This is a genomic window from Pseudazoarcus sp. NS36, assembly GCF_059703705.1.
Genome location: NZ_BAAKJA010000009.1, coordinates 52873 through 107585, shown reverse-complemented (window position 1 = coordinate 107585; position 54713 = coordinate 52873). Strand labels below are relative to the sequence as shown.

The 54713-nt window shown below is 65.5% G+C and carries 55 protein-coding genes, 1 tRNA gene and 1 pseudogene (2 of these 57 only partly in view); 19 read left to right on the top strand and 38 right to left on the bottom strand.

Translation table 11 applies throughout. From position 1 onward, the window contains the following. The 8 genes from AC6H0R_RS14470 to AC6H0R_RS14435 form a co-directional block, all read right to left on the bottom strand. Positions 1-43, bottom strand: the beginning of a protein-coding gene (locus AC6H0R_RS14470; RefSeq protein WP_497582072.1) for an OsmC family protein. It extends 512 nt beyond the left edge of the window; only the first 43 of its 555 coding nucleotides appear in the window; the start codon lies at positions 41-43; the stop codon falls past the left edge of the window. Positions 44-220: 177 nt separating this feature from the next. Continuing rightward, entirely contained in the window at positions 221-1828 is a 1608-nt protein-coding gene (locus AC6H0R_RS14465) for a sigma-54-dependent Fis family transcriptional regulator (RefSeq protein WP_497582071.1), read from the bottom strand. Positions 1829-1887: 59 nt separating this feature from the next. Continuing rightward, positions 1888-3081: an ABC transporter substrate-binding protein gene (locus AC6H0R_RS14460; RefSeq protein WP_497582070.1), complete on the bottom strand. Its 1194-nt coding sequence runs from the start codon at positions 3079-3081 to the stop codon at positions 1888-1890. Further along, positions 3078-4022 carry a branched-chain amino acid ABC transporter permease gene (locus tag AC6H0R_RS14455; protein WP_497582069.1) on the bottom strand — a complete coding sequence of 315 codons (945 nt, stop codon included), beginning with the start codon at positions 4020-4022 and terminating at the stop codon, positions 3078-3080. The genes AC6H0R_RS14460 and AC6H0R_RS14455 overlap by 4 nt, the downstream gene beginning before the upstream one ends. Beyond that, complete coding sequence (locus AC6H0R_RS14450; RefSeq protein ID WP_497582068.1) at positions 4022-4897, bottom strand: branched-chain amino acid ABC transporter permease; 876 nt, start codon at positions 4895-4897, stop codon at positions 4022-4024. Before AC6H0R_RS14450 ends, AC6H0R_RS14455 begins: the two co-directional genes overlap by 1 nt. 2 nt (positions 4898-4899) lie before the next feature. Then, complete coding sequence (locus AC6H0R_RS14445) at positions 4900-5619, bottom strand: ABC transporter ATP-binding protein (protein ID WP_497582067.1); 720 nt, start codon at positions 5617-5619, stop codon at positions 4900-4902. A 670-nt stretch (positions 5620-6289) separates the two neighbouring features. After that, positions 6290-7063: an ABC transporter ATP-binding protein gene (locus tag AC6H0R_RS14440; RefSeq protein WP_497582066.1), complete on the bottom strand. Its 774-nt coding sequence runs from the start codon at positions 7061-7063 to the stop codon at positions 6290-6292. 45 nt (positions 7064-7108) lie between these two features. Beyond that, positions 7109-8401: an MFS transporter gene (locus AC6H0R_RS14435; protein WP_497582065.1), complete on the bottom strand. Its 1293-nt coding sequence runs from the start codon at positions 8399-8401 to the stop codon at positions 7109-7111. A 160-nt stretch (positions 8402-8561) separates the two neighbouring features. On the opposite strand from AC6H0R_RS14435, the pseudogene AC6H0R_RS14430 reads away from it, so the two are divergent. After that, positions 8562-8978: pseudogene (locus tag AC6H0R_RS14430) on the top strand (PACE efflux transporter); the annotation flags it as partial. Positions 8979-8981: 3 nt separating this feature from the next. Continuing rightward, complete coding sequence (gene murB / locus AC6H0R_RS14425; RefSeq protein WP_497582093.1) at positions 8982-10058, top strand: UDP-N-acetylmuramate dehydrogenase; 1077 nt, start codon at positions 8982-8984, stop codon at positions 10056-10058. Here murB and AC6H0R_RS14420 read toward each other — a convergent pair. Together AC6H0R_RS14420 and AC6H0R_RS14415 are read right to left on the bottom strand one after the other, a co-directional pair. Beyond that, on the bottom strand, positions 10030-10656 hold the full coding sequence (locus tag AC6H0R_RS14420) for an N-acetylmuramoyl-L-alanine amidase (protein WP_497582064.1): 627 nt from the start codon (positions 10654-10656) through the stop codon (positions 10030-10032). The genes murB and AC6H0R_RS14420 overlap by 29 nt on opposite strands. 70 nt (positions 10657-10726) lie before the next feature. Beyond that, complete coding sequence (locus tag AC6H0R_RS14415) at positions 10727-10915, bottom strand: hypothetical protein (protein ID WP_497582063.1); 189 nt, start codon at positions 10913-10915, stop codon at positions 10727-10729. Between the two features lie 134 nt (positions 10916-11049). Here AC6H0R_RS14415 and AC6H0R_RS14410 point away from each other — a divergent pair, with 134 nt between their 5' ends. Next, positions 11050-11820, top strand: coding sequence for an EAL domain-containing protein (locus tag AC6H0R_RS14410; RefSeq protein ID WP_497582062.1), 771 nt, complete (start codon positions 11050-11052; stop codon positions 11818-11820). Positions 11821-11824: 4 nt separating this feature from the next. On the opposite strand, the gene AC6H0R_RS14405 is transcribed toward AC6H0R_RS14410, so the two are convergent. Next, positions 11825-12244, bottom strand: a complete 420-nt coding sequence (locus AC6H0R_RS14405; protein ID WP_497582061.1) for a VOC family protein — start codon at positions 12242-12244, stop codon at positions 11825-11827. Between the two features lie 86 nt (positions 12245-12330). Here AC6H0R_RS14405 and AC6H0R_RS14400 point away from each other — a divergent pair, with 86 nt between their 5' ends. Further along, entirely contained in the window at positions 12331-12636 is a 306-nt protein-coding gene (locus tag AC6H0R_RS14400; protein ID WP_497582060.1) for a putative quinol monooxygenase, read from the top strand. A 3-nt stretch (positions 12637-12639) separates the two neighbouring features. On the opposite strand, the gene AC6H0R_RS14395 is transcribed toward AC6H0R_RS14400, so the two are convergent. Continuing rightward, entirely contained in the window at positions 12640-12972 is a 333-nt protein-coding gene (locus AC6H0R_RS14395; protein ID WP_497582059.1) for a DUF1840 domain-containing protein, read from the bottom strand. 5 nt (positions 12973-12977) lie between these two features. After that, the gene (locus tag AC6H0R_RS14390) at positions 12978-13529 is read right to left on the bottom strand and encodes a hypoxanthine-guanine phosphoribosyltransferase (RefSeq protein WP_497582058.1); all 552 of its coding nucleotides are present in this window, start codon (positions 13527-13529) and stop codon (positions 12978-12980) included. A 368-nt stretch (positions 13530-13897) separates the two neighbouring features. Here AC6H0R_RS14390 and AC6H0R_RS14385 point away from each other — a divergent pair, with 368 nt between their 5' ends. Then, on the top strand, positions 13898-14968 hold the full coding sequence (locus tag AC6H0R_RS14385) for a hypothetical protein (protein ID WP_497582057.1): 1071 nt from the start codon (positions 13898-13900) through the stop codon (positions 14966-14968). A 64-nt stretch (positions 14969-15032) separates the two neighbouring features. Here AC6H0R_RS14385 and AC6H0R_RS14380 read toward each other — a convergent pair whose 3' ends face one another. Continuing rightward, positions 15033-15815 carry an exodeoxyribonuclease III gene (locus tag AC6H0R_RS14380; protein ID WP_497582056.1) on the bottom strand — a complete coding sequence of 261 codons (783 nt, stop codon included), beginning with the start codon at positions 15813-15815 and terminating at the stop codon, positions 15033-15035. A gap of 30 nt (positions 15816-15845) precedes the next feature. Here AC6H0R_RS14380 and pyrE point away from each other — a divergent pair, with 30 nt between their 5' ends. After that, entirely contained in the window at positions 15846-16493 is a 648-nt protein-coding gene (gene pyrE, locus AC6H0R_RS14375; protein ID WP_497582055.1) for an orotate phosphoribosyltransferase, read from the top strand. A 1-nt stretch (position 16494) separates the two neighbouring features. Further along, complete coding sequence (locus AC6H0R_RS14370) at positions 16495-17100, top strand: hypothetical protein (protein WP_497582054.1); 606 nt, start codon at positions 16495-16497, stop codon at positions 17098-17100. A 7-nt stretch (positions 17101-17107) separates the two neighbouring features. Here AC6H0R_RS14370 and AC6H0R_RS14365 read toward each other — a convergent pair whose 3' ends face one another. From AC6H0R_RS14365 to AC6H0R_RS14340, 6 genes are all read right to left on the bottom strand, one after another. Further along, positions 17108-20995, bottom strand: coding sequence for a DUF3683 domain-containing protein (locus tag AC6H0R_RS14365; protein WP_497582053.1), 3888 nt, complete (start codon positions 20993-20995; stop codon positions 17108-17110). 160 nt (positions 20996-21155) lie between these two features. Then, positions 21156-21998, bottom strand: a complete 843-nt coding sequence (locus AC6H0R_RS14360; protein ID WP_497582052.1) for an FHA domain-containing protein — start codon at positions 21996-21998, stop codon at positions 21156-21158. Between the two features lie 96 nt (positions 21999-22094). Then, entirely contained in the window at positions 22095-23009 is a 915-nt protein-coding gene (gene ttcA / locus AC6H0R_RS14355) for a tRNA 2-thiocytidine(32) synthetase TtcA (RefSeq protein ID WP_497582051.1), read from the bottom strand. A gap of 25 nt (positions 23010-23034) precedes the next feature. After that, complete coding sequence (locus tag AC6H0R_RS14350; RefSeq protein ID WP_497582050.1) at positions 23035-23790, bottom strand: pteridine reductase; 756 nt, start codon at positions 23788-23790, stop codon at positions 23035-23037. Further along, on the bottom strand, positions 23787-24596 hold the full coding sequence (locus tag AC6H0R_RS14345; RefSeq protein WP_497582049.1) for an alpha/beta hydrolase: 810 nt from the start codon (positions 24594-24596) through the stop codon (positions 23787-23789). Before AC6H0R_RS14345 ends, AC6H0R_RS14350 begins: the two co-directional genes overlap by 4 nt. A gap of 1 nt (position 24597) precedes the next feature. Beyond that, positions 24598-25218: a glutathione S-transferase family protein gene (locus AC6H0R_RS14340; RefSeq protein ID WP_497582048.1), complete on the bottom strand. Its 621-nt coding sequence runs from the start codon at positions 25216-25218 to the stop codon at positions 24598-24600. A 49-nt stretch (positions 25219-25267) separates the two neighbouring features. Between AC6H0R_RS14340 and AC6H0R_RS14335 the strand changes: the two genes are divergently transcribed. Beyond that, positions 25268-25465, top strand: coding sequence for a DUF2905 family protein (locus tag AC6H0R_RS14335; protein ID WP_497582047.1), 198 nt, complete (start codon positions 25268-25270; stop codon positions 25463-25465). Here the strand turns inward: AC6H0R_RS14335 and AC6H0R_RS14330 are convergent. From AC6H0R_RS14330 to AC6H0R_RS14320, 3 genes are read right to left on the bottom strand one after another with little or no spacing between them, the layout of a single operon-like run. Next, on the bottom strand, positions 25462-26544 hold the full coding sequence (locus tag AC6H0R_RS14330; protein WP_497582046.1) for a tRNA nucleotidyltransferase/poly(A) polymerase-related protein: 1083 nt from the start codon (positions 26542-26544) through the stop codon (positions 25462-25464). The genes AC6H0R_RS14335 and AC6H0R_RS14330 overlap by 4 nt on opposite strands. Next, entirely contained in the window at positions 26544-27461 is a 918-nt protein-coding gene (locus AC6H0R_RS14325; protein WP_497582045.1) for a complex I NDUFA9 subunit family protein, read from the bottom strand. Before AC6H0R_RS14325 ends, AC6H0R_RS14330 begins: the two co-directional genes overlap by 1 nt. Before the next feature lie 7 nt (positions 27462-27468). Then, on the bottom strand, positions 27469-29388 hold the full coding sequence (locus AC6H0R_RS14320; RefSeq protein ID WP_497582044.1) for a lytic transglycosylase domain-containing protein: 1920 nt from the start codon (positions 29386-29388) through the stop codon (positions 27469-27471). Between the two features lie 47 nt (positions 29389-29435). Between AC6H0R_RS14320 and AC6H0R_RS14315 the strand changes: the two genes are divergently transcribed. After that, a complete protein-coding gene (locus tag AC6H0R_RS14315; RefSeq protein WP_497582043.1) occupies positions 29436-30032 on the top strand; it encodes a 5-formyltetrahydrofolate cyclo-ligase in 597 nt (198 codons plus the stop codon). On the opposite strand, the gene ilvA is transcribed toward AC6H0R_RS14315, so the two are convergent. The 11 genes from ilvA to thiL all read right to left on the bottom strand — a co-directional run bounded on the left by ilvA (position 30011) and on the right by thiL (position 39166). Beyond that, on the bottom strand, positions 30011-31528 hold the full coding sequence (gene ilvA, locus AC6H0R_RS14310) for a threonine ammonia-lyase, biosynthetic (RefSeq protein WP_497582042.1): 1518 nt from the start codon (positions 31526-31528) through the stop codon (positions 30011-30013). The genes AC6H0R_RS14315 and ilvA overlap by 22 nt on opposite strands. Positions 31529-31605: 77 nt before the next feature. Continuing rightward, on the bottom strand, positions 31606-32553 hold the full coding sequence (gene hprK / locus AC6H0R_RS14305) for an HPr(Ser) kinase/phosphatase (RefSeq protein WP_497582041.1): 948 nt from the start codon (positions 32551-32553) through the stop codon (positions 31606-31608). Continuing rightward, positions 32522-33007, bottom strand: a complete 486-nt coding sequence (gene ptsN, locus AC6H0R_RS14300; protein WP_497582040.1) for a PTS IIA-like nitrogen regulatory protein PtsN — start codon at positions 33005-33007, stop codon at positions 32522-32524. The genes hprK and ptsN overlap by 32 nt, the downstream gene beginning before the upstream one ends. A gap of 147 nt (positions 33008-33154) precedes the next feature. Then, positions 33155-33484: a ribosome hibernation-promoting factor, HPF/YfiA family gene (hpf, locus tag AC6H0R_RS14295; RefSeq protein ID WP_497582039.1), complete on the bottom strand. Its 330-nt coding sequence runs from the start codon at positions 33482-33484 to the stop codon at positions 33155-33157. Positions 33485-33510: 26 nt separating this feature from the next. Further along, complete coding sequence (locus AC6H0R_RS14290; protein WP_497582038.1) at positions 33511-34953, bottom strand: RNA polymerase factor sigma-54; 1443 nt, start codon at positions 34951-34953, stop codon at positions 33511-33513. A 17-nt stretch (positions 34954-34970) separates the two neighbouring features. Beyond that, positions 34971-35693 carry an LPS export ABC transporter ATP-binding protein gene (lptB, locus tag AC6H0R_RS14285; protein WP_497582037.1) on the bottom strand — a complete coding sequence of 241 codons (723 nt, stop codon included), beginning with the start codon at positions 35691-35693 and terminating at the stop codon, positions 34971-34973. After that, the gene (locus AC6H0R_RS14280; RefSeq protein WP_497582036.1) at positions 35680-36135 is read right to left on the bottom strand and encodes a regulatory protein RecX; all 456 of its coding nucleotides are present in this window, start codon (positions 36133-36135) and stop codon (positions 35680-35682) included. The genes lptB and AC6H0R_RS14280 overlap by 14 nt, the downstream gene beginning before the upstream one ends. Then, positions 36135-37166: a recombinase RecA gene (recA, locus tag AC6H0R_RS14275; protein ID WP_497582035.1), complete on the bottom strand. Its 1032-nt coding sequence runs from the start codon at positions 37164-37166 to the stop codon at positions 36135-36137. Before recA ends, AC6H0R_RS14280 begins: the two co-directional genes overlap by 1 nt. Positions 37167-37230: 64 nt before the next feature. After that, positions 37231-37737: a CinA family protein gene (locus AC6H0R_RS14270; RefSeq protein WP_497582034.1), complete on the bottom strand. Its 507-nt coding sequence runs from the start codon at positions 37735-37737 to the stop codon at positions 37231-37233. Then, a complete protein-coding gene (locus AC6H0R_RS14265) occupies positions 37734-38213 on the bottom strand; it encodes a phosphatidylglycerophosphatase A family protein (protein WP_497582033.1) in 480 nt (159 codons plus the stop codon). The genes AC6H0R_RS14270 and AC6H0R_RS14265 overlap by 4 nt, the downstream gene beginning before the upstream one ends. 2 nt (positions 38214-38215) lie before the next feature. Next, a complete protein-coding gene (gene thiL, locus AC6H0R_RS14260) occupies positions 38216-39166 on the bottom strand; it encodes a thiamine-phosphate kinase (protein WP_497582032.1) in 951 nt (316 codons plus the stop codon). A gap of 194 nt (positions 39167-39360) precedes the next feature. On the opposite strand from thiL, the gene AC6H0R_RS14255 reads away from it, so the two are divergent. Together AC6H0R_RS14255 and AC6H0R_RS14250 are read left to right on the top strand one after the other, a co-directional pair. Further along, the gene (locus AC6H0R_RS14255) at positions 39361-40551 is read left to right on the top strand and encodes a glycosyltransferase (RefSeq protein ID WP_497582031.1); all 1191 of its coding nucleotides are present in this window, start codon (positions 39361-39363) and stop codon (positions 40549-40551) included. Further along, on the top strand, positions 40548-41516 hold the full coding sequence (locus AC6H0R_RS14250; protein ID WP_497582030.1) for an NAD-dependent epimerase/dehydratase family protein: 969 nt from the start codon (positions 40548-40550) through the stop codon (positions 41514-41516). The genes AC6H0R_RS14255 and AC6H0R_RS14250 overlap by 4 nt, the downstream gene beginning before the upstream one ends. 44 nt (positions 41517-41560) lie before the next feature. Here AC6H0R_RS14250 and AC6H0R_RS14245 read toward each other — a convergent pair. Further along, positions 41561-41636 (bottom strand) — tRNA-Lys (locus tag AC6H0R_RS14245). Positions 41637-41723: 87 nt separating this feature from the next. Further along, positions 41724-42833, bottom strand: a complete 1110-nt coding sequence (locus AC6H0R_RS14240; RefSeq protein ID WP_497582029.1) for a YeeE/YedE family protein — start codon at positions 42831-42833, stop codon at positions 41724-41726. A 171-nt stretch (positions 42834-43004) separates the two neighbouring features. On the opposite strand from AC6H0R_RS14240, the gene AC6H0R_RS14235 reads away from it, so the two are divergent. Both AC6H0R_RS14235 and AC6H0R_RS14230 read left to right on the top strand, forming a co-directional pair. Further along, complete coding sequence (locus tag AC6H0R_RS14235; RefSeq protein WP_497582028.1) at positions 43005-44600, top strand: thymidine phosphorylase family protein; 1596 nt, start codon at positions 43005-43007, stop codon at positions 44598-44600. A 2-nt stretch (positions 44601-44602) separates the two neighbouring features. Then, positions 44603-45487 carry a ribose-phosphate diphosphokinase gene (locus AC6H0R_RS14230; protein WP_497582027.1) on the top strand — a complete coding sequence of 295 codons (885 nt, stop codon included), beginning with the start codon at positions 44603-44605 and terminating at the stop codon, positions 45485-45487. Here AC6H0R_RS14230 and AC6H0R_RS14225 read toward each other — a convergent pair. Further along, positions 45484-47064: an EAL domain-containing protein gene (locus AC6H0R_RS14225; RefSeq protein WP_497582026.1), complete on the bottom strand. Its 1581-nt coding sequence runs from the start codon at positions 47062-47064 to the stop codon at positions 45484-45486. The genes AC6H0R_RS14230 and AC6H0R_RS14225 overlap by 4 nt on opposite strands. A gap of 97 nt (positions 47065-47161) precedes the next feature. On the opposite strand from AC6H0R_RS14225, the gene AC6H0R_RS14220 reads away from it, so the two are divergent. Both AC6H0R_RS14220 and AC6H0R_RS14215 read left to right on the top strand, forming a co-directional pair. Then, complete coding sequence (locus AC6H0R_RS14220; RefSeq protein ID WP_497582025.1) at positions 47162-47737, top strand: DNA-3-methyladenine glycosylase I; 576 nt, start codon at positions 47162-47164, stop codon at positions 47735-47737. Beyond that, entirely contained in the window at positions 47734-48324 is a 591-nt protein-coding gene (locus tag AC6H0R_RS14215; RefSeq protein WP_497582024.1) for an acyl carrier protein phosphodiesterase, read from the top strand. Before AC6H0R_RS14220 ends, AC6H0R_RS14215 begins: the two co-directional genes overlap by 4 nt. Here AC6H0R_RS14215 and AC6H0R_RS14210 read toward each other — a convergent pair. After that, positions 48317-48661, bottom strand: a complete 345-nt coding sequence (locus tag AC6H0R_RS14210; RefSeq protein ID WP_497582023.1) for a hypothetical protein — start codon at positions 48659-48661, stop codon at positions 48317-48319. The genes AC6H0R_RS14215 and AC6H0R_RS14210 overlap by 8 nt on opposite strands. A gap of 241 nt (positions 48662-48902) precedes the next feature. Here AC6H0R_RS14210 and AC6H0R_RS14205 point away from each other — a divergent pair, with 241 nt between their 5' ends. The 4 genes in view from AC6H0R_RS14205 to AC6H0R_RS14190 are tightly spaced (at most 30 nt apart) and all read left to right on the top strand, a layout consistent with a single transcriptional unit that may run on beyond the window. Continuing rightward, a complete protein-coding gene (locus AC6H0R_RS14205; RefSeq protein WP_497582022.1) occupies positions 48903-49667 on the top strand; it encodes a helix-turn-helix domain-containing protein in 765 nt (254 codons plus the stop codon). Positions 49668-49697: 30 nt separating this feature from the next. Continuing rightward, complete coding sequence (gene aas, locus AC6H0R_RS14200) at positions 49698-51854, top strand: bifunctional acyl-ACP--phospholipid O-acyltransferase/long-chain-fatty-acid--ACP ligase (RefSeq protein WP_497582021.1); 2157 nt, start codon at positions 49698-49700, stop codon at positions 51852-51854. Beyond that, positions 51851-53110, top strand: coding sequence for an amidohydrolase family protein (locus AC6H0R_RS14195; protein WP_497582020.1), 1260 nt, complete (start codon positions 51851-51853; stop codon positions 53108-53110). The genes aas and AC6H0R_RS14195 overlap by 4 nt, the downstream gene beginning before the upstream one ends. Then, positions 53107-54713, top strand: the 5' portion of a protein-coding gene (locus AC6H0R_RS14190; protein ID WP_497582019.1) for an MFS transporter. Its footprint extends 274 nt past the window's final position; 1607 of the gene's 1881 nt are visible here — the first part of the coding sequence; it begins with the start codon at positions 53107-53109; the stop codon falls past the right edge of the window. The genes AC6H0R_RS14195 and AC6H0R_RS14190 overlap by 4 nt, the downstream gene beginning before the upstream one ends.

Genomic DNA, 54713 nt, shown 5'->3' with positions numbered 1-54713 from the left:
GATACGTCTTTACGGTGGTGGGGGTCTCGGTAGCGGTGGTCACTGCACTCTCCTGAATGTGGTTTCGCGGTCCGCTTGTTCAACGACGGACTCGAAGCTCAATTCGCAAGTGCTGTGCCAGTTGCTGAATATTTATGGAAGCTGTTGTTGTGTATGGAATTTGTAGATCTGTGCGCGAGGCGGGAAGTTTGCGGAGTGGCGTACAGAATGTAGACACTGTCTACATTCTGTTGGTCTGATCGAGCCCGGCCTTTTTCCAGCGGTAGCCGAATTGGCGTGCCGTCAGGCCGAGCATCTGCGCCGCGCGCGACTTGTTGCCGCCGCAGCGCGCAACGGCATCCAGCAGGGTGCTGGCGGGGTGCGATGCCGCGGCCAGATAGGGGCGCACGAGCCCGTCGATCTCGTCACCGAGGGCCGGACCGCCGGCGCGTGCAGCCGGTGCTGCCGCGGGCTCGGCGGGCAGGAAGCGTTCGAGCATGGCGGCGTCCACCGTCGTGCGATCCGCCAGCAACACCACGCGTTCGACCAGATTGGCCAGCTCGCGGATGTTGCCCGGCCAGGGGTGGCGTTCGAGCCGGTCGTAGGCCTCGGTGGTGAGGTTCACGTTGCGCTGGTTGGCCTGGTTGGCGCGGTTGAGAAAGTGCAGTGCCAGCGCGCGGACGTCCTCACGGCGTTCGGCCAGCGAGGGCAGCCGGATCGGGATGACGTTGAGCCGGTAGAACAGGTCCTGCCGGAACTGGCCGCGTGCCACCTCGTGGTCGAGATTGCGGTTGGTGGCGGTGACCACGCGCACGTCGACCTTCAGCTCGCGCTTGCCGCCCAGCCGCGTGATGGTGCCCTCCTGCAGCGTGCGCAGCAGTTTGCCCTGCAGCGTCAGCGGCAGTTCGCCGACTTCATCCAGAAACAGCGTGCCGCCGTCGGCCTGCTCGAACAGGCCTTCGCGCTGGCCGGCCGCGCCGGTGAAGGCGCCGCGTTCGTAGCCGAACAGCTCCGACTCGAACAGGGTTTCGGGGATCGCCGCGCAGTTCACGCGCACGAAGGGGCGGTCGCGGCGCGGGCTGGCCAGATGCAGGGCGCGCGCGAACAGTTCCTTGCCGGTGCCGGATTCGCCCAGCAGCAGCACGCTGGCGGTGGTGTCGGAAACCTGCTCCAGTTCGGCGATGGCGTGCAGCAGCGGCGGCGCGGTGCCGATGATGCCGTAGCGCGCGCTGCCCGATTGCAGGGCGCGCGTAAGCATGGCGTTCTGCTGCTGCAGTTCGCGTGTGCGTGCCTCCATCATCGAATGCAGCGACAGCAACTGGCCGATCAAGGTGGCGAGGATGCGCAGCATCGACACGTCGTCGGCAATGCTGCGGTTGCGCGTGCGGATGCGGTGGCAGGCCAGCACGCCGATGGTCTTCTGCTCGATACGGATGGGCAGCGCGATGAACGACACCGGGCCGTCCGGGAGTTTGTCGCGCTGTACCGCACGCGCCAGAAACAGCTCTTCGCGGTCGATGTCCTGCACGATGACGAGGTGTTCGCGCGCCAGAACGGTGCCGGTCACGCCCTCGCCGAGGCGATATCGCCCGCGTGCGGCTTCGTCGCGCGTGAGTCCGTAGGCGTAGCGGATGCTGCAGGTGTCGGCGCCGTCGTCGCGCAGCACGATGCGGCCACGGTTCAGGCCCAGCAGCTCGGAGAGCAGGTGCAGCATCTCGCGCAGCACCACGTCGGGCGACAGGCTCTTGCCGATCAGCCCGGTGACCTGCTGCAGCAAGAGCATCTCCTGCTCGCGCCAGAAGGCGGACAGCGGACCGTCTGCGGGTTCGGTGGGGTGTGCCTGGCTCACGTCGTCTTTCCGGGCGATTTCATGCCCGAAGAGACAAGCAAGTGACGCGCCAGAAAGGCTTACTCCATCCGGCCGATGGCTTCGAAGCCTTCGCCCTGGACGCGGAACAGCGCGTAGGCGCCGGGCACGTCGCCGTTGGCGTCGAACTCGTGGTCGCCGGCAGCACCGCGGTAGTCGATGTCCTTGCCTGCAGCGATCAGCTTCTTGGCCTTGGCCCACTCGCCGGGCAGCACGGGCTCACCCGGCGCGCTGGCGACGGCGCGCAGTGAGGCGGCGATCTTGCTGCGCTCGCCGCCGGCGTGTTCGATGGCCAGCGCGAGCAGGAAAGCGGCGTCGTAGGAGGTGGTTGCGAAGATGCCGTCCGGGTTGCCACCCGAGGAGGTGAAATCCTTCCGGAAGATTTCGAGCGCCTGTTCACCGGCGCCGATCGGGGCGGAGACCACCAGATCGGTGAGGTTCCTGGCGCCGATGGCGCGGATCATGGCTTCGGACTTCATGCCGTCGGCGCCGACGAAGTGCTTGAAGAAGCCGTTTTCGAGCGACTGACGCAGCAGGGTCAGGCCGGTGCCGTCGCCGTAGTCGAAGATCACCAGCGTGTCGGCGCCGCTGCGCGACAGTTTTGAAAGCTCGGAGCGGTAGGAAGCCTTGGCGCCGTCGTGCTGCTGGAACGCGGCCAGCTTGCCGCCCTTGGCCTCGAATTCGGTCTTGAAGGACTGGGCCAGGCCGGTGCCGTAGTCGTTGGCGAGATAGGTGACGGCCACCGTTTTGGTGCCGCGCGCGAGCAGCGTGCGGGCGAGCGCGGCGCCCTGGTAAGCGTCGGACGGCACGGTGCGGAAGACCTGATCGCGGTCGACGATTTTCGTGACCTGCGGCGAGGTGGACGACGGCGACACGATGGTCACGCCGGCCGGCACGGCCACCGAGTTGGCGGCGGCAAGCACCGCGCCCGAGCAACTCGGGCCGACGATGGCGAGTACGCCGTCGAGGTTTACTGCCTTGCTGGCGGCGTCAGTTGCGTTCTGCGGGTTGCAGCCGCTGTCGCCGAGCACCGGTACCAGCTTCCGGCCGTTGAGGATGCCGCCCTGGGCGTTGACCTGTTCGATGGCCAGGCGCGAGGCTTCGACCATGGTCGGCGCCATGGCCGAGATGGCGCCGGAGATACCGAACAGCAGACCGATCTTTGCGTCCTGCGCGACGGCCGGGGTGGCGAATGCGGCGGCGGTGGCAGCGATGAAGAGATGCTTGCGGATCATGGCGGGTCCTGTTTTCGGGTTTGCTCCTCCGGCAGGATGCCGTCCGGGCGGAAGCGCAGCACCAGTTGCAGCGCCAGCCCGATCAGGAACATGCGTGCGTATTTTGCCTGTATCGCCAGCTCGGTCGGAAGCCGGTCGGTGAGCAATTCCGAGAGCGACCAGATCAGCCAGATCACCAGCGCGCCGAGCAGGGCGCCGCGGTTGTTGCCCGAGCCACCCAGGATCAGCATGATCCAGACGAGGAAGGTGACGATCATCGGGTCGATGGCGTCCGGCGTGATGGCCCGGTTGAAATGTACGAACAGCGCACCGGCCAGCCCCATCAGCACGGAACCGAGGATGAAGGCTTCGAGCCGGCGCGATTCCACCCGCTTGCCCATGGCCGCGGCAGCGGCTTCGTTGTCGCGGATGGCCCGCATCATGCGGCCCCAGGGCGAACGCAACTGGCGTTCGACCAGCAGGTAGGCCACGACGACGACTGCGACCACCAGCGTCAGGTAGGCGAACTGCGAGGCCAGATAGGGCAGATCACCGAAAGGCCGCGGGATGTTGGCAATGCCGCGCACACCGCCGGTGAGCCAGTCCTCCGAGCGGATCGCGAGACGAATGATTTCGGCCACGCCGATGGTGGCAATCGCCAGATAGTCCGAGCGCAGGCGCAGACAGATCTTGCCGATCGGCCAGGCCAGCAGCGCGGCCAGCGCCATGGCTGCGAGCCAGCCGACCGGCACCGGCCAGTCGAAGCCGCCGATCCGGCCCACGACGGCCGGGCTGGTGAGGATGGCCGAGGTGTAGGCGCCGATTGCGAAGAAGCCTGCGATGCCGGCATTGAACAGCCCGGTCAGCCCCCACTGCACGTTGAGCCCGAGCGACATCAGCCCGTAGATGCCGACCAGCACCAGGATGAACAGCGCGTAGTTGAGCAGGCCGAGGGCATCCATTAGAGGAGTTTCCCCTTCAGGATGCCGCGCGGACGGAGCAGCAGCACCAGGAGCAGGATGACGAAGGCCGTGGCGCTCTTGTACTGCGCGGGCACCACCAGCACCGACAGCTCCTCGGCCAGCCCGATGACGAGTCCGCCCAGCACCGCGCCGTCGATGCGTCCGACGCCACCGAGGATGGCCGCGGCGAAGATCGGCAGCAGCGCCCACCAGCCCATCATGGCCCACACCTCGGTGTTGATGCCGAGCAGGAAACCGGCCGCCGCGCACAGCATGCCGACGGTGACCCAGGTCAGGCGGATCACTTGCCGGTTGTCCACGCCGCACAGGCGCGCCAGATCGGGGTTGTCGGACATCGCGCGCATCGCGCGGCCCCAGCGCGTGAGCCGCAGAAAGGCTTCCAGTGCGGCGACGATGACGATGACCGCAGCGAAGGTCAGGATCTCGCGTTCGCGCAGCAGGATGAAGCCGAAATATTCCTCCGGCCGCACGATGCCCGTGGCGTAGGTCGTGGGGTCGGTGCCCCAGCCCATCTGCACCACTGCACGCACCATCAGCGCGACGCCGAGCGAGGCCATCACGGTGAGGATCTTGGGCCGTTCGCGCAGGTAGTCGTAGCAAGTGGCGTCGATCAGCAGCGCGGCACCCGCCGTCAGCAGCATCGCCACCGGCAGCGCGAACCACGGGTCCATGCCCGAAAAGGTCACCACGCCCAGCGCAAGGAAAGCACCCAGCGTGAGCAGGTCGCCGTGCGCCAGATGCGCAAAGCGCAGGATGCCGAAGACCAGCGTCACGCCGATCGCGCCGAGCGCATAGATCGAGCCCAGCAGCAGGCCGGGGATCAGGTGGAAGTTGATGAACTCGTAGGCGTCCATCGTCAGCCCGCCGTTCCGCCGAGGAAGAGTTGCACCACTTCCGGGTCGGCCAGCAGCTCGGCGCCGGTGCCATCGCAGCGGTTGGCGCCGGTGGTCAGCACGTAGCCGCGGTCGCAGAAAGCCAGCGCCTGCTTGGCGTGCTGCTCTACCAACAGAATGGCCACGCCGGTGTCACGCACGTCGCGCGTGATCTGGAAGATCTGCTCCATGTACTTGGGCGACAGCCCGGCCGTGGGCTCGTCGAGCAGCAACAGTTTCGGTTCCAGCATCAGCGCACGGCCCATGGCCACCATCTGGCGCTGGCCGCCCGACAGGTTGCCGGCCAGCGTGCGGCGTTTGTCGCGCAGGTCGGGGAACAGCGTGTAGACGCGCTCGTAGGCGGCGGACAGGTCGCCGCGCCGCAGAAAGGCGCCCATCTCCAGGTTCTCGTGCACGCTCATGTCGCGGAACACGTTGTCCACCTGCGGCACGAAGCAGATGCCGCGCCGCACGATGCGGTCGGGCGCCCAGCCGGTGATGTCGTCACCGTCGAACACGATGCGCCCGCCGCGCACCGTCAGCAGGCCGAACACGGCCTTCATTGCGGTGGATTTGCCCGCACCGTTGGGGCCTACGATGACGACGATCTCGCCCGCATCGACCTGCAGGCTGACCCCGTCAAGGATGTCGGCCTCGCCGTAGCCGCCGCGTACGGCTTCCATGGTGAGCAGGGGGGCGCTCATGCGTCACCCCTCGGCATGACGTCGTAGGCCGGATAAGCGTCAGCGCATCCGGCAGCGGCCGCTGTCACATGCGCTGCGCTTATGTGGCCCACGCAGCTTGTGCAGCGCGAGTTGCCGGCGATTGGCCTCGACTGGCCGGGATTTCGCCCCGGCAGGCGACTTCCTTTCTTGCTGCGCGGCAAGAAAGGAAGCAAAGAAACGCGCCCTCCTCGCCGCCCCTTCGGGGTTCCTTCGCTACGAGCACTCCCGGCGGCCGGCCTTGCGAACTCGCTTCGCTCAAACAGCAAGGCCGGAAGGCCCCGCCGTGAGCACTCTTCGCTTAGCGGCTCAGAAGGGAGGGGTAAACAAGACGTGATCTGTCCGTAGTCGCCAGTTTGTTGTTTGAGCGGCTCTGTGGGCGCCCTCATCCCCTCTGGCTCGCCGAGTGCAGGGTGGTTTCGCCGGGGCAGTCCGGTCCTGCTGTCTGAGCGAAGCGAGTTCAGGACCGGCCGGTGAAACCGCCCGGAGCGAGGGAAGCCCGAAGGGCCGAGACGGCGGGGTGCACTTCTTTGCCTACTTTCTTGTTGCATCACAAGAAAGTAGGTCGCCCGCCGGGGCGAACTCCCGGCCGGTCGAGGCATGGAGTCGCGATGGACGGCCCTGCGGGGTACGCATGTGAAGGGACCGAGGTTCATGCCTCGTCCTCCCTGACATGCTCACCGAGATATGCCTCCAGTACCCGCGCATCGTTACGCACGGTCGCGAAACCACCCTCGATCAGCACGCGCCCCTCGGCCATGCAGGCGACGCGGCCGCACAGGCGGGCGATCATCTCCATGTCGTGCTCGATCAGGATGAAGGTGTAGCCGCGCTCGCGGTTGAGGATTTCGATCTTTTCTTCGAGCTTGCGCAGCAGGGTGCGGTTGACGCCGGCGGCGGGTTCGTCGAGCAGTACCAGCCGGGCCTCGGTCATCATCGTGCGGCCCAGTTCGAGCAGCTTCTTCTGGCCGCCGGAGAGGTGGCCGGCCAGTTCATCAGCGACCGGCGTGAGTTCGAGGAATTCCAGCGTGGCCATGGCGCGCTCGCGCACCTCGGTTTCCCGCGCACGCACCCTCTTCCAGTCGAACCAGTTGGCGAACAGGCGTTCGCCCGGCTGGCCGGGCGGGACCATCATCAGGTTCTCGAGCGCGGTCAGGCGGTGGAATTCGTGCGGGATCTGGAAGGTGCGGACCAGCCCACGGTGAAAGCGGGCGGCGGTAGGCAGGGTGGTGATGTCCGCGTCGAGAAAGCGGATGCGGCCAGAGTCGGGGGCAAAGGCGCCGGCGATGAGGTTGAACAGCGTGGTCTTGCCGGCGCCGTTGGGGCCGATCAGGCCGAGAATTTCGCCCTGGCTGACGCGCAGTGAACAGCCATCGACGGCCCGAAAGCCGCCGAAGGTTTTCACGATGTGGTCGAGTTCGAGCATGCGCGGGTCCGAGGGGCGTCGCCGTATTCTGGCCCGAACGTGGCTTCAGGTGCCAGTTTCGCGGCTCGGAGCGGCGGCCTCGGGTCCGGTGTCGGGTGCGGGGTGCTCCAGACGGTGCTCCTCGACGGCGGTGACGATCTCGGCGGCTGCCGCGGTGGTGCGGATCATCGGTACAAACTGCGCGGCTTCATCGACGATGTCGTCGGTGTGGCCACGAGCCCGCAGCATCACGAACGCAGCCAGCGGCGCGAGCGTCAGCGCGAAGAACACCGGCAGCGCCGGGGCGCCGCCGACGGCCATCATCACGCCGGCGATGGTCGGGCCGAAAACCGCGCCGATGCCGTGCAACAGCAGCATGCCGGCGTTGCCGGACAGAATCTGCTCCTGCGGCAGGTGGTCGATCAGGTGGGCGACGGTAATCGGGTACACCGCAAAGGCCGTGCCGCCGAACAGGAAGGCACAAGCCAGCAAGGCGCCGCTTGAGCCGCCGAACACGGCCATCAGCACTGCGCCGACGGAGCCGGCCGCGGCGGCCAGCGCGAGGACATGGCGCCGGTCGTAGCGGTCGGACAGTCGGCCGAGCGGCAGTTGCAGCAGGGCGCCGCCGACAATCGTGACCGTCATCAGCATGGCCACGCCGCTGGCGTCCAGACCGAGGCGGGCGGCGTACAGCGGCGCCATGCTCCAGAAGGTGCCGATGGACAGGCCCGACACCACGGCGCCGACGACGGCTGCCGGCGCGGCGGCCCACAACTTGCCGACGGTCAGGCGCGGCAAACGATGGATTTCGGGCTGTGGCTGGCGGGTGGACGACAGCGGCAGTACCGACAGGCACACCAGCACGGCGGCAATCGAGAACAGCACGAAGCTGTCGGGCGAAGCGAAGTGCAGCAGTTGCTGTGCGGCGGCCAGCGCCGACATGGTCACCACCATGTACACCGCGAAGATCTGGCCGCGCTGCTCGGGCGCGCTGCGGCTGTTGAGCCAGCTTTCGATGACGGTATAGAAGCCGACCAGCGCCAGGCCCATCACCAGCCGCAGCAGCAGCCACACTGCGGCGTTGACGATCAGCGAGTGCAGCAGGATGACCGCGGCGATGGTCGAGGCGAAATAGGCGAAGGCGCGGATGTGGCCGATGCGCCGGATCATCGGCGGCACCACCCAGGTGCCGAGCAGGAAGCCGACGAAGTAGGCCGAGCCCATGAAACCCAGCAACTGATCGCTGAAACCTTCGAGGTTGCCGCGCAGCGCGATCAGCGTCGACATCAGCCCGTTACCAAGCAGCAGCAGCGCTGTGCCGAGCATCAGGGAGGCGATGGGGAGGAGGTGGGGAAGCATGCTAGAGTCTGTCGCCTTGGATCGGCCGGTCGCCGGTCGTTGAGGCCGCTTGCGGGGTGTCCGCGGGCGGCTTGGGGAATGCGCTGCGGCGGTGCCGCAAACGCATGCGAGGGTGCCACGCACTCAAGCGTGACCGAAGCCATTGTAAATTCCAGCCGCAGTGAACAAAACCCGCCCTCGTCTCCGCTCCTTTGCCGACCGTGTGCGCCAGATCGCGCTTTTCGAAGTCGGCGGTTTGTTGCTGATCACGCCGCCCTTCGTGTGGCTGAGCGGCGTGCCGCTGACCGAGTCGATCTGGCTGATGGTGTTGATCGCGCTCATCGCGGCGGTCTGGAACGGCTGTTACAACACGGCCTTTGACTGGTGCGAAGGGCGCCTTACCGGCCGTCAGGCCGACCAGCGCCCCCTACGCCTGCGCGTGCTGCATGCGCTGGGTTTCGAGGGCGGGCTGCTGACGCTGTCCTTGCCGGTGATCATGTGGCTGACCGGCATGGACTGGCTTACCGCGCTGATCGCAGACATCGGTCTGGCACTGTCCTACGTGGCCTACGCCTTCGTGTTCAACCTCGGGTACGACCGCATGTTCCCGATTCCGCAGACGCCGCTGCCGGCCAGTCCGGACGTTACGGAAAACGCCGATCTGAGCGCCCTCAACACGCTTGGTCTGCCCTCGCGCGCCGCGCAGTTGGCGGTGATTGAAAGTCCTCAGCAGCTCGCCTCCCTGATCGCCCGCCCGGATTGGGCGGACTCGCCGCGGATGGTGCTGGGCGGGGGCAGCAATGTCGTGTTCGACGGCGACTTCCCCGGCCGGGTGCTGCGGGTGGCCATTGCCGGGCGCGAGCGGGTCGGTGAAGACGACGACGCCATCCTGGTACGCGCCGGCGGCGGCGAACACTGGCACGACTTCGTGCGCTGGACGCTGGAGCAGGGCTGGGGCGGGTTGGAGAACCTGTCGCTGATTCCCGGTACGGTCGGCGCCGCGCCGATCCAGAACATCGGCGCCTACGGGCTGGAGTTGGCCGAGCGCTTTGACCACCTCGAAGCGGTGTCGCTGGCCGATGGCAGCTCTCGCCGCTTTTCGCGCGACGATTGCCGCTTCGGCTACCGCGATAGCGTGTTCAAACGCGAGGAGGCCGGGCGTTGGCTGATCACCTCGGTCACGTTCCGGCTGCCCAAAAGCTGGCGGCCGGTCACCGGCTACGCCGAGCTGGCTGCGGAACTGGCCCGCAACGGTCTGGCCGAGCCGTTGCCGCGTGACGTGTCGGACGCGGTCATCGCGATCCGCCGCCGCAAACTGCCCGACCCGGCCGAACTCGGCAACGCCGGCAGCTTCTTCAAGAACCCGCTGGTCGATGCGGCCACGCTGGCGCGCCTGCATGCAGCGCACCCGGAACTTCCGGCCTATCCGCAGACCGATGGCAGCGCCAAGATCGCCGCCGGCTGGTTGATCGAGCGTGCCGGCTGGAAGGGGCGCGATCTGGGTCCGGTGGGCAGCTACGAGCGGCAGGCGCTGGTGCTGGTCAATCGCGGCGGCGCCACCGGCGCAGACGTGCGGCGCATCGCCGACGCCATCCGCGCCGATGTGGCGCAGCAGTTCGGGGTGGAGCTGGAAGCGGAGCCGCAGTTCGTCAGCGCTCCGTTGTCAGGCAGGCCTTGAGGCCGGTGGCAATTTCGCTCGCCATGCGCGTCTGACGCGCCTCGTCACGCAGCAGCAGTTCTTCATCGCGGTGCTTGATCACGCCGGCCTCGAACAGCAGCGCCGGCTGCAGCGCGCGGTACAGCACGATCAGGTTGTCAAAGGCATGCACCGCGTGCTCGGCGTCGAGGTAGGCGCGTCGTCGCGCGTTCTTGTCCGTGGGGACGAAGCCGGCGCGCTGCAGCCGGGCGCCGATGGCGCGCCCGCACAGCAGGCTGGTATCCAGATCCGGGTTGCGCGTGGATACGAACATCGAATGCCCGGCCCAGCGGTCGGAGAAGGTCTGCTGCGTGCCCATCCACTCCCATTCGTTCAGCTCCGACGCGTTGGTCGAATCGTGGTGGATGGACAGGAAGAAGTCCGCCTGCGGCACGCCGGCCGGGCGCGCCTGCAGTGATTCGATACGGCCGTCTGCATTCACCAGCACACTGCGCAAGCCGAGCGCCTGCAGGGCATCGACCACCTTCAGCGCCAGATCACGGTTGAATTCCAGCTCACTGCGCCCGCGTGCCGAAATGGCGCCGGGTGCATCGAGCGTGTGGCCGATGTCGACGGCCACCAGTGGTGGTTCCGCAGCACTCGCTGACGCAGCGCACGCCAGAGCGAATGCTGCGCAAAAGAGACGCGGGTCAGTCCTTCTCGGCATCTTTTTCGTCAGCGGGGTTGGCTGGCGTGGACGGCGTTTTATCGGTGGGCACGGCATACGCCGCTTCGAGTTCCTCGCGGCTCATGAAGTCCTCGTCCCAGTGGGACGTGTGGCGGATCTTCACGTCGTCGATGAATATCCGGAATGGCTTTTTCTTGCTGGGGCCGTTCATGCGGGCACCTCGTGATGGTCGGGTCGGACCGTGCTTTGCCCCACCATGGGGCGCTTGCAGGGCAGAGTGCTTTTGTTTGTAATGGTTCCAGACCGTCGTGATGGCGGGCCGCTTGTGCGTACCCGGGAGTGTCCATGCAGAAACCCGTCGATTTCCGTCAGCTCGGTTGTTCGGAGTGCCTTGAGGGCGCCGGACTGGATTTCGATTTCACGATGGCCTTTCAGCCCATCGTTAACGCCACCAACGGCGAGATTTTCGCTCATGAAGCCCTGGTGCGGGGGCTGAATGGCGAGGGCGCAGGCAGCGTGTTTGCCCACGTCAATGACAGCAACCGCTACCGTTTCGATCAGGCCTGCCGCGTAAAGGCCATCCGGCTGGCGGCCGAACTCGGCATGAGCTGCCTGCTCAGCATCAACTTCCTGCCCAATGCCGTGTATCGCCCGGAGTTGTGCATCCGCACCACGCTCCATGCGGCCGAGAAGTACGGCTTCCCGATCGATCGGATCATCTTCGAGGTGACCGAGGGTGAGCGCATCGAAGACCACCCGCATCTGCGCAACATCCTAGAGCACTACCAGGGTCAGGGTTTTCGCACCGCAATTGACGATTTTGGCGCAGGTTATGCCGGCCTGGGGCTGCTCGCTGAGTTCCAGTCTGATCTGATCAAGCTCGACATGGGGCTGATCCGCGGCATTGATGCGGACCGGTGTCGCGTGGCCATCACGCGCGGCATCCTGCAGATGGCGCGCGATCTCGAGATTGCGGTGATCGCCGAGGGCGTCGAAACGGCGGCCGAATACGCGGTGCTGCGCGACCTCGGAGTGGAGCTTTTCCAAGGCTATTACTTTGCCCGCCCGGCCTTTCAGGCACTTGCCGAAGTCGACCCTGCCCTGATCATGGGCTGAGGGCTCAGCTTGCCGGTGCGCTGAATTTCTGGCCCGAAATGGCCGGATGGTAGATGGGCTGGATGACGTTTCCAGCCGGGTCAGTGATGTGGAAGCTGCGCGCGCCGTCGCCGTGATCATGCGGCGTGTCGAGCACATTCACCCCTTGCGCCTGCATGAACTCGTACCACTCCTGCAGCTGCTCTTGCGTGTCTACGATGAAGCCGAAGTGATCCAGATACTGCACGCCGGTCGCCTCGCCCTTGCGGCTGCGGCCGAGCGACAGGTTGTCGTTGCCCAGCGTCAGATACACCAGATTCGGGCTGGCGCGGCGCAGCACCTGCATGCCGATGATGTCCACGTAGAAGCGCTCGCACTCTTCCAGGTTCGGCACTACCAGTGCCAGATGACGCAGGCCATTGAACGGGGCGGGGCGTTTGCTCATGTCACTTTCCTTCGGGTTTGCGTTGTGTCGATAGGTGCATGTTATGGTGCCAGCCCCCGACACGGATGCCAACGCAAGGAGGAAAGATGTACTGCATCGTGGTCAAGAACGTGATTCGCGAGGGCGCACGCGACGCCTATCTCGCCGCCATGCTCCCCAACGCCCGCGCCTCGGTCGAACACGAAGCCGGCTGCCTGACCTTCGACGTGCTCGAAGCGCAGCAGGAGCCCAACACCTTCTACCTGTACGAGATCTACACCAGCCCCGAGGCGCTGGAGATCCACAAGCAGACGGAGCACTACCTCAACAGCCGCCCGCTCATCGCCGACCTGCTGGTCGAGACTTCCGTGCTGCGGGCTGACGTTGTGGCAAGGAATCCGGGCGAGCGCTGAGGCTCAACTGCCCCAGGTAACCGGCGTCTTTTCGGCGAGCGAGGTCTGGAGCATGTCGAGCAGTGGCCAGCCGCGTTGGTGCAGGTTGACCGCAGCGGCCATGCCTTTCGGGGCGTCTTCGTCTTCATCGGGCTGGGCGCGTTCGGCGGCGCGAGCGCGTTCGCGGTCTGCCTCGATGGCTTGTTCGAGGCGGGCAATGGCTTCGGGGAGTTGTTCGACGGTGACAATGCCCCGTGTGCTGTCGGAGTCCTTGCCGAGCACTTTCAGGAGCTGGCGGGCGTTGTCGCCGAGCATGATGACGTCGGCTGCGGCGCGTGAGCGGAAGGTGATGACCATAGTTGTTACATTCCCTTGACTGCGTAGATGCCGGGCGAGTTGCGCCAGTAACCTTTGTAATCCATGCCGCAGCCGAACAGGAAGCGATCAGCGACGTCGACGCCGGTGAAGTCGGCGCGCATGCCGGGCACGGCCTTGCGATCATGTTGTTTGTGCACCAGCACGCCGGAGAGTACCCGGCGGGCGCCCCCGGTGCGCAGGTGATCGAGGATGGCGTGCAGCGTATGGCCTTCGTCGAGGATGTCGTCGAGCACCAGCACGGTGCGTCCGCGTACCGGTTGAGCGGGCTGGGCGCGCCATTCGAGGCCTTCGCCGCGGCAGCGGTCGCCGTAGCGGGTAGCGTGCAGATAGCTGGTTTCGAGCGGGAAGGGCAGCTTCGGCAGCAGACGACCGGAGAAGATCACGCCGCCGTTCATGACGACGAAGACGATGGGGTTGGCGTCGGCCAGCGCAGCGGTAATCTCGCCTGCCAGGCGGTCGATGGCTGCATCGATGGAGTCGGGCGACACCAGGCAGTCGGCTTCGCTGCGAATGCGTTGGATTTCGTCCAGATTCATCAAGCCGGCTCCTACAGGCGGTGCGGCGGATTCTACCCGAGTCAGGTCGGAAGCCACGGTTGGCGCGGCTTCTGCAAAGGGGGTAAGGGGGTCGTGACATTCGTACAACTACGGATATAATCGGTTCCCTTGGCCGTGCTGAAAAATATCAGTAACATGGCTCGCAATACCCACCGCTTTGCGGGGCGCAGGATTCGCCGCTGGCTCAACAAGAGCGCCGCATCTCCTGCCAGAACGCCCTGTTCGCGCGGCACCGACCACCATCTGCGTTGTGTGCCCGAACCGGACCATCGAATTTCAGCCGACGCCCGAGGTGCGTCGGCAAAGCTATTTTCTGATTTTCGTTTGTAACCTTGAAGGAGTAGTACATGAGCAAGAAGTACAACGTCCTGATCCTCGGAGCCTCCTACGGTTCCCTGTTGGGGGTCAAAATGGCCATGGCCGGTCACTCGGTCAAACTGGTCTGCCTGCCGGCCGAAGCCGAGCTGATCAACGCCGAAGGCTCCATCGTGCGCATGCCGATGCGTGGTCGTGAAGGCCTCGTCGAGATCGACTCGAAGAAGCTGCCGGGCAAGATCTCTGCCGACGTGCCGAGCGCCATCAACCCGTCCGAGTACGACCTGGTCGGTCTGGCCATGCAAGAGCCGCAGTACCGTTCGCCGGGCGTGCGCGAGCTGCTGGGTGAGATCGCCAAGGCCGGCGTGCCGTGCATGTCGATCATGAACATGCCGCCGCTGCCGTTCATCGCCCGTATCCCGGGTATCGACGCCAACCTGCTGCGCGACTGCTATGCCGACGCTACCGTGTGGGACGTCATCGATCCGAAGCTGATGACCCTGTGCAGCCCGGACCCGCAGGCTTTCCGTCCGCCCGAAGAAAAGGTCAACGTGCTGCAGGTTCGTCTGCCGACGAACTTCAAGTGCGCTCCGTTCGAGAACGACGCTCACACCCAGATCGTTCGCGATCTCGACGCTGACATCGCCGCTGCCCGTCTGGACTACAACGGTGAGAAGCTGGAGCTGCCGGTCAAGCTCAAGGCCAACGAGTCGATCTACGTGCCGCTGGCCAAGTGGGCCATGCTGCTCGCCGGTAACTACCGTTGCGTCATGAAAGACGGCGTTCGCCCGATCAAGGAAGCTGTGCATGGCGACATCGAAGCCTCGCGCGCGATCTACGAGTGGGTGATGGACGTTTGCGTGGCGCTCGGCGCCAACCGTGACGACCTCGTGCCGTTCCAGAAGTACGCTGACGCCGCCCAGTCGCTGGGTAGCCCGTCGTCGGCTGCCCGTGCGCTCGCCGCCGGTGCGACCAACATCGAGCGTGTCGACCGCGTGGTGCAACTGCTGGCCGCCCAGAAAGGCATGAAGAACGCCGCTGTCGACGAAATCGTCGCCACGGTGGACGGCTGGCTCGAAGCCAACCGCAAGAAAGCCGCCTGATCGGTTTTCAGGAAAAGAAAAGCCGCGCCTTCGGGCGCGGCTTTTTTCGTTTACGGCGCAGGTTTCAGTCGCCGAAAGCGTAGTCGATGGTCAGCGGTGCGTGGTCGGAGAAACGCTCGTCCTTGTAGATCGACGCGGCCTTCACGCCAGCGGCGATACCGGGGGTGGTGAGCTGGTAGTCGAGTCGCCATCCCACGTTGTTGGCCCAGGCCTGTCCGCGATTGGACCACCAGGTGTAGGCCTCGGCCGTGGTGTCCGGGTGCAGGCGGCGGTAGACGTCGACCCAGCCGAGTTCGTCGAGCACGCGCGTGAGCCAGGCGCGCTCCTCGGGCAGGAATCCGGAGTTCTTCTGGTTGGAGCGCCAGTTTTTCAGATCAATTTCCTTGTGCGCGATGTTCCAGTCGCCGCACAGAACGACTTCGCGCCCGCATTTGGCGAGCTCGGCGAGATGGCGGAAGAACTTCTCCATGAAGGCAAACTTGGCCTCCTGGCGGACATCTCCGCTGGAGCCGGATGGCACGTACACCGAGATCACCGAGAGATTGCCGCACACCAGCTCAAGGTAGCGGCCTTCGGCGTCGATCTCGGGCACACCGAGGCCTTCGATGACCTGATCGGGCTGCCGCCGTGAATAAATGCCGACGCCGCTGTAGCCCTTCTTCTCGGCGTAGTGAAAGTAGCCGTAGTATTCCCCCGGGTTGAGCATTTCCGTCGTTATGTCGGGCGCCTGCGCCTTGAGTTCCTGCAGGCACACGAAGTCCGCTTCTTGCTGCGGCAGCCAGTCGAAAAAGCCCTTGCGCTGGGCCGATCGGATGCCGTTGAGGTTGGCTGTGATGACGCGTAACATGCTTCGGGTTACCTTGCTGATTGGCCGGACATGGATTTTAGCCGCGATTTCATCGCACTCGCCTGTGACAAGGGCGTGTTGCGTTTCGGTTCCTTCATTACCAAGGCGGGGCGTGACTCCCCGTACTTCTTCAATGCCGGTCTCTTCAACGACGGCGAATCCTTTCGTGCACTGTGTGGTTTCTATGCGCGCGCCATTCGCGAGTCCGGCGTGCCGTGCGACATGCTGTTCGGCCCGGCCTACAAGGGCATTCCGTTGGTTGCCGGCGTAGCCATTCGTCTCGCGGAAGAAGGTGTGAACCTGCCCTTTGCCTTCAACCGCAAGGAAGCCAAGGATCATGGCGAGGGCGGCACGCTGGTCGGCGCGCCTTTGTCGGGCCGTGTGTTGATTCTCGACGACGTGATTTCGGCCGGTACCTCGGTACGTGAATCCGTGAACATCATCCGCGCGGCCGGGGCTGAGCCCGCCGGTGTGGTGATTGCGCTGGACCGCATGGAGCGGGGCAGCACCCATCAATCCGCCGTACAGGAAGTCAGTGCCACTTTCGGTATTCCGGTGGTGGCCGTGGCGACCCTGGAAGACCTCATCGGCTATCTGTCCGGCAGTGCCGATCTGGTTGCCAATCTTGAGGCGGTGCAGGGCTATCGGGATCGTTATGGCGTCGACGTGGCTGCCTAGAGTGGTGTGTCTTCTTGTCGGGCTGCTGCCGTCGCTGGCCGCTGCCAACAAGGGCAATATCTATTGCTGTCAGGGTGCAAACGGGCAGTCAATCTGCGCCGACGTGCTGCCGCACGCATGCTACGGGCGCGAGTATCGCGAGATTTCCCCGCGCGGAACGGTACTGCGGGTGGTGGCGGCGCCGCTTACGCGCGAAGAGCGGGCCCGCATCGAGGCTGAAAAGCAGCGCGAGGCGGAGCTGGAGGCCGAGCGCGAAATACAGCGGCGCACGGATACCGCGCTGCTCGATACGTACGGCGGGCTGGACGACATCGACGCGCGTGAAGCCAGGTCCCTGGCCGACATCGATACGATGATCAACGACATCCGCAAGCGCCTGACGGAGCTGGACGAGGAGGAGACCAAGCTCGATCAGTTGATCGCCTCGCTTCGGCCGGATCAGGTCACCCACCGTCACCGTCTGGCGCGCACCGACATCGACAACGAGCGCGGCATCTACCAGCGTCTGCTGCAAGGCAAGCTCAAGGAGCGGGAGGCCGTGCAGGAACGCTTTGCGCGCGACCGGCGACGCTACGCCGAGCTGCTGGCCGAGAAGCGCAAGCGCTGACCTTGCCCTAGAGCAGTACCCGCTCGATCCCGCCCTGATTGATGCGTTGCACGTACTCGGGCATCCATTGCTCGCCAAGGGTGTGCTTGGCGATCTCGACCACGATGTAGTCCGCATCCACCTTGCCATCGTCGGCATAGCGCGACAGGCCCTGCAGGCAGCTCGGGCAGGACGTCAGCACCTTCACCGGCATCGCGTTGTCCCCGTCACGCAAGGCGGCGGCACCCTTCTCGATTTCTTCCTGCTTGCGGAAACGCACTTGCGTCGAGATGTCGGCGCGTGAAGCGGCCAGCGTGCCGGATTCGCCGCAACAGCGGTCATTCAGATCCACGCGCGTACCCATCAGCTCGTTGGCTACCTTGATGCCGGAGTACTGCTTCATCGGTGTGTGGCAGGGCTCGTGGTACATGTAGCGCGTGCCTTCGATGCCTTCGAGCTTCACGCCCTTTTCCATCAGGTACTCGTGGATGTCGAGCAATCGGCAGCCCGGGAAGATCTGCTCGAACTGATACTTCATGAGCTGATCCATGCAGGTGCCGCAGGACACGATCACGGTCTTGATGTCGAGGTAGTTCAGCGTGTTGGCGACGCGGTGGAACAGCACGCGGTTGTCGGTGGTGATCTGCAGACCCTTGTCCTCGAAGCCGGCCGAGGTCTGCGGATAGCCGCAGCACAGGTAGCCAGGCGGCAGCACCGTGGTGGTGCCGACGTGATACAGCATGGCCTGGGTGGCCAAGCCGACCTGGCTGAACAGGCGCTCGGAGCCGCAGCCGGGGAAGTAGAACACGGCCTCGGAGTCGTCGCGCTTGATCTGCGGGTTGCGGATGACCGGGATGACCTTGTCGTCCTCGATGTCGAGCAGCGCGCGGCTGGTGCGTTTGGGCAGGTTGCCCGGCATCGGCTTGTTGATGAAGTGGATCACCTGGGCCTTGATGGACGCCTTGCCGAGCGTAGCCGGCGGCGCCTTGACCTGTGCCTGGATCAAGCCCAGTGACTTGCCGATGCGGTGACCCAGGCGCTGTGCGGCGTAACCCCACTCGATCATGCCCTTGCGGATCAGCTTGATCGTCGCAGGATCCTTAGCGGTGAGGAAGGCCATCGCAGCCTTGGTGCCGGGGTTGAACGATTTCTTACCCTGCTTGCGCAGCAGGTTGCGCATCTTGATGGATACGTCGCCGAAGTCGATGTCCACCGGACAGGGCTTCTCGCACTTGTGGCAGACCGTGCAGTGGTCGCCCACGTCTTCGAACTCGGCCCAGTGGGCGAGTGAGACGCCGCGACGGGTCTGCTCCTCGTAGAGCATGGCCTCGATCAGCAGCGAAGTGCTGAGGATCTTGTTGCGCGGGCTGTACAGCAGGTTGGCGCGCGGCACGTGGGTCGAGCACACCGGCTTGCACTTGCCGCAGCGCAGGCAGTCCTTGATGTCGCGCGCGATTTCGCCGATCTCGGTCTGCTCCATGATCAGCGACTCATGCCCCATCAGGCTGAAGCTGGGGGTGTAGGCCAGATCGAGGTTGGCGCTGGACTCGCCGTCGCGCATCAGTTTGCCGCGGTTGAAGTGACCTTTCGGGTCGACCTTCTTCTTGTACGCCCAGAAGCCGGCCATCTCGTCGTCGGTGAGATAGTCGAGCTTGGTGATGCCGATGCCGTGTTCGCCCGAGATCACGCCGTCGAGTGCGCGCGCAATCGCCATGATGCGATCGACCGTGCGGTTGGCCGTGGTCAGCATCTCGTAGTGATCCGAGTTCACCGGGATGTTGGTGTGCACGTTGCCGTCACCGGCGTGCATGTGCAGCGCCACGAACACCCGGCCGCGCAGCACCTCGCGGTGTACTGCCTTGATCTGCTCGCGCACCGGGTCGAACACCACGCCGTCAAAGATCTTGTCCAGGCGCGGCTGGAGCTCGGTCTTCCACGAGATGCGGATGGAGTAGTCCTGCAGGCGGTGGAACAGCACCGGGTCGGCAGCGCGGTTGGTGAATTCGGTGGCGGCAATGCCCAGGCCCGAGAAGGCCGGCTCGGCCTCGGCCAGCGGCGTATCGAGGTTGTCGAGCAGCCACTGCCAGCGTGCGCGGATCTCGGCGATGGTGTCGAGCGCGGCCTGCCGGCAGTCGCCGATCAGCGCTTCCTTGTCTAGGTCGGAATCGCCGCGGTTGAGCGGCAGGTCGCCGGCCACGCACTCGGCCAGCGCATCGCACAGCGCCAGCTTGTTGGCCGTCGACAGCTCGATGTTGATGCGCTCGATGGCGTCGCAATAGTCGCCCATGCGATTGAGCGGAATCACCACGTCTTCGTTGATCTTGAAGGCGTTGGTGTGTTTCGAGATCGCGGCAGTGCGCGAGCGGTCGAGCCAGAAGCGCTTGCGCTGCTCGTCCGAGGCGGCGATGAAGCCTTCGGCGCCGCGCGAATTGCACATGCGCACGACTTCCGAGGCGGCCCCCATCACGGCCTTCTCGTCGTGGCCGACGATGTCGCCGACCAGCACCATCTTGGGCCGGCCATGACGCTTGGCCTTGGTCGAGTAGCCGACCGCCTTCACATAACGCTCGTCCAGATGCTCCAGACCGGCCAGTTGCACACCGGCGGCATGGCCTTCGCCGCCGGGCTTGAAGTAGTCGGTGATCTCGACGATGGATGGCACGGCCTCGCGTACCTGCCCGAAAAATTCCAGGCACACCGTGCGCGTATGCGGCGGCATCTTGTGCAGCACCCAGCGGGCCGCGACGATCAGCCCGTCCGTGCCTTCCTTCTGCACGCCCGGCACGCCGCCGAGAAACTTGTCGGTGACGTCCTTGCCAAGCCCGGTCTTGCGACAGCTCGCGCCGGGCATCGTGATGACTTCCTCGGCGAGCTGCTTGCGGCCTGTGGGGTCGAAGCGGCGCAGGCGGAACTCGACCGTTTCCTGCTCGTGGATCTTGCCGAGATTGTGGTTGAGGCGTTCGACTTCCAGCCAGTCGCCGTCCGGCGTGACCATTTTCCACCAGGCCAGGTTGTCGAGCGCGGTACCCCACAGCACGGCCTTCTTGCCGCCGGCGTTCATGGCGATGTTGCCGCCGATACAGGAGGCTTCGGCAGAAGTCGGGTCGACTGCGAACACTCGTCCGGCGGCACCTGCGGCTTCGGCCACGCGGGCGGTGACGACGCCGGCGCCGGTGCGGATGGTTGGCACCGGAGTGGCGAGTCCAGGCAGCAGCGACTCTTCCACCGCGCCAAGATCGATCAGTTTCTCGGTGTTGATGACCACGGACTTGGCGTCCAGCGGGATCGCACCGCCGGTATAGCCCGTGCCGCCGCCGCGCGGAATGATGGTCAGGCCGAGCTCGATACAGTCGCGCACCAGCGGCGCCATTTCCTCTTCGGTGTCCGGGTAGAGCACCACGAAGGGGTACTCGACGCGCCAGTCGGTGGCATCGGTAACGTGCGAGACGCGCGCATGGCCGTCGAAGCAGATGTTGTCACGCCGGGTGTGGCGTGCCAGCGTCTTTTCGACGCGCTTGCGCAGCGCGCCGGTGTCTTCGAAAAACCGGGCGAAGCCGCTTACGGCCGTCTCTGCCGCATTGACCAGCATGGCCACGCGGGCCGAGCGCTCGGGGTCTTCGGCGGCGCTTTCCTGGCGACGTTTCTCGACTTCGCGCAGGCGGTGGTGCATGGCACCGATCAGCGCCTCACGCCGATCACGGTTCGCCAGCAGGTCATCCTGCAGGTAGGGGTTGCGCTGCACCACCCAGATGTCGCCGAGCACTTCGTACAGCATGCGTGCCGAGCGGCCGGTGATGCGCTCTGCGCGCAGGCTGTCCAGCGCTTCCCATGCGTTGGCGCCGAGCAGGCGGATCACGATCTCGCGGTCGGAAAACGAGGTGTAGTTGTACGGAATTTCGCGCAGGCGCTGGGTCATGGTGGGTGCGGGCTTGAAACTGCAGAGCAGGGGGCAATTGTAACGTACTGCGCTGCATCAAGCGCCGGAAACAAAGCCATGAGGCGTGCAGGGTATTGATTTGCATGAAAAAAGCGGCGCACCTCAATGGGCGCGCCGCTTTGCTTCGTGCGGCGCTTGATCAGTGGATCTCGAAGTCGACTAGATTGGCCTCGCCTTCGCCGGCCGGGAAGCCCAGGCCGATGCGGCCGTGCAGCGGCAGTTCGGCTTCTTCGCCCTTGAGGAAGATTGCGCTGCCGCTGGCCGGCGCCACCCATGAGCCGTTGCTGCTGTGGTCGACCAGCGCGAAGCGGTCGTCCCGGAAGTCGATGCGGGCATGGCGGCGCGAGGCGCGCGGGTCGTCCAGTACCAGATCGTTGTCCGGCTCGCGCCCCAGCATCAGGCTCGGGTGCTGCGCATCGACGTAGAGCGTGCGGCCCTGATGCCGCACGCGCAGCCGCGGCGGGCGGCGCTCGTTGCTCTCGGCGGTTCCGGCCAGAGCGGCGTGCCGCAACAGCGCGAGCAGGCCATCGCCCAGCGCGGGGTCTTCCACAGCCTTGGCGCGAGCAAACTGACGGGTGGAGGAACTGATCAGCGACGCTGCCGCCGCGCTGACCAGCGCTTCGGCAGGCCGGGCCAGGCTTGCCAGACGGGCAAGTTCAGTGTTTGCCGCAGCACCGTCGGCCGCGACGTGGATGGCCGCCCGGACGCCGAAGCGGGCGCCGCTCGACGGCGGCAGTTGATACACCCGTTCGATCATCTCGCAGGCGGCCAGCGCGGCTGCATCCGCCGACGCGAACAGGGCACAGAGATCGTCGCCCGAGCTGCCCTGGGGCGTGCCGCCGTGGGCCTCCAGCGCGAGCTTCATGCGGTTGCGCGCGCGGTCGAGCGCGTGTCGGGTGGCGGACGCGGCGGCCGAGGCAACCGGTGAAGGTCCGCCGAGAAGCTGAGCCATCAGGATGCAGGTAGGCATAGCGGTGTCCATGATCGTGGGTTCTTGAGGGGCTGGTCGCCACGCCTGCTGCGGCCGACTCCATGATGTTCAAATATTTCCAGACTCGCAACGTGATTTTTCATCGCGTTACGAGTTGTGTTGTCCGGCCACGATCTGCAGGCCGCCGAAGGGCGTCTTCGGCAACTCCGGCGGGTCGAAGGCAGTATCGCCTTCGGCGACCACGGTGGCGTTCGTCAGGCCCCGGAAGTCAAACAGCTCGGCGTCCATCAGATGGGACGGCACGGCCTGGCGCATGGCGGTGAAGATCGACTCGATACGTCCCGGATGTTCCCGTGCCCAGCCTTGCAGCATGGCCTTGATCTGGCGGCGTTGGGCGTTCTCCTGCGAACCGCAGAGATTGCACGGAATGATCGGGAATTCCATCGTGCGCGCAAAGCGCGCGATGTCCGCTTCGGTGCAGTACGCCAGCGGCCGGATCACCACATGTTCGCCGTCGTCGCTGACCAGTTTCGGGGGCATGGCTTTGAGTCGCCCGCCGAAGAAGAGGTTCAGGAAAAAGGTCTCGAGAATGTCGTCGCGGTGGTGGCCCAGCGCGATCCTGGTCGCGCCCAGTTCACGCGCCGTGCGGTAGATGATGCCGCGGCGCAGGCGTGAGCACAGCGAACAGGTGGTCTTGCCCTCGGGAATCTTGTCCTTGACGATGGAGTAGGTGTCTTCGCTGACGATGCGGTATTCGACGCCGATGGACTCGAAGTAGGCCGGCAGGATGTCAGCCGGGAAGCCGGGCTGCTTCTGGTCGAGGTTCATCGCGATGATGCGGAAATCGACCGGCGCGCGTTCGCGCAGCGCGAGCAGGCACGACAGCAAGGTGTACGAGTCCTTCCCGCCCGAGATGCACACCATCACGGTGTCGCCGTTGCCGATCATGTCGAAGTCGCCGATGGCCTCGCCGACCCCGCGCTCAAGCTTCTTCTTGAGCCGCAGAAAGGTGTTCGAGAATCGGTTCTCTCCGACGCCGATGGCGCCTTCGGGTGCGTTCACAGCAAGTCCTCCGTCAGACCGGGAATTATACGCCCGGGGTCTTCAGGTGGGCGCTGCGTCCGCCGTCCACGGCAAGGATCTGGCCGGTCACATACGGCGCATCGAGCAGCAGGTAACGCACCGCGCCGGCAATGTCCTCGGGGCGCCCTTCGTGCCCGAGCAGGGTGTCGGCCACGATGGCGTCGCGCTCTTGCGCCGGAAACTGCCCGTCGTCGGGCCACTCGATGGGGCCGGGCGATACGCCGTTGACGCGCACCTGCGGCGCCAGCTCCACCGCCAGCGCGCGCGTCATGCCGAGCAGCCCGGCCTTGGCCGTGCAGTACAGCGCATAGCCGGCCAGCGGCCGTTCGGCGTGGATGTCGATGATGTTGACGATGGCGCCGCCGGCCGTGCGCAGCGCAGGTGTCAGCGCCTGGCTCAGGAACAGCGGCCCCCTCAGGTTGGAGCCGATCAGATCGTTCCAGGCTGCGTCGTCGATGCTGCCGAGCGCGGTCGGGAAAAAGCTCGACGCGTTGTTGACCAGTCCGTCGATCCGGCCGAAGGCCGCCAGGGCATCGGCCGCGATGCGCTCCGGTTCGCCGGCATGCGCCAGGTTGCCGCGCACGCAGGTGGCTGAGCCCGGACGGGCGGTGTTGAGTTCGGCGGCCAGGGCTTCGGCGGCCCCGGCGGCGCTGCGATAGTGCAGGACGATGCGCGCGCCGGCACCATGCAACGCACGTGCGATGGCCGCGCCGACGCGTCGTGCGGAGCCGGTGACGAGGATCACGGGGGACGGGTTCATGTCGAAGCTCCGGCAGAGGGAAGCGTGGCCAGCCATGTGAGGATGCGCTGCGCGGGGCGTTCCCATTCGGGTTCGAGCATCAACGCGTGACCGAAGCCGGGCAGGATTTCGGCCGGCGTGTCGAACGCCCGACCGGTCGCCTTGACCTCGTCCGGCGAAATCAGGCGGTCGTGTTCAGCCCCGAGAATCAGCATCGGCACGCGATGCATGTCACGCGTGCGCGGCAGGTCGAAGGCCGTCATGTCCCAGATGGCGCGCGCCGATTCGGGCTGGCAGCGAGCGACGTAGCTCGCCAGTCGGGCCTCGTCGAGAGCCTGGTGGAACAGTGCTTCGCGCACATGGTCGATTGCCGGCTCGCGTCCGGCGAGCATGGCGTTCAGCGTGATCAGCAGGCTCGGCTGCTGCAGCAGCATGCGCATGGCAGAAGGGCCGAGCCCATGGGGCGGCACGGCGCACAGCAGTGCGGCACCCGGCACGGAGGTGTGTTCGAGCACCTTCTGCACGACCAGCCCACCCATCGAGTGGCCGATCAGCACGGGTGCCGTGGGCAACTCGGCCAGGGTGTTGAGGACATCGTCGACGTAGTCGGCCAGCTTCAGGCTGTCCAGCTCTTCGCGCCCCTCGCTCTTGCCGTGGCCGGACAGCGACAAGGCGTGCGCGGTGTAGCCATGCGCTGCGAAGAAGGGCAGGAAGTGCTCGTCCCAGCACCAGGCGCCGGTGTAGGCGCCATGCACGAACAGCAGCGGTGGCTGGCCGGTTGCTGCGTTTGGTGCGCGCACGAGGTGTTCGAGCTGACGTGCGCCCATGTCAGCCCGGCACCGCCATGCCGCGCACGACGGCCGGGCGAGCGCCGATGGCGTCATACCAGCGCTTCACGTTGGGGAAGTCAGCGAGATCAACCTTTTGCCATTCGTGGCGCGCGATCCAGGGGTAGGTGGCGATGTCGGCAATCGTGTACTGGTCCGCCGCAAGCCATTCATGCCCGGCCAGCCGGCGGTCGAGCACGCCATAGAGGCGGCGTGTCTCGGCCGAATAGCGCTTTCTCGCGTAGGGTACGTCTTCGGGCGCGAAACGCAGGAAGTGGTGGGCCTGGCCCATCATCGGGCCGACCGAAGCCATCTGCATCATCAGCCATTCCAGTGTCTGGTGACGCCCACGTGCATCGGCCGGCAGCAGCTTGCCGGTTTTCTCAGCCAGATAGAGCAGGATCGCGCCGGATTCAAACAGCGAGATCGGCTGGCCATCGGGCCCGTCGGTGTCGACGATGGCCGGAATCTTGTTGTTCGGGCTGATGGCGAGGAAGTCCGGCGCAAACTGCTCGTCGCGCGTGATGTTGATGGTCTTCACGGCATAGGGCAGGTCCAGCTCTTCAAGTGCAATCGAGACCTTGCGGCCGTTCGGGGTGCTCCAGGTGTACAGCGTGATCATGGCGTCCTTCCGGGTTGGCGGGTTACGGTGCTTCGAGGTCTAATGCGGGATGTTGAAATGGCTGATCGTCATCCTTGTCATCGTGCTCGTCACCGGCTTGTTCCGCGCGACGCTGGCGCGCCATCTGCGTCTTGGCCAGCTGCCCGGTGACGTGCACCTGAAGTTCCGCGGCAAACCCTATCATTTTCCGTTTACCACGACGGTGCTGCTGTCGGGCATAGCGCTGCTGTTGCTCTGGTCGATCTAGCCTGAAATGGCCGCAATGCGTGCTGCGCGCACGTGCTGCGGAATTTCACGCTTGTCACTGCAGGCGGCGGCAATCGCGCCGGCATCCACGCCGGCAGCGGCCCGCAGCGCGGTGCGCCATGTGTCGGTTTCGAATCCCGCGTCGCTGTCGTGGGCCGTGTCGAGCAGCGCTGCGAAACGCTCCGGTCGGCGCAGCGCGTCGCAACGCACCAGCAGGTCGAGCGCCGTTTCGGGCTCGGCTGCCTCGGTCTGCAAGGCTGCGGACTCGCGCGCCAGCATCACGGCCAGATCGCGCGCCTCGTTCGGGACCTTGAGGCGCTCCGATACCTCGCGCGCGGTGTCTGCATCAAACGGCTGCAGCACCAGTGCCCAGCGCTGCTCGAGCGGGGCGCTTCGGGCGACGCTGCGCTGCAGGCGCGCGTACAGCGCGTCACGTCCGGCTTGCGGTTGGACGTCGAGTTCAGGCAGCAGGCGTGCCAAGGCGCCGCTCTCGCGCAGAACCTCGAACATGCGCTGCGGGTGATCTTCCATCAGCCCGCGGGCCACTTCCTGCCATACGCGTTCGGCGACCAGGTGTTCGACCTCGCCGGCGGTGACGATGTCGCGCATCAGCGCCATGGTTTCGGGCGCCACTGCAAACGCATCAAAACGGGCTGCGAAGCGCGCCACGCGCAGGATGCGCAGCGGGTCTTCGGCGAAGGCCGGGCTGACGTGGCGCAGGATGCGCGCCTCCAGATCGCGCCGGCCTCCGAAGGGGTCGGTGATGGTGCCCGTTTCATCCCGCGCCATGGCGTTGATGGTCAGGTCGCGGCGTGCGAGGTCTTCTTCCAGCGTGACGTCCGGCGAGGTGTGGAAGGTGAAGCCCTTGTAGCCCGGCGCAGTCTTGCGCTCGGTGCGCGCCAGCGCGTATTCCTCATGGGTGTCCGGGTGCAGGAACACCGGAAAGTCCTTGCCGACCGGACGATAGCCGGCGGCCGCCATATCCTGCGGGGTGGCGCCGACCACCACCCAGTCGCGGTCGCGCACCGGCAGGCCGAGCAAGGCGTCGCGCACGGCGCCGCCGACGATGTAGGCCCGCATCAGTGCGTGTCGCCGGCGAGATAGCCGGGAGCAATGTCTTCGAGCGCAGTCGGGGTCAGACCGAAGGGGAGCGGAGGCCCGGCGGTGACGTTGTCACGGCGCAGCGAGCGCACGTTGTCGCGGCTCATCGGCGGCTTGGGCAGCAGCTCCATGCCTGCCGCCTGCAGCATCGCCAGCGGTTCGGGCAGGCCGAACACCAGCCGGCGGCGGCCGGTGAGCTGACACACATAGCGCACCAGATCGGCCAGCGTGTAGGTGCTCGGGCCGGCCAGGTCAAAGCACTGGTGTGCGCTCGCGGTGTCATCAATGCAGCGCGCAACCACCTCGGCTACGTCGCCGACGAATACCGGCTGGAAGCGCGTACCGGCGCCGGCCAGCGGCAGCACTGGAATGAACCTGGTCAGCTGCGCGAACAGGTTGAGAAAGCTGTCGCCGGGCCCGAATACCACCGACGGACGCAGGATGGTCGACAGCGGCGGCGCGGCCCCGTCCTGGATGACGTCTTCACCGGCAGCCTTGGAGCGTTGGTATTCCGAGGGGCCATAGCGGTCTGCGCCCAGCGCACTGACGTGGATCAGCCGCGCCGTGCCAGCCTGATGGCAGGCGGCAACGAGCGAGCGTGGCAGCGCAACGTGGGCGCGCTCGAAGTCAGGGCCCCACGGTGAGCCGGACTTCGAGTGCAGCACGCCGACGAGGTTGATGGCCGCCTGCGTGCCTTCAGCCAGACGCTGCAGCGTGGCCGGCTCATGGATGTCGGCCGTGACGATCTCGACACCGGGAAGACCGCTCAGATGCGCAGCGCGAGCTGCGTCCCGCGTCGGGATGACCAGTTGCGTACCGGGGCCGGCCAGTCGGCGCACGATGGCGCTGCCGAGAAAGCCGCTGCCGCCGGTGATCAGGATGCGTCGTGATTGCATGGCAGCCTCAGGGGTTGGGTACAACGGCCGGCGGAATGATGCCCAGCCGTTCGCGCAGCGACTGCGGGCGACCTTCGAGCAGCGCGGCGTACACGACCTTGTTCACGAGTACCTTCTGGACGTAGTCCCTGGTTTCGTCGATCGGGATGGTGGCTACATAGATCGCCCCTTCGATCGGTCTTTCCCCGCGCCAGCGTTGCGCGCGGTTGGGCCCCGCATTGTAGCCGGCGGAAGCCAGCACCGGATGTTGCTCCAGATCGTTGAGAATCATGCGCATGTAGCTGGTGCCGAGCAGCACGTTGGTTTCCGGGTCGTTGAGCATGCGGGGGGTGTAGCCCTTGAGCCCGATCTGCCGCGCGACCAGTCGCCCCGTTTCGGGCATGACCTGCATCAGGCCACGTGCGCCGGCACCCGAGCGGGCCGGGATGTTGAAGCGGCTTTCCTGTCGCATCAGGCCGTAGATCCAGGCCAGATCGACCTGTTGTTGGAGCGCTTGCGGTTCGATCAGCTCGCGGAAAGGCGTCAGGAAGCGGATCTCGAAGTTAGTGCCGGCGTCGGCCAGTTCGGCGGTGTTGATGGCGCGGTCGAGCAGACCGTGGTCGAGCGCCACATGGGCGGCAGCGACCATGAAGTCGCGGCTCTTGCCGCGCAGCGCGTGAATCCATTCGCGCACGGCCTCGGTGTCCAGGCCCAGGCGGTAGAGGGTCAGTGCTGCGTGGATGCCGGAGTCCGCCGCTGCACGCGACTTGTCGGCCGGGCTGATGGCATCGCGTGTGCCGTTCAGGGCAAAGCGCCGTCCCAGTTCCTCGGCGGCCAGCATCGGGTAGAAGCCGTGACCGTCCGCGATCTGGCGGAACAGGCGCTCGGCCGCCGGCCGGTCGCCTTGCGCAGTGCGGGCGCGGGCGCGCCAGAACACCCATTCGGTCGCAGTCTGTTCGGAAGCGTGCAGGCGGTCGATGCTGTGTTCGACCAGCGGCCAGTCTTCGGCGCGCAGCGCGGCACGCACGCGCCACTCGCGCTGTACGGCACTCATCGGTACATCTGCGGCGGCGGCATACCATTCGTTGGTCAGTGGCAGGCGAGACAGCGCGCCCATGTAGCCCAGCACGGAGTACATCCACTTGCGCTCTTCGACGTTGAAGTTCTCGAAGCGCCGCAGAAAGCGCACGTGCGCGGGCGGTACGTCGTTGCGTGCCAGACGCACCAGCGAGGCCAGCGCCATCTCGCGGCCGGCACGGGTCTTGGCGAAGTCGCTCGGCAAGCGGTCGAAGTAGTCGGCCGGATGCGACAGGGCACGGCCGAAGGGGCGTGGATCAACGTTGAGCCATTGCAGCGTGCGGCGTGCGGTCTCGGGCTGGCGGCTGTCGATCTGACGCCGGAAGCGCCACCATGCGTCGTCTTCTCCGACCCGGCCTTTCTGGACGGCGGCCTCGAACACCGGGTCGCAGGCCGGGTGGTTCTGCGTGAGGCTGGCAAAGACCTGTGCAGCCTCGTCGAGCACCGCCGTGTCGCCCAGCGCGAGCCGGGCCTGCCAGGCCAGACAGTGCAGCTCTTCGTCCTTGTCGGTGTGTTGGGCGAATACGCTCAGATAGCCGGACCAGTCGCCGTCCTTGGCCAACCGGCGCAGCCACTGTGCGCGCAGGCGAGTAGCCGGTACGGTGTCGGGGTAGCTGGCAAGCCAGGCCGCGATGTCGGCACGCGGCGCCGGATCGGGACGCGCCAGCCGGTTCAGCAGCAGCCAGTATTCGACGTAGTGATCCAGCGGGTGGCGTGAATCGGAAACGGCGGCGAGGCGTTCGAGGGTGATGCGATCGCCGGTTCGCAGTGCGTCGCGCGCCGCTAGAATGCGGCTGTCTCCGGGCAGGGTTTGCGCAATCGAGACGCCGCAGACAGTCAGGAGGGTGAGGCCGATGAGGATGTGTTTCATGTTTCCACTATTGCTGTCGGAACGAGGCCAGGGGCGAGGGGCCGCACATGCATGAACCGTGTTCCGCAGATGACATCGTAGCGCGCCGCCGGGCGTTGCGGAGTGCGGCCTTGAGTGCGCGTGAGGCCCTCACCGTGACGGCTCGCAATGCGCTGAGCCATCGCTTGCAGGGTCATCTCAAGCGCCTGCTGGACCAGCTTGCGCCGCGCATTCTGGGGTTTTGCTGGCCGTTTCGGGCCGAGCCGGATCTGCGCCATTTCGTTGCCGACTGGCTCACCGCGGATGATGCGCGTCGTGCCGCCTTGCCTGTGGTGCTGGACCGCGCTGCGCCGCTGGTGTTCCGCCGCTGGTTGCCGGGCATGGAATTGCAGCCCGACCGGCATGGCATTCCGCACCCGCCCGCCGGCGAGTCGCTGCTGCCCGACGTTGTGCTCGTGCCCCTCAATGCCTTTGATGCCGGCGGGTTCCGGCTGGGCTATGGCGGCGGCTACTTTGATCGCACGCTGGAAGTGCTGCCTGCGCGCGCAGTTGGCGTCGGCTTCGAACTCGGGCGTGTCGACAGCGTGCTGCCGCAGCCGCACGACCGCCCGATGGACTGGATCGTGACCGAGGCCGGGGTGTTTCAGCCCAGAAACAGCTTGTAGGCCGGGTTGGCGGTTTCGTCGGTGTACTCGTAGCCCAGGCGGTGAAGAAACTCGTTGAACGCGGCCTGATCCCCCGGGGGGACCTGCATGCCGACCAGCACGCGGCCGAAGTCGGCGCCGTGGTTGCGGTAGTGAAACAGGCTGATGTTCCAGTCCGAATGCAGTTGCGTCAGGAAATTCATCAGCGCGCCGGGGCGCTCCGGGAAGATGAAACGGTAGAGCAGCTCGTTGTCGGCGCGCGGCGCGCGCCCGCCCACCATGTAGCGGATGTGGCTTTTGGCCATTTCGTCGTCGGTGAGATCAATGGCGGGCAGCTCGTGACGTGCCAGCAGCTCGATGATGCGGCCGGCCTCGGCACGGTTGTGCACGTTCACGCCGACGAAGATGTGGGCGCGCGCAGGGTCGTCATAGCGGTAGTTGAACTCGGTGATGTTGCGCTTGCCGAGCAGGCCGCAGAACTTGCGGAAAGAGCCTGGTTTCTCCGGGATCGTGACCGCCAGGATGGCCTCGCGCTGTTCGCCCAGCTCGGCGCGCTCCGCGACGAAGCGCAGGCGGTCGAAGTTCATGTTGGCGCCCGAGGCGAGCGCCACCAGTGTCTTGTCTCGCAGCTTGTGGCGCTTGATGTATTCCTTGGCGCCGGCTACGGCCAGCGCGCCGGCCGGTTCGAGGATCGAGCGGGTGTCCTCGAAGACGTCCTTGATGGCGGCGCAGATCGCGTCGTTGTCGACGACGATCATCTCATCCACGTATTCCTGGCACAGGCGGAAGGTCTCGGCGCCGACCAGCTTGACCGCCGCGCCATCGGCGAACAGGCCGACCTGATCCAGCTCGACGCGCTTGCCGGCGGCGAGCGATTGGGTCATGGCTTCGGAATCCTCGGCCTCGACGCCGATGATCAGCGTTTCCGGGCGCAGCCGTTTCACGTAGGCCGCGATGCCGGAGATCAGCCCGCCGCCACCGACGCAACAGAAGATGGCGTGGATGGGCTTGGGGTGGGCGCGCAGGATCTCCATGCCGATGGTGCCCTGGCCGGCGATTACGTCCGGGTCATCAAAGGGGTGCACGAAGGTCAGCCGCTCCTCCTTCTCGAGCTGCTTGGCGTGGGCGAAAGCCTCGGTAAAGGAGTCACCTTCGAGTACCACTTCGCCGCCGCGCGAACGCACGGCGTCGATCTTGATCTGCGGGGTGGAGGTCGGCATGACGATGACGGCACGTGTGCCGAGCCTGGCCGCGGACATGGCCACACCCTGCGCGTGGTTGCCGGCCGAGGCGCAGATCACGCCGCGCTTGAGCGCCGCCGGCGAGAGATTGGCCATCTTGTTGTAGGCGCCGCGAATCTTGAAGCTGAACACCGGCTGCATGTCCTCGCGCTTGAGCAGCAGCGAATTTCCGAGGCGGGCCGAGAGATTGTCGGCACGCTCAAGCGGGGTCTCGATGGCAACGTCGTAGACGTGCGCATTGAGGATTTTTTCGAGGTAATCCGGCGGGTTCTTCATGGGGGCGGGCAGCTAGGGTGTGGTGGCGCGAAGCGGTCGAGCGTAGCAGTGCGCATGCCGTCGCGGCAAGCTGCGTGTCAGCCCGGGTCGGCCTTGTCGGGGTCGGTTTCCATGATGCGCTGGTGGCGCGCAATGAACTCGGCCGTGGCGTCGATGCCGCGCAGCTTGAGGATGGTCGAGCGTACGGCCGCTTCAAGCAGCACGGCCAGGTTGCGCCCGGCCGCCACCGGCAGCACGCTGCGCGGAATCGGCACGCCCAGCACGTCCTGCGTTTCGAGGTTGAGCGGCAGGCGCTCGGGGTCGTGCCCCGTGACGCGCCGCTCCAGATGCACGATCAGACGCAGGCGCATTCTGCGACGGGCGGCGGTCTCGCCGAAGATGGTGCGGATGTTGAGAATGCCCAGCCCGCGCACTTCGAGAAAGTCCTGCAGCAGCTCCGGGCAGCGGCCTTCGAGTACCGACGGGGCAATGCGCGAAAACTCGGTGATGTCGTCGGCAACCAGGCCGTGACCGCGCGAGATCAGCTCCAGTGCGAGCTCCGATTTGCCGGTGCCGGAGTCGCCTGTGATCAACACGCCGATGCCCAGCACGTCCATGAACACGCCATGCAGTGACACCCGCTCGGCCAGCTCGCGTGCGATGTGACTGCGCAGCACGTCGATGACGCGCACGGACGGTTCCGGGGTGGTGAAGAGGGCGACATCGTGGGTGCGGCACAGGTCGCGAACGAGCGCGGGCAGTTCGCAGCCATCGGCCACAACAACTGCCGGCGGGCGTGCCGCGAAGACGTCCTGGAAGTGCTGCGTGATGCGATCGAGAGGCTGTTTTCGCGCCCAGGCCTGCTCGGCGCTGCCGATGACCTGCAGCCGTTCGGGGTGAATCAGATTGAGATGGCCGACCAGATCGGCAGCCCAGCTGCCGGGTTCGGTGACCGCGACCGGCCGATCCAGCGCGCCGGTGGCGTGGGAGAGTTGAAGCGCCTCGCCCTGGGCCTCAAACAGCTGCGCGACGCTGATCTGCCGCATGCGGTTCCCAGCCGGTGAACAGTGCGTGGATGGTGGCGCTGTCGGACGCGTCCTGCAGCTGGTCGCGGAAACCGGCGTCACTGAACATCTGCGCCAGTTCGGACAACAGTTGCAGGTGTTGCTCGTTGGCCTGCTCGGGCACCAGCAGCACAAACAGCATGCCCACCGGGCGGCTGTCCGGAGCGTCGAACTGGACGGGCTCGGACAGGCGGATGAAGGCACCAGCGGCTTTCTTCAGGCCCTTGATACGTCCGTGCGGAATCGCGATGCCCTGGCCGAGGCCGGTGGAACCGAGGCGTTCGCGCGCAAACAGGCTGTCGAACACGTCGCTGCGGCCAATGCCCTGGTTGTTCTCGAACAACAGGCCGGCCTGTTCGAATACGCGCTTCTTGCTGCTCGCTTCGAGGTCGATGACGACGTTTTCGGTGGGGAGAAGTTCGGCGATCAGACTCATTTCAGGACTTGCCGCGGGTCGCCGCACAGGATGCGGAGCGCGCGGATGGGCTGGGTTGCGGGGAGTGCGCCGGGCACCGGATGAAGGGCGCGATTATAAACACTCCCCGCGGTAAGTACAGGAACTATTGTGCGCTGCAGCGAGGGATTATTCCTCTTCGGCAGCGGCCTGATGCTTGAGTGCATCGTGGCCGTGATCCTGCACTTTCTGCTTGTGCTTGATGACCTGACGGTCGAGTTTGTCGGCCATGGCATCGATGGCGGCGTACAGGTCGGCGTCCTCGGCTTCGACGAAAAGGTCTTTGCCGCGGACGTGCAGCGTGACCTCGGCCTTCTGTACCAGCTTCTCGACGGAGAGGATGACGTTGATGCTGGTGACGTTGTCGAAGTGCCGGATGACGCGATCGATCTTGCCCGTGACGTGGTCGCGGATGGCCGGGGTGACTTCAACGTGATGTCCGGTGATGTTCAGATTCATGATCGCTCCTCGCGTCGTGAGTGGGGTCAGATCGACTTTCGTTGACTGACGGGTGGAATGTTCAGCGATTCGCGGTACTTGGCGATCGTACGGCGGGCAACGACGATGCCCTGTTGCCCGAGCAGATCCGTGATGCGCGAATCGGAGAGGGGTTTCTTCTTGTCCTCGGCCTCGACCAGCTGGCGGATCAGGGCGCGTATCGCGGTCGACGATGCAGCTCCGCCGGTATCCGTGGAAACATGGCTGCCGAAGAAGTATTTCAGTTCGAACACGCCGCGTGGCGTGGACATGTACTTCTGCGTGGTCACCCGCGAGATGGTCGACTCGTGCAGTTCGAGCTCGTCCGCGATCTCTCGCAGGGTCAGCGGCCGCATTGCCACGTCTCCATATTCAAAGAACTGGCGCTGCTGGTCAACGATTGCCTGCGATACGCGCAGGATGGTGTCGAAGCGCTGCTGCACGTTCTTGATCAGCCAGCGCGCTTCCTGCAGCTGTCCCGCCAGTGCGCCGGCCGATCCGCGGTTTTGTTGCAGGATGCTGGCGTAGAGCTGATTTACGCGCAGTTTCGGCATGGCTTCGCCGTTGAGACTGGCGACCCATCGGTTGCGCAGCTTGCGCACCACCACGTCGGGCACGATGTAGCCGGTGTCGTCGGCGCCGTACTGCAGGCCGGGATGCGGGTTGAGGCTGCAGATCAGTGCCTGCGCCTCGCGCAGTGCGTCCTCGCTGCAGCCGGTGGCGCGGCGGATGCGCACGAAGTTGCGCTCGGCCAGCAATTCGAGGTGTTCGCGCACGATGATCAGGGCAAGGTCGCGCGTTGCGCTGGCCGGCAGCGCGCGCAGTTGAAGCGCCAGACATTCGGACGGCGTGCGCGCCGCGATGCCGGCCGGCTCCAGGCTCTGCACCTGATTCAAGGCAATCTGCAGGTCGTCGAGTTCGATCTCGAAGTCTTCGGGGATGACTTCGATGAGCTCTTCCAGCGACTGGTGCAGGTAACCGTCGTCGTCCAGCGCCTCGATGATGAAGCGTGCCAGCAGGCGGTCGCGGTCACTCATCGGCGACAGGCTGATCTGGCTGTTGAGGTGGTCGCGCAGGCTGATCGAGGCGGCCTGGATGTCCTGGTAGTCGCGGTCGTCCTCGTCGTCACGGCTGCGCGAGCCGCCGCTGCCCCAGTCGCCCGAGGCTTCGGCGAAATCCATCGGCGAGCTGTCGGTTTCGGGGGCGTCTCGCTCGGCCGCTTCCTGCGGGGTGTCGGCGCTGGTCGTGGTTTCGCCGGAGACTTCGCCGCGCGGCGGAGGCGGTGGCGTCTCGTCGCCGTCTTCGCGTTCGAGCAGCGGATTGTCGGCGAGGAAGCGTTCGATCTCCTGATTCAGCTCGATCGTCGACAGTTGCAGCAGCTTGATTGACTGCTGCAACTGCGGTGTCAGCGTGAGGGACTGAGAGAGCTTGAGCTGGAGGGATTGCTTCATCTTGCTGCCGGCAGCATTTACAGCCGGAAATGCTCCCCGAGATAGACCTGACGCACGCGCTCGTCGTCGATGATCTCTTCGGGCTTGCCGCCCGCGAGCACCGTGCCGTCGCTGAGGATGTAGGCGTGGTCGCAGATGCCCAGCGTCTCGCGCACGTTGTGGTCGGTGATCAGCACGCCGATGCCGCGTTCCTTGAGGTAACGGATGATTTTCTGGATGTCGAGCACGGCAATTGGGTCGACGCCGGCAAAGGGTTCGTCGAGCAGGATCAGCCGCGGACTGGTGGCCAAGGCGCGGGCAATCTCGCAGCGTCGGCGCTCGCCGCCCGACAGCGAGACGGCCATGTTGTCGGCCAGGTGGGAGATGCCGAGCTCTTCGAGCAGCTCGCCCAGCCGAAGGTCGATTGCGGCGCGCTCCAGCCCCTGCAACTCGAGCACGGCCCGTACGTTGTCGGCCACGCTGAGGCGGCGGAACACGCTCATTTCCTGCGGCAGGTAAGACATGCCCATGCGCGCGCGGGTGTGGATCGGGTCGTGTGTCAGGTCGTTGCCGTCGAGCCGGATGCTGCCGGCATCACAGCTCACCAGGCCGACGATCATGTAGAAGCAGGTGGTCTTGCCGGCGCCGTTCGGGCCCAGCAGGCCGACGACTTCGCCAGCCCCGACTTCCAGGCTGACATCGCGCACGACTTCGCGCGATTTGTAGCTTTTGCGCAGCCCCGACACTTCAAGAAGACTCATTCGGAACCTCTTTGAGCAACCTTGTGATTACTTCACTGGAAAATCCGCGGCTCTGCAGGAACCGCGCCTGACGCGCCCATTCCCTGCGGTCTGCGGCGACGCTGCCGAACTTCGCAACCCATACTGCGCGAGCGCGCTCCATGTCGCCGTCCAGCTCGCCGTGGGTCAGAGCTTCGGCCACCGTATCGGCGTCCACACCCCGCCGTGCCAGTTCCATCTTGAGCCGTGCCGTGCCGAAACGCCCGGCTTTGCTCCGCACCCACATTTCGGCGAAGCGCTGGTCTGACTGCAGGCCCAGTTCGGCCATGCGATCAAGCGTGGCGTGTACTTCCTCGGGGGTGCCGAGCGCGGCCAGCTTGCGTTCGAGCTCGGCGCGCGAATGATCGCGCATCGCAAGCAGGCGGAGGGCTTTCTGACGCAGCCGGTCCGCCGCTTCCGTCATCAGGCTTCCGTTGCGGGGGAGGCCTCGACCGTCGCCATTTCCTTCATGCCGAGCGCGGCGCGCACCTTGTTCTCGATCTCGCGCGAGAGCTGCGGATTGGCTTTCAGGAATTCGCGCACGTTGTCCTTGCCCTGGCCGATCTTGTCGCCGTTGTAGGCATACCAGGCGCCGGACTTGTCGACGATTTTGTGCTCCACGCCGAGGTCAATGACCTCGCCTTCGCGCGAAATGCCGGTGCCGTAGAGGATGTCGAAGTGCGCTTCGCGGAACGGCGGTGCAACCTTGTTCTTGACGACCTTGACGCGCGTTTCCGAGCCGACAACCTCGTCACCACGCTTGATCGCGCCGGTACGACGGATGTCCAGACGCACGCTCGAATAGAACTTGAGCGCGTTGCCGCCGGTGGTGGTCTCCGGGCTGCCGAACATCACGCCGATCTTCATGCGGATCTGGTTGATGAAGATCACCAGCGTGTTGGTGCGCTTGATGTTGGCGGTGAGCTTGCGCAGCGCCTGGCTCATCAGGCGGGCTTGCAGGCCGGGCAGCTGGTCGCCCATCTCGCCTTCGATTTCGGCCTTGGGCGTGAGCGCGGCGACCGAGTCGATGACGACCATGTCGACGCCGCCCGAGCGCACCAGCATGTCGGCAATTTCAAGGGCCTGTTCGCCAGTGTCGGGCTGCGAAATCAGCAGGTCAGCAATGGTCACACCCAGCTTCTCGGCGTAGCCCACGTCGAGTGCGTGCTCGGCGTCGATGAAGGCTGCCGTGCCGCCGAGCCGCTGCATCTCGGCGATGACCTGCAGCGTCAGCGTGGTCTTGCCGGACGATTCCGGGCCGTAGATCTCGACCACCCGGCCGCGCGGCAGGCCACCCAGGCCCAGCGCGATGTCCAGCCCGAGCGAGCCGGTGGAGACGGTCTGGATGTCGCGCTCGGGACTGTCGTCGCCCATGCGCATGATCGATCCCTTGCCGAACTGGCGCTCGATCTGCTGCAGCGCTGCGGCGAGTGCCTTGGCCTTGTTGTCGTCCATATCGTGTCCTTGCGTAAAGTGGAGGAAATTATGGCACAGAGATTGCATGTGCGCGGGGTCGCGCTCAGCCGATCAATGTTTCCGCGTGCCCTTTGAGTTCGCACAGTGCGTGGAGCACCGTTTGCAGCCGCACCGCACGGCGGTCGCCGCTGAAATGCCGTGTTTCGCAGACAATGCCGCCGCCGCGCACGGCCCATGCGAAGCACACCGTGCCGACCGGTTTGCCGGGTGTCGCGCCGCCGGGGCCGGCAATGCCTGACACCGCCAGCGCGACCTGCGCAACGCTGCCTTCCAGTGCGCCGGCTGCCATCTCGCGCACCACCTGCTCGCTCACCGCGCCATGCAGCACGATGCTGTCGTGCGAGACACCGAGCATGTCTTCCTTGGCGGCATACGAGTAGGTTACGAAGCCGCGGTCGAACCACTCCGAACTGCCGGCAATCTCCGTGACCGCAGTCGAGATCCAGCCGCCGGTGCAGGATTCGGCGGTGGCCAGCATCCAGCCCCGCGCGCGCAGCCATGCGCCGACTTCGCTGGCCAGCGCCTCGAGTGACACGTCGCCCCCGCTCATCCGAACAGCCTCACCAGAATCGCCAGCACCAGCAGCGCGTAGCCGGCGGCAACGATGTCGTCGATCATCACGCCGAAGCCGCCCTTGAAGGCCGCTTCGACGTTGCGTACCGGCGGTGGTTTGACGATGTCAAAGAAGCGGAACAGCGCGACCGCAACCGCCTGCCACAGCAGTGTTGGCGGCGCAAACAGCAGCACCAGCCAGATTGCGACCATCTCGTCCCACACGATCGCGCCGTGGTCCGGCACGCCCAGTGCGCGCCCGGTGCGTCCGGCAGCGAGTACACCGCCGATGAAGAAGACCACCAGCAGCCCGATCAACATGCCATCGGACATCGACCAGGACAGGGCCGGAAACAGCAGCCAGCCGAGCAAGGTGCCAAAGGTGCCGGGCGCTTTAGGCGCCAGGCCCGAGCCGAAGCCAAGCGCGATGAAGTGCGAGGGGTGGGCGAGCAGGAAGCGCAGGGTGGGTCGCATGATCAGGCGAAGTGGTCGTAGCCGCCGGCGCTGCCGATACGGCCGTCTGCTTCGATGATGCGCAGACCGGGGGTGGATTGGATGCGTCCGATGCGCGTCATCGGTAGTCCGATACGGGCGGCGACGTCGTTGATGTCGGCGCGGCGTTGCGGTGAAGCAGTGAACAGCAGTTCGTAGTCGTCGCCGCCCGACAGGCAGGCGGTGCGCGCGGACTCCGCACTGGCTCCGAGCGCGGTCAGTGCGGACAGCGGCAACGATGTGATGTCGATCTCGGCACCGACGCCGGATTGCTCGAGGATGTGCTTCAGGTCTCCTGCGAGACCGTCGGACACGTCGAGCATGGCGCTGGCGATGCCGCGCAATGCCTGTCCGGCGGCAACGCGCGGTTGCGGCTGTTGCAGTGCGGCGATGCACTCGGCTGCACCGGCGGCAGGCAGCGCAATACGCGCCTGCAGGTGCGCCAGCCCGAGTGAGGCACGGCCGGGTTGTCCGGTGATCCAGATGTCATCGCCGTCGCGTGCGCCGTCCCGCGTGATGGCGGAGCCTTTCGGGATCTCGCCGAAGATCGTGACGCTCAGGTTGAGCGGGCCGCGTGTCGTGTCACCGCCGATCAGATCCACACCAAAACTCTCTGCGCAGTCGAACAGGCCGCGTGCAAAGGCTGCAATCCAGGCTTCGTCCGCTGCCGGCAGCGCGAGCGCGAGCAGCGCCCAACGGGGCTGGCCGCCCATTGCAGCGATGTCGGAGACGTTCACCGCCAAGGTTTTCCAGCCCAGGTCTTCGGGGTCGGTGTCGGGCAGGAAATGGGTGCCTGATACCAGCATGTCGGTCGACACTGCCAGCTGCATGCCGGGCGTCGGCGCAAACAGCGCAGCGTCGTCGCCGACACCCAGATCGGTGTGGCGTCCGGCGCGCGTGAAGTGTCGGCGGATCAGGTCGAATTCGGAGGGCATGCAGCCTTGCTGGCGGGTAGGGGGTGATATGCAATCGGGGTGATGATTGCTCAGGAAGTGCTGCGGAGTATAACAAACGGTCTTGAATGATTCCGGGGCCCTTCTGCGCATTTCTGGGCGGCTCCGATGGACGGCTGTGTGACGGTGGAACGGGATATGGGTATGGTTCCGGTCAGCGCATGGCGATGCCATGCATGGATCTCCTGCCGTACGTTTCGATCGGTCATGGACACATGAAAATCCACCTGCTCGACCCCGGCTTGTCTTCCTTCAGGGGGCACCACTTCGATCTCGATGCACGCCTGGCGCGGTCGCTGACCTTGCGGGGGCATGAGGTGCTGGTATGCGGCGCGCTTGCTGCCGAGCCGGAGTTGAGCGCGCGTCTGGCGCGCGACGGGACTGCCTTTCTCCCCGCCTTTCGGCGTCCGCCCTACTTTTCTGCCGGAGCTCGGCGGCCTTTGCGTGTGCGGCTCGGGGAGTGGGTTGCAGGTCGCCGCGTCAAGCCAGTGGACAGGGTTTCGCTTACGCTGTATCGGGAGGCAGCGCGTGATACCGCCGAGGATCTGGAGGGGCTGCCGCCGGCTGATCTGTGGTTCTGGCCGACCTTTTCAGCGTATCAGCTGGCTGCGGCGTGTGCGGCTGGCCGGGTGCCGCAGATCGGCGGCGCATGGTGGTTGCCGCCCTTCCAGCATCAAGCCGGAGTGACCGTGTGGGCGGAGTCTGCGCGCCGTATCGGGCGGGAGCAGCTGCCGATCAAGGTCGGCTTCTATGATGAGGAACTGTGTCGGCGCGCCGCCAGCTTCTCCGAAAGATTGGCACTGGAATGTCTGCCCTGTCCGCACGATGGCGCTGACGGCGTGCGCGACCGAAGCCGTCTGCGGCGTGTCGGTTTCTTCGGGCACCAGCGTCCCGCCCGCGGTCGTGATCTGCTACGCGAGCTTGTACCGATCCTGTCGTCAAAGGGTTTCGAGGTAGTGGTGCAGGATAGCGGGGGCGATGGTCGCTACGACGGGAAGGCGCTTGTGCTGCCGTTTGTCGAGGACTTTGCAGCCGAGCTGGCCGGTTGTGACGCGGTGATCTGGCCCTCCCGCCCCGAGGCCTATGCCTGGAATTTTTCAGGGGTGGTGAGTGAATGCCTTGCCAGCGGCGTGCCGGTGATCATGCCCTCGGGTTGCCTGCCTGCGGATATGGCGGCGCGTTTTGCTTGCGTGCATTACTTTCACGACCACTCATGCGGCGGAGTTGTGGAGGCGCTGGAGGGCTTGGCCGCAGATTTTCCGGCTACGCTTGCGCGTTGTGAGGCAGCACGTCAGGCATGGCATGCGGGCAACGGAACCAACCGGCTCGCCGAGCGGATCGAAGAGCTGGCTGGAGGTAAATGGTGAAGAAGGCGATTGTGTGTGGCGGCGGCGGCTTCATCGGGCATCACCTCGTGCGGCGCCTGAAAGACGAGGGCGCATGGGTGCGGGCGGTCGATCTCAAGTATCCCGAGTTCTCCGGTAGTACCGCAGACGACTTCGTGATTGCCGATCTGCGGGATCCGCGAGCGGTGGAGAAGGTGTTTGCCGGTACCTTCGACGAGGTCTACCAATTTGCGGCCGACATGGGTGGCGCCGGCTACCTGTTTACCGGCGAGAACTGCGCCGAGATCATGAAGAACTCCGCGCTCATCAATCTGAACGTCGTCGAGGCGTGCAGGAAGAGCGGAGCCGGGCGCGTGTTCTTTTCCTCGTCGGCCTGCGTCTATCCCGAACGTAACCAGCTCGACCCGGACAGCCCGCTATGCAGCGAGGATTCCGTCTATCCGGCGGCGCCGGACAGCGAGTACGGCTGGGAGAAGCTGTTTGCGGAGCGGCTGTATCTGGCGCATGCGCGCAACCACCGCATGGTGTGTCGCATCGCGCGGTACCACAACATCTTCGGGCCGGAAGGTACCTGGGCCGGCGGGCGCGAGAAGGCGCCGGCGGCCCTGTGCCGAAAGATCGCGCAGGTGGCTGATGGAGATGAAATCGAGATGTGGGGTGACGGACTGCAGACGCGCAGTTTTCTCTATATCGACGAGTGTCTCGAAGGGACGCTGCGGCTGATGCGGTCGGATTGTACTGAACCCGTGAATATCGGCTCTGATGAACTCATCTCGATTAACGACCTGGCTTGGATGCTCGCCGATCTGGCCGGCAAGCGAATTTCGATCCGCCACATTGAGGGGCCGGTGGGTGTACGCGGTCGAACTTCCGACAACCGCCTGATCGCGCAGCATCTGGGCTGGGCGCCGTCTGCGCGTCTGCGAGAGGGCCTCGCCGAAACTTATCGCTGGATCGAACGGCAATTGAGCGTTTCAGTGGCCTGAAAGCAAAAACGCCAGCCGGTGAGGGCTGGCGTTTTGCCGGTAACTGGTGGGTCGTGCGGGGTTCGAACCTGCGACAAACGGATTAAAAGTCCGCTGCTCTACCAGCTGAGCTAACGACCCGGTGCTTCCGAAAGACCGCGATTATTCCAAAGCCCCTCGGAGGCGTCAAGCCTAGATCGGTAATAACCCGAACGGCATCCTCTTCGTTCAGGCTTCCCGCATCATCAGCCAGTACTGGATCTTCATGGTGACGGCAGCGCCGGCGATGATGGCCGCCGTGGTGAGAAACGAACCGATGGCCAGGGTTGAAAAGCCCGTGATGCCCTGACCGACCGTACAGCCGAAGGCGGTGACGCCGCCAAAGCCCATCAGAATGCCGCCGATGATGTGTCGCACCAGATCGTCGGCGTTGGTGAAGGATTCGATGCGGAAGCTGCGTGAAGTGAGTGCATACAGCGCAGAGCCGGCGATCACGCCGAACACGCCGGCGATGCCGAAGGTGAAGATGCGGCTGGTGTCGCTCCACAGCATGAACAGTTCCAGCGTGTAGGCGACCGGTGCGACGAAGGTGAAGGATTCGGCGCTGCCGCTGTTGGTGCCGATAAAGGCCGGTTCCAGCGTGCGTGGGTGTTCTTCGACAAAGCCGATGTGCGCGCTGAGATACCAGCCGGCCACGCATACCGCGCCGATGGCCACTGCGCCCATCAGCATGCCGCCGTGACGCGCCTCACGGCTGGCCAGCGCGAATGCCAGCAGGCCGCCGCCGAACAGCGCCGTGAGCGCCATCAGGGCGGTATCGCGGTTCATGCCCAGTCCGGCGAAGATCGACGGCAGGTCCTGGCGCGTGCCCAGATCCACCGCGATCGGGTCGAGCAGCTGCGTGCGCCATACGCCGAACAGGCCGCGCATCGTCATGTAGGCTGAAATGCCCAGAAAGACGAACACGATCAGCGATTTGAGGTTGCCGCCGCCGATGCGGATGAGCGTTTTCGAGCCACAGCCCGAGGCCAGCGTCATGCCGATGCCGAACAGGGCGCCGCCGAGAATGTTCGACAGCCAGATCACCTTGTTGCCGGTGTAGATCGAGTCGGCGCTGTCGAACAGTCCGGCCAGCTGCAGTGCGCCGGTGCCGAACACGGCTACGCCGACGGCCAGTGCCCACATGCGCATACGCGTCCAGTCGCCCATGTTCACGATGTCGGAGACGGCGCCCATGGTGCAGAAGTTGGAACGGTTGCCGGCATAGCCGAACACTGCGCCGAGCGCGAAAGCGATCCAGGCGATGGTCGAGGCGGCGACAATGGGTTCGTCGAGCATGGCAGGCGTCGGGAAATGGGGGTTGAGGAGGCGATTCTAGTGCATTCGACCTGTGCCGTGATGCGTCGGCCTGCGAGGGCGGTTTGAGTGGATAATGGCCATGCTGTCAGAAGGGTTGTGTGGCACGCCTCGGCGTGGGCCTGCGGCCGTCACCTGTAAAAGAGGATCTGCATGAGCCGTCAGTCCCGGCCTCCCGCCGTGCCGTGTCGCGAAGAGCACTCGGAGCTCGCTCTGAAGCGGGTGGCGATCGACACCTGGCACGAGAACGTGGTGTATCTGCACCGCGACTGCGCGGTGTATCGCGCCGAGGGCTTTCAGGCGTTGGCCAAGGTCGAGGTGCGTGCCAACGGGCGCATGATCCTCGCCACGCTCAACGTCGTGGACGACGTGAATATCGTCGGTTGCAATGAGCTGGGGCTGTCGGAGGATGCCTTTGCGCTGTTGGAGGTGGCCGAGGGGCATCCGGCCTTCGTGCGCCAGGCTGAGCCACCGGGCTCGATTCCCGCCCTGCATCGCAAGATCAACGGGGAGCGCCTGAGCCGCGAGGACTTTCGCGCCATCGTGCGAGACATCTCCGACCACCGCTATTCCAAGATTGAACTCACCGCCTTCGTGGTGGCTGCCAGTCAGTCCGATCTCGACCGCGAGGAGGTGTTTTTCCTGACCGACGCCATGGTGCAGACGGGCCGGCGGCTAGACTGGCATGAGCGCATCGTCGTCGACAAGCACTGCATCGGCGGCATCCCCGGCAACCGCAGCTCGATGCTGGTGGTGCCCATCGTCGCCGCGCACGGAATGCTGTGCCCCAAGACCTCGTCGCGTGCCATCACCTCGCCGGCCGGCACGGCCGACACCATGGAGGTGCTGGCCGATGTCGAGCTGCCGGTCGAGCTGCCGGTCGAGCGGCTCGAAGCCATCGTACGTGAGCATCGCGGCTGCATTGCCTGGGGCGGCACAGCGCAGCTCTCGCCGGCCGATGACATCCTGATCTCGGTCGAGCGCCCGCTGTCCATCGATTCGCCGGGTCAGATGATTGCCTCCATCCTGTCGAAGAAGATCTCTGCCGGCTCCACCCACCTGGTACTCGACATTCCGGTCGGCCCGACTGCCAAGGTGCGTTCGATGACCGAGGCGCTGCGTCTGCGCAAGATGTTCGAATACGTCGCGCGTGCCATCCACCTGACGCTGGACGTGGTCATCACCGACGGTCGTCAGCCCATCGGATTCGGTATCGGGCCGGTGCTTGAGGCGCGCGATGTCATGCGTGTGCTGGAGAACCACCCTGATGCACCCAATGACCTGCGCCAGAAGGCCCTGCGCCTGGCCGGTCGCATGATCGAGTTTGACCCCGATGTGCGCGGTGGCGAAGGCTTTGCGATTGCACGCGACATCCTCGATTCCGGCCGCGCACTGGCCAAGATGATGGACATCATCCAGGCTCAGGGTGCCCGCGGCTTCGATTCCGAAGTGCCCGAGCTTGGCAGGCTCGGGTTCGAGGTCACGGCGTCCCGCGCCGGCACCGTTACCGGCATCGACAACCTGCAGATCGCGCGCATCGCCGGCCTGGCCGGGGCGCCCAAGGTCAAGGGCGCCGGTGTTGAGCTCGCGCGCAAGCTCGGCGATCCGGTTCGCAAGGGCCAGTTGTTGTACCGCGTGCATGCTGGTTTTGCCGCCGACCTGTCTTTCGCCCGGCAGGCCTGCGAGCGCGACAACGGCTACACCCTCGGCGCGGCCGATGAGGTACAGCACCTGTTCGTGGAGTTCTGATCGTGACTGGCGTACTGCTGTATTTCGAGGATGAAGTCGTCGCGGCCACCCGTCTCGCGCAGGACGCCGGTCTGGCCGCGCAATGCGTAGCTCGCCACCGCTTTCCCGACGGCGAGCTACGTCTGCGCCTGCCCCCCGAACTGCCTGCCGACGTGGTCATGCTGCGTGGCCTGCACGACCCCAATGAAAAGCTCGTCGAGTTGCTGCTCTCTGCCCGTACGGCGCGCACGCTGGGTGTGCAGCGTCTCACGCTGGTTGCGCCCTACCTTGGCTATATGCGGCAGGACATTGCCTTTCACCCGGGCGAAGCCGTCAGTCAGCGCATCGTCGGTGGCCTGCTGGCCGAGCTGTTCGATGCCGTCATTACCGTTGATCCGCATCTTCACCGCATCGCTATGCTGCGTGAGGCCGTCCCCGCCGCGCATGCCGTGTCCCTGTCGGCTGCACCCTTGCTGGCCGGGGTGGCGGTGTCGCAGCGTCAGCGCCCGCTTCTGGTCGGGCCGGATGCCGAGTCCGCGCAATGGGTGCAGTCGGCTGCCGCGGCACACGGTCTGGAACATGCCGTGTGCACCAAGCAGCGCCGCGGTGATCACGAGGTCGAGATCCGTCTGCCGGCAGCTGACTTTGCGGGGCGCGCCGTGGTGTTGATGGACGATGTTGCCAGCACCGGTCGTACCGTCGCTCTGGCAGCAAAGCTGCTGTTCGATGCCGGTGCTGCCAGCGTCGATCTGGCGGTCACGCACGCGCTGTTCGCACGCGATGCGCTGGCGGTGGTGCGCGCTGCAGGGGTCGGGAACGTGTGGAGTACCGATTGCATTCCACATCAGAGCAACGTTGTCAGCGTTGCCCCGATGTTGGCCGCAGCCTTGCGCGATCTCGCCGACTAGACGTGGCAGGGGCCGACCGGCCCCCGTTCGAGCAGTGTGGTCAGGTCCTCTGCGCTCATCGGCCGGCCGAACAGCCAGCCCTGCGCCGCCTCCACACCCAGACCGCGCAGGGTTTCGGCCTGCGCCTCGGTCTCGACGCCCTCGGCGACCATTTTCAGGCCCAGCGAGCGCGCCATTTCGATGATGTGGAACACCACATGGCTCGTCGGCGCTTCGGTGCCCAGCGTGTGCACGAAGCTGCGGTCGATCTTCAGGCAATCGAAGTGCAGATGCTGCAGGTAGGCGAGACTGGAGTAGCCGGTTCCGAAGTCGTCGATGGCCACGCCGATGCCTTCGGCGCGCAGTGCCTCGACCACGCGGCTGGCCTCCTCAGGCCGCACGAAGCCACGTTCGGTGACTTCTGCCGTCAGCCAGCTGCTGTGACCCGCTGCGCTGCGCGCCAGTCGCTGCAGCATGCCTACGGTCTCGGGGCGGTGAAGGTCGTTGGCCGAGAGGTTGATGCTGATGCACAGCTCGGGAAAGCGCGTCAGCCATCGCTGCACGTCGCGTTCGACCAGATTGCACACCCGCTGAGTGAGCAGGTGCACCACGCCGGCATCCTCGGCAGCGGCAATGAACACGTCCGGGCGCATGTGCTCGCCGTTGCGTCGCTGCCATCGGATCAGTGTTTCGGCGCCGATGATGCGCCCGTCCTGCAGGTTCACGACCGGTTGGTAGACGACTGAAATTTCGTTGCGGCGCAGGGCCGTGCGCAGGGCGGCTGGCCAGGATTGCTGCAGCCGTCCGAGGTACACGAAGCCGAGCAGGGCGACCGCTGCGGCAATCAGTCCAAGTGGGACCAGGCGCAGCATGTAGACGCCCATATGTTGTTGGTAAAGGCTTATCGGAACGGCTGCGATCACACCGGTCTGATAATGCGGCGAACGCAGCATTGCAATGAGTTGCCCGTCGTCCCGGAACAGCGCTTCGCGTTCTTCTCCGAGCCGTTCGATCCACGTTGCGCGCACCGGGCCGCGTACGCTGCGCAATTCGCGGGCGCCGGGGGTGAAGGTCGCCAAGCCGATGTTGTGTCGGTCAATGACGATGTCCACGGGCTGACTTTTGTGGATCACCACGGCGAAGCCCTTGCGTTCGATCACCGTGAACACCTCGCCCGGCACGAAGGGCAGGCTGACCGCGGTGCGGATGGCCGAGCCGGTCGCAGTCGTGAACTCGACCGGGCCGAAGTCGATCCCTTCGCCGTGGTCACCCCATGACGAGCAGGGCATGCGGTTGCCACGCATCGGCCCGATTGCACGCAGATGGCCCATCGACGCCACGACCGTGTGCATGGCCGTCAGGTGCTCGTTGTCGCAGGCTGTTCCATGCGTGGAGGCGGAGAGTTGGTCGATGCTGGCGTAGAGTTGGGAGGCAGCACTGTCGGAGCGGTTGAGAACCTCGCGGGCCAGGCGCAGTGCCTCATCCTGGGTGGCCTCCAGTGCCAGGTCACGGGCCAGATCAATCGTCACGAAAAGGGGTATTGCCGCTGCGACGACGGCAGCGGTCAGGACGGTCAGCCGGGACAAGGTGCTGGGCATCGGGGCTCCCCGCATAGGTCGGATGCATGCGGCATGTGGCACGATACTGCAATTCGATGCCATGGCGGAATGGAAGCCATTTTCATAGGGGGCGACAGTGAACGAACGATGCGGCTGGGCGGGTTCTGATCCGCTCTATGTGGCCTATCACGACCACGAATGGGGTGTGCCGGTGCGTGACGAACACACCATGTTCGAATTCCTGCTGCTCGAAGGCATGCAGGCCGGTCTGTCGTGGATCACCGTGCTGCGAAAGCGCGAACATTACCGCAAGGTCTTTGACGGTTTCGACCCCGACCGGATCGCCCGCTACGACGACGCAAAAAAAGCCGCGCTGCTGGCGGACCCGGGCATCATCCGCAACCGTGCCAAGGTCGACGCTGCCATCGGCAACGCCCGCGCCTGGCTGGAGATGCGCGAGGCCGGCATTGATCCGGTGGAATGGCTGTGGAGCTTCGTCGGAGGTCAGCCCCTGCAGAACGCGCGCGGTACCTTGTCGGACATTCCGGCCCACACGGCCGAATCCGATGCGATGTCGAAGGCGCTCAAGGCACGCGGTTTCAAGTTCGTCGGTTCCACCATCTGTTACGCACACATGCAGGCCACCGGCATGGTCAATGACCACGTCACCAGCTGCTTCCGCCATGCCGAGGTGGCGGCGCTGGCCAAATGAACTTCCTGGCGCATGCCTGGCTGGCGGGGGATTCGCCGGCCGACCGCCTCGGCGGCTTGATGGGTGATTTCGTCAAGGGCCCGCTGCCGGCCGGGCTGCCCGCAGATATTGCGGAAGGCGTGCGTCTGCACCGCGCCATCGACTCCTTTGCCGACACCGATGCGGCCTTCCGCAGGGCTTGCGCGCGCGTGCCGTCCGAGCGTCGGCGCGCGGCCGGCATTCTCGTCGACATGTTCTTCGACCACTTTCTGGCCCGTCACTGGCACGACTTCAGCGCCCAGCCCTTGCCGCGCTTCACTGCCGATGTTTACCGTTTGATGCGCGCTCACCATCCGCTGCTGCCGCCTCGCCTGCAGCGCATCCTGCCGTGGATGATCGAGGACGACTGGCTGGCCTCGTATGCCGAGGTCGATTCGGTGGCTTATGCGCTCGACCGCATGTCCCAAAGACTGAGCCGGCCCGGGCTGCTTGCCGGGGCCGGCTCGATACTGCGCGTGGAGTACGCAGCGCTTGAATCAGACTTCCACGCTTTCCTGCCCGCCGCCCGTGAGTTTGCCGAGCAGCACCGGGCTGGTCGCGTCACCTGAGCTTGATGACGATCGGCGGCACGCTGACCACCACACCCGGTTGATACGAATAGACCACGCGCGGCGGCGGCGAATAGCGCGGCGCCGGGGTGTAGTAATAGTGCTGGTACACCACACCATGCGCCGGGCGGTAATAGTGCTTCTTCACATGGTGATGGGACTTGCCATGCTGGTAGTGATGGCGGTCCTTGTAGTCGTGCCTGTGGTCGCGGTGTTCCTTGCGATGATGGTCGTAGCGGCGATCGTCGCGATCAGCCATCGCAGGCAGCGAAGCGGCGAACAGTGCGCCACCCATCACCAGCGGCAGGACAAGCTGACGGAGTTCGATGGCTTTCATGGGAGCCTCCTCTCATTGGTCTGCACGGCGGGATGTCGTGTAGCCACGATGCAAGACTAGAGAGTGGCAAGTGTCCGGGCTGTAATGGCTCGCTACGGGATGTTTCCAATGTATCCGGCGCCCCGGAAGAGGCGTCACGTACCACCGGCAGTATCGCGGCACGATACTTCGTGCAACCCGCTCGTCATCCGCTGCGGGTCGGCGTAGGCTGCGTCCCGTTCGTCATTTTTCGGGAAGCCGCATGAGCACCACATCCGATCTGATCGCCGCGCTGAAGGCCGAACTGCGTGCCGCCGACACGAGCTACGCGACGCTTGCCGCGCAGCTCGGCATGGCCGAATCCAGCGTCAAGCGCATGTTCTCGCGCGCCGGCGACATGCCCTTGTCGCGCGTTGACGAGATCTGCCGCGCACTGGGCATCGAGTTCGCAGAACTCGCCCGCCGTGTGGCAGATGCGCAACCGCTTCTGCGCGAACTCACTGCCGAACAGGAGCTGGCCGTTGTGTCCGACCGCCGCCTGCTGCTCGTCGCCACCTGCTGCCTGAGCCAGTGGTCGGCTGAGCAGATTGTCGCCACCTACACCATCGACGAAGCCGAATGCGTGGCCTGCCTCGCACGTCTGGACCGGCTCGGCATCATCGAGCTGCGCCCGCTCAACCGCTACCGCCTGCGCGTGGCCAAGGGATTCCGCTGGCGGCCGAACGGGCCGGTGATGGCCTTCTTCCGTGATGAAGTGGTCGACGACTACTTCGACGCCAGCTTCGACGACGAAAGCGAACTGCTGCTGATGGTGCATGGCCAGATCGCGCCAGGTGCTGCTGCCGGCCTGCGCGACCGGCTGGCTCGCGTCGGGCAGGACTTCTCCGGTCAGCATCTGGCCGACCGCAAGCTCACCCCGCAACAGCGCCGCCCCTACACCCTGGTGGTGGCGATGCGCTCGTGGCTGATGGCGTCCTTCCGTGACCTGCTGCGCGACCCGGCGGGCTGGCCCGGCCGTACGCGTTGAACACCCGATCATTTTTCCGTGAGGTTTCCGATGCTGCGTTCCCTGATCCGCTCTGTGCTGCGTGTGATCGCAAGGCTGGTGTTCCGCGTGCGCGTGGCCGGCCGCATGCCTGCCGTGCCGTCGCGCCTGCTGGTGGTCGCCAACCACGAATCCTTTCTCGATGGTCTGCTGTTGGGCTTGTTCCTGCCGCTTGACCCGGTGTTCGTGGTGCATACCGGCGTCACCAAAAGTCGCTGGTTTCGCCTGGTGCTGATGCTCGTCGACTACCTGTCGGTGGACCCCACCAGCCCCATGGCCATGAAGAAGGTCGTGCGCCTGATCGAATCCGGCCGTCCGGTCGTGATCTTCCCGGAAGGGCGCATCACCACCACCGGCAGCCTGATGAAAACCTATGACGGCCCGGCCTTCGTGGCCGCACGTACAGGCGCCACGGTGTTGCCGGTGCGCATCGACGGCGCCGCCCGCACCTGGTTCTCGCGCATGGGCGGGCGTTTTCCGCGTCGGCTGTTCCCGCGTATCGGGCTGCACATCCAGCCCGTCACGCGCATCGACATGCCCGAGGCGCCCACCGCGCGCGAACGCCGCCGCAAGGCCGGCGAGGCCATGCGGCGCCTGATGCAGGAGATGATCTTTGCCACGCGCCCCGAGCAGACGCTGTTCGAGGCGCTGCTCGACGCCGCAGCCATCCACGGCCGCTCGCGCCGGCTGGTCGAAGATCTCAAGCAGGAGGAGTATTCCTACCGCGACCTGCTCAAGATGTCGCTCGCGCTTGGTCGCCTGGTGGCGCGGGAGACTTCGTCGGGCGAAAACGTAGGCGTGTTGCTGCCCAACCTCGCGCCCACACTGGGGCTGGTGTTCGGCCTGACCGCGCAGCAGCGCGTACCGGCCATGCTCAACTACACCTCCGGCACTGACGGCATGCAGGCCGCCTGCACCGCCGCGCAGGTGCGCACCATCCTGACCTCGCGCGCCTTCGTCGAGCAGGCCCGGCTGGAAGACAAGCTCGCTGCCCTGCAGGGCGTGCGCGTGCTCTACCTCGAAGACCTGCGCGCCACCATGACCTTGGCCGACAAGTTGTGGCTGATGCTGTGGGCGCTGCCTTTCCCGAAGCTCGCAACCCACATAGGCAGCGCCGAAGATCCGGCCGTGGTGTTGTTCACCTCCGGCTCTGAAGGCAAGCCCAAAGGCGTCGTGCTGTCGCACCGAGCGCTGCTCGCCAACATTGCGCAGATCCGTGCGGTGGTCGACTTTTCGGTCGAAGACAAAATCCTCAATGCGCTGCCGCTGTTCCACTCCTTCGGCCTCACTGCCGGCGGGCTGCTGCCGGTGCTGGTCGGTACCCATGTGTTCCTGTACCCGAGCCCGCTGCACTATCGAGTGATCCCGGAGCTGGCCTACGACCGCGGCTGCACCGTGCTGCTGGGCACGTCGACCTTCCTCGCCAACTACGCCAAGCACGCGCATCCGTATGACTTCTATCGCCTGCGCTATGTGATCGCCGGAGCCGAGAAGCTGGCCGAGCCCGTGCGCGAGCTGTGGTTCGACAAGTTTGGCCTGCGCATCTTCGAAGGCTATGGCGCCACCGAAACCGCGCCGGTGATCGCGGTGAACACGCCGATGGCCTACCGCCGCGGCACCGTCGGGCAGGTTTTGCCGGGTCTGCATGCGCGGCTCGTGCCGGTGCCGGGCATAGCCGACAAGGGCGGCCGTCAGGGCATGCTGCACGTGAGCGGGCCGAACCTGATGAGCGGCTATCTCAAGTTCGATCGCCCCGGCGTCCTTCAGCCGCCGGCCTCCGAGCTGGGCGAGGGCTGGTACGAAACCGGTGACATTGTCGAACTCGACGAAGACGGCTTCGTGCGGATTGCCGGGCGTGTGAAGCGCTTTGCCAAGATCGCCGGCGAGATGGTCAGCCTGGAAGTGGTCGAGAAACTCGCCGCCGTCGCCGCACCTGCCGCGCAACACGCCGCCACAGCCGTGAGCGATGCAGCCAAGGGCGAGGCGCTGGTGTTGTTCACGACCGATGCCGGCCTCACCCGCGACACGCTGCTCGCCGCCGCCAAGACGCAGGGCGTGGCCGAGCTGGCGGTGCCGCGCCGCATCGAGGTGGTCGATGCCTTGCCGCTGCTCGGCACCGGCAAGCTCGACTACGTCACGCTCAAGCAGATGGCGGAGGTGGCGGCATGAATCGGCCTGCTTCCCCGCTGCGCCGTCGTCTGCTGCGCGCCGCCCTGGGCGCCGGTGCGCTGGCGGGTGCTGGCGTCACCGTGGGGGTGCTGGCCAGGCCGCATCTGATCAACCCCTGCTTCGCGGATCTGCCGTCCGAACTGATCGGGCATCCGCTGCTCAACGCCGTTTGGGACGGTATCGACCCCGCCATGGTGTGGGACTGCCACGCGCATCTGGCAGGTACCGGCGACTCCGGCCGTGGCATCGAGATGTCGCCGAAGATGCTCAGTCCGCTCAATCCGGTGCTGTTCGTGCAGCGCCTGTTCTACATGAACGCCGGCTGCGCGCACGATGCGCCGGGGCGGGTGGATGAGAGTTACGTCGAGCGCCTGCACAACCTGATGGAAGGCATGCCGCAGGGCTTTCGCATGATGCTCTACGCCTTTGATCACGTGCATGACGAAGACGGCACGCCGCGTCCGGATCTGTCCGCCTTTCACGTACCGGATAGCTATGCGCGGGAAGTGGCGCAGGCCGATCCGCAGTGGTTTGAGTGGGTGTGCTCGGTGCATCCGGCGCGGCGCGATGCGCTTGCGGCACTGGAGGCCGCCGCGGCCGATGGTGCGCGCGCCGTGAAGTGGCTGCCACCGGCGATGGGCATCGACCCGGCCTCGCCGGAGTGCGACGATTTCTACCGCACGCTGGTGCGGCTCGACATGCCCTTGATCACCCACGTCGGCGAGGAAAAGGCCGTGGCCGGCATCGCGCGGCCGGAGTGGGGCAACCCGCTGCGCCTGCGCCGCGCGCTTGATCTGGGCGTGCGGGTGGTGATGGCGCATTGCGCCAGCCACGGCGAGGATGTCGACACCGATCAGGGGCCGAACGGCCCGCGCGTGCCGAGCTTCGAGCTGTTTGCCCGCATGATGGGCGAATCGCGCTACCGCGAACGCTTGGTCGGAGACATTTCGGCCATCGTGCAGCGCAACCGCCACATCGATACCGTGCGTGCGCTGATCGAGCGTGAGGAATGGCATTCGCGGCTGCTTTTCGGCACCGACTATCCGTTGCCCGGGGTGGTGCCGCTGATTTCGCCGTCGGCCTTTGCCAGCGCAGGCATGCTCGACGAAGCGGCCATACCGCTGCTCGAATCAGTGCGCGAGCACAATCCGGTGCTGTTCGCCTTTGCGCTCAAGCGCCTGCTCACCAGCAACGGCCGCCGCTTTGCGCCGGCGGTGTTCGAGACCCGCCGCTTCTTTGACCGGAGCCACGCATGAGTTCCCAGTTCAAACTGCTGCGTGAGCGGCGCTTTTTGCCGTTCTTCGTGACCCAGTTTCTGGGCGCCTTCAACGACAACTTCTACAAGAACGCGCTGGTGGTGCTGGTCACTTTCCAGGCCGCGCAGTTCAGCACGCTGTCTGCCGGGGTGCTGGTCAACCTCGCGGCGGGCGTGTTCATCCTGCCCTTCTTCCTGTTCTCCGCCACGGCCGGGCAGCTTGCCGACAAGTACGAGAAGAGCCGCCTGATCCGCTTCACCAAGCTGCTCGAGATCGGCGTCATGCTGCTCGCCACGCTCGGCTTCGTGCTCGATTCGCTCGGCTTGATGCTGACCGTGCTGTTCCTGATGGGCTCGCAGTCGGCACTGTTCGGGCCGGTCAAGTACGCCATCCTGCCGCAGCACCTGCGCGAGGAAGAACTGGTGGGTGGCAACGCACTGGTCGAGGCCGGCACCTTTGTGTCCATCCTGATCGGCACGATTGCCGGTGGTCTGCTCATCGACGTGCCGGGCGGCGCGGCCTGGGTGTCGGCCTGCGTGTTGTTCGTGGCGCTGGCGGGCTACCTTGCCAGCCGCGGCATTCCGCTTGCGCCGGCGGCCGATCCGGGCCTGAAGATCGACTGGAATCCGGTGCGCCAGACCTGGCGCATGATCCGTTTCACGCGTGGTAACCGCGCGGTGTTCCTGTCCATCCTCGGCGTGTCGTGGTTCTGGTTCTACGGCGCCATGTTCCTGTCTCAGTTCCCGGCTCTTGCGAGCGACCACCTGGGCGGCGACGCCATGGCCGTAACCATGCTGCTGGCGGTGTTCTCGGTGGGCATCGGGGTCGGTTCGCTGGCCTGCGAGAAGATGTCGGCCGGCAAGGTCGAGATCGGGCTGGTGCCCTTCGGCGCCATCGGGCTCACGCTGTTCGCGCTCGACCTGTGGTGGGCCAGTCCGGCGCTCGGCAGCATTGGGGCGGGCCTTCCGATTGGCGAAGTGCTGGCCTCTGGTGGCACGTGGCGGGTGCTGTTCGATCTGCTCATGATCGGGCTCTTCGGCGGTTTCTTCATCGTGCCGCTGTATGCGCTGATCCAGATCCGTTCCGAAGCCTCGCACCGCTCACGCATCATCGCCGGCAACAACATCCTCAACGCGCTGTTCATGGTGGTCGCCGCCGGCATGGGCGCCGGCCTGCTCGCGGCCGGCTTGAGTGTGCCGCAGCTGTTTCTGGTCACAGCGCTGCTCAACGCCGTTGTGGCGATCTACATCTTCACGCTGGTGCCGGAATTCCTGCTGCGCTTTATCGTGTGGATGCTGGTGCACAGCGTCTATCGCCTGCACGGCAAGGGGCTGGAGAACGTGCCCGAGCGTGGTCCGGCGGTGCTGGTGGCAAACCACGTCAGTTTTGTTGATGCGCTGATCATCATGGCCGCCTGCCGGCGGCCCATCCGTTTCGTGATGTACCACCGCTACTTCCGCTGGCCGGTGCTGTCCTTCGTGTTTCGCGTTGGCCGCGCCATTCCCATTGCCTCGGCCAAGGAAGACCCGGTGCTGCTGGAACGCGCGTATGACGAGATTGCCCGCGCGCTCGAAGCGGGCGAGCTGGTCGGCATCTTTCCTGA

Excerpts from the sequence above, each read along its gene's own strand:
- AC6H0R_RS14460 (WP_497582070.1), bottom strand. The coding sequence starts at position 3,081 with ATGATCCGCAAGCATCTCTTCATCGCTGCCACCGCCGCCGCATTCGCC.
- AC6H0R_RS14455 (WP_497582069.1), bottom strand. The coding sequence starts at position 4,022 with ATGGATGCCCTCGGCCTGCTCAACTACGCGCTGTTCATCCTGGTGCTG.
- AC6H0R_RS14450 (WP_497582068.1), bottom strand. The coding sequence starts at position 4,897 with ATGGACGCCTACGAGTTCATCAACTTCCACCTGATCCCCGGCCTGCTG.
- AC6H0R_RS14445 (WP_497582067.1), bottom strand. The coding sequence starts at position 5,619 with ATGAGCGCCCCCCTGCTCACCATGGAAGCCGTACGCGGCGGCTACGGC.
- AC6H0R_RS14440 (WP_497582066.1), bottom strand. The coding sequence starts at position 7,063 with ATGCTCGAACTCGACCACATCGTGAAAACCTTCGGCGGCTTTCGGGCC.
- AC6H0R_RS14435 (WP_497582065.1), bottom strand. The coding sequence starts at position 8,401 with ATGCTTCCCCACCTCCTCCCCATCGCCTCCCTGATGCTCGGCACAGCG.
- murB (WP_497582093.1), top strand. The coding sequence starts at position 8,982 with ATGTTCCCGATTCCGCAGACGCCGCTGCCGGCCAGTCCGGACGTTACG.
- AC6H0R_RS14415 (WP_497582063.1), bottom strand. The coding sequence starts at position 10,915 with ATGAACGGCCCCAGCAAGAAAAAGCCATTCCGGATATTCATCGACGAC.
- AC6H0R_RS14410 (WP_497582062.1), top strand. The coding sequence starts at position 11,050 with ATGCAGAAACCCGTCGATTTCCGTCAGCTCGGTTGTTCGGAGTGCCTT.
- AC6H0R_RS14405 (WP_497582061.1), bottom strand. The coding sequence starts at position 12,244 with ATGAGCAAACGCCCCGCCCCGTTCAATGGCCTGCGTCATCTGGCACTG.
- AC6H0R_RS14400 (WP_497582060.1), top strand. The coding sequence starts at position 12,331 with ATGTACTGCATCGTGGTCAAGAACGTGATTCGCGAGGGCGCACGCGAC.
- AC6H0R_RS14395 (WP_497582059.1), bottom strand. The coding sequence starts at position 12,972 with ATGGTCATCACCTTCCGCTCACGCGCCGCAGCCGACGTCATCATGCTC.
- AC6H0R_RS14390 (WP_497582058.1), bottom strand. The coding sequence starts at position 13,529 with ATGAATCTGGACGAAATCCAACGCATTCGCAGCGAAGCCGACTGCCTG.
- AC6H0R_RS14385 (WP_497582057.1), top strand. The coding sequence starts at position 13,898 with ATGAGCAAGAAGTACAACGTCCTGATCCTCGGAGCCTCCTACGGTTCC.
- AC6H0R_RS14380 (WP_497582056.1), bottom strand. The coding sequence starts at position 15,815 with ATGTTACGCGTCATCACAGCCAACCTCAACGGCATCCGATCGGCCCAG.
- pyrE (WP_497582055.1), top strand. The coding sequence starts at position 15,846 with ATGGATTTTAGCCGCGATTTCATCGCACTCGCCTGTGACAAGGGCGTG.
- AC6H0R_RS14365 (WP_497582053.1), bottom strand. The coding sequence starts at position 20,995 with ATGACCCAGCGCCTGCGCGAAATTCCGTACAACTACACCTCGTTTTCC.
- AC6H0R_RS14360 (WP_497582052.1), bottom strand. The coding sequence starts at position 21,998 with ATGGACACCGCTATGCCTACCTGCATCCTGATGGCTCAGCTTCTCGGC.
- AC6H0R_RS14350 (WP_497582050.1), bottom strand. The coding sequence starts at position 23,790 with ATGAACCCGTCCCCCGTGATCCTCGTCACCGGCTCCGCACGACGCGTC.
- AC6H0R_RS14345 (WP_497582049.1), bottom strand. The coding sequence starts at position 24,596 with ATGGGCGCACGTCAGCTCGAACACCTCGTGCGCGCACCAAACGCAGCA.
- AC6H0R_RS14340 (WP_497582048.1), bottom strand. The coding sequence starts at position 25,218 with ATGATCACGCTGTACACCTGGAGCACCCCGAACGGCCGCAAGGTCTCG.
- AC6H0R_RS14335 (WP_497582047.1), top strand. The coding sequence starts at position 25,268 with ATGTTGAAATGGCTGATCGTCATCCTTGTCATCGTGCTCGTCACCGGC.
- AC6H0R_RS14330 (WP_497582046.1), bottom strand. The coding sequence starts at position 26,544 with ATGCGGGCCTACATCGTCGGCGGCGCCGTGCGCGACGCCTTGCTCGGC.
- AC6H0R_RS14325 (WP_497582045.1), bottom strand. The coding sequence starts at position 27,461 with ATGCAATCACGACGCATCCTGATCACCGGCGGCAGCGGCTTTCTCGGC.
- AC6H0R_RS14320 (WP_497582044.1), bottom strand. The coding sequence starts at position 29,388 with ATGAAACACATCCTCATCGGCCTCACCCTCCTGACTGTCTGCGGCGTC.
- AC6H0R_RS14315 (WP_497582043.1), top strand. The coding sequence starts at position 29,436 with ATGCATGAACCGTGTTCCGCAGATGACATCGTAGCGCGCCGCCGGGCG.
- ilvA (WP_497582042.1), bottom strand. The coding sequence starts at position 31,528 with ATGAAGAACCCGCCGGATTACCTCGAAAAAATCCTCAATGCGCACGTC.
- hprK (WP_497582041.1), bottom strand. The coding sequence starts at position 32,553 with ATGCGGCAGATCAGCGTCGCGCAGCTGTTTGAGGCCCAGGGCGAGGCG.
- ptsN (WP_497582040.1), bottom strand. The coding sequence starts at position 33,007 with ATGAGTCTGATCGCCGAACTTCTCCCCACCGAAAACGTCGTCATCGAC.
- hpf (WP_497582039.1), bottom strand. The coding sequence starts at position 33,484 with ATGAATCTGAACATCACCGGACATCACGTTGAAGTCACCCCGGCCATC.
- AC6H0R_RS14290 (WP_497582038.1), bottom strand. The coding sequence starts at position 34,953 with ATGAAGCAATCCCTCCAGCTCAAGCTCTCTCAGTCCCTCACGCTGACA.
- lptB (WP_497582037.1), bottom strand. The coding sequence starts at position 35,693 with ATGAGTCTTCTTGAAGTGTCGGGGCTGCGCAAAAGCTACAAATCGCGC.
- AC6H0R_RS14280 (WP_497582036.1), bottom strand. The coding sequence starts at position 36,135 with ATGACGGAAGCGGCGGACCGGCTGCGTCAGAAAGCCCTCCGCCTGCTT.
- recA (WP_497582035.1), bottom strand. The coding sequence starts at position 37,166 with ATGGACGACAACAAGGCCAAGGCACTCGCCGCAGCGCTGCAGCAGATC.
- AC6H0R_RS14270 (WP_497582034.1), bottom strand. The coding sequence starts at position 37,737 with ATGAGCGGGGGCGACGTGTCACTCGAGGCGCTGGCCAGCGAAGTCGGC.
- AC6H0R_RS14265 (WP_497582033.1), bottom strand. The coding sequence starts at position 38,213 with ATGCGACCCACCCTGCGCTTCCTGCTCGCCCACCCCTCGCACTTCATC.
- thiL (WP_497582032.1), bottom strand. The coding sequence starts at position 39,166 with ATGCCCTCCGAATTCGACCTGATCCGCCGACACTTCACGCGCGCCGGA.
- AC6H0R_RS14255 (WP_497582031.1), top strand. The coding sequence starts at position 39,361 with ATGGATCTCCTGCCGTACGTTTCGATCGGTCATGGACACATGAAAATC.
- AC6H0R_RS14240 (WP_497582029.1), bottom strand. The coding sequence starts at position 42,833 with ATGCTCGACGAACCCATTGTCGCCGCCTCGACCATCGCCTGGATCGCT.
- AC6H0R_RS14235 (WP_497582028.1), top strand. The coding sequence starts at position 43,005 with ATGAGCCGTCAGTCCCGGCCTCCCGCCGTGCCGTGTCGCGAAGAGCAC.
- AC6H0R_RS14225 (WP_497582026.1), bottom strand. The coding sequence starts at position 47,064 with ATGCCCAGCACCTTGTCCCGGCTGACCGTCCTGACCGCTGCCGTCGTC.
- AC6H0R_RS14215 (WP_497582024.1), top strand. The coding sequence starts at position 47,734 with ATGAACTTCCTGGCGCATGCCTGGCTGGCGGGGGATTCGCCGGCCGAC.
- AC6H0R_RS14210 (WP_497582023.1), bottom strand. The coding sequence starts at position 48,661 with ATGAAAGCCATCGAACTCCGTCAGCTTGTCCTGCCGCTGGTGATGGGT.
- AC6H0R_RS14205 (WP_497582022.1), top strand. The coding sequence starts at position 48,903 with ATGAGCACCACATCCGATCTGATCGCCGCGCTGAAGGCCGAACTGCGT.
- aas (WP_497582021.1), top strand. The coding sequence starts at position 49,698 with ATGCTGCGTTCCCTGATCCGCTCTGTGCTGCGTGTGATCGCAAGGCTG.
- AC6H0R_RS14195 (WP_497582020.1), top strand. The coding sequence starts at position 51,851 with ATGAATCGGCCTGCTTCCCCGCTGCGCCGTCGTCTGCTGCGCGCCGCC.